This window comes from Pseudomonas sp. GW822-FHT07A10, assembly GCF_058798795.1.
Genome location: NZ_JBXAKV010000010.1, coordinates 1 through 55,521, shown reverse-complemented (window position 1 = coordinate 55,521; position 55,521 = coordinate 1). Strand labels below are relative to the sequence as shown.

56 protein-coding genes, 1 tRNA gene, 1 pseudogene and 1 riboswitch (1 of these 59 only partly in view) are annotated in these 55,521 nt (G+C 59.1%); of the genes and pseudogenes, 32 read left to right on the top strand and 26 right to left on the bottom strand.

The window, feature by feature from the left end; translation table 11 throughout:
• Both ygfZ and AC1RL4_RS17795 read left to right on the top strand, forming a co-directional pair.
• Positions 1–791, top strand: partial view of a CAF17-like 4Fe-4S cluster assembly/insertion protein YgfZ gene (gene ygfZ / locus AC1RL4_RS17800; RefSeq protein ID WP_230175534.1) — the 3' portion only. The gene continues 151 nt to the left of window position 1, outside the view; the window shows 791 of its 942 coding nt (coding positions 152–942); its start codon lies off the left edge, out of view; it ends in the stop codon at positions 789–791.
• 35 nt (positions 792–826) lie between these two features.
• Positions 827–1,648 (top strand): HDOD domain-containing protein, encoded by an 822-nt coding sequence (locus AC1RL4_RS17795; protein ID WP_019580846.1) that lies wholly within the window; start codon positions 827–829, stop codon positions 1,646–1,648.
• 125 nt (positions 1,649–1,773) lie between these two features.
• Here the strand turns inward: AC1RL4_RS17795 and AC1RL4_RS17790 are convergent, their stop codons facing one another.
• On the bottom strand, positions 1,774–3,162 hold the full coding sequence (locus AC1RL4_RS17790; protein ID WP_096479658.1) for a sensor histidine kinase: 1,389 nt from the start codon (positions 3,160–3,162) through the stop codon (positions 1,774–1,776).
• Positions 3,155–3,826 (bottom strand): response regulator, encoded by a 672-nt coding sequence (locus AC1RL4_RS17785; RefSeq protein ID WP_007941432.1) that lies wholly within the window; start codon positions 3,824–3,826, stop codon positions 3,155–3,157. The genes AC1RL4_RS17790 and AC1RL4_RS17785 overlap by 8 nt, the downstream gene beginning before the upstream one ends.
• A 234-nt stretch (positions 3,827–4,060) precedes the next feature.
• Between AC1RL4_RS17785 and AC1RL4_RS17780 the strand changes: the two genes are divergently transcribed.
• The 5 genes from AC1RL4_RS17780 to AC1RL4_RS17760 are packed head-to-tail and all read left to right on the top strand — an operon-like array spanning position 4,061 to position 9,436.
• On the top strand, positions 4,061–5,353 hold the full coding sequence (locus tag AC1RL4_RS17780) for an OprD family porin (protein WP_028939336.1): 1,293 nt from the start codon (positions 4,061–4,063) through the stop codon (positions 5,351–5,353).
• Between the two features lie 39 nt (positions 5,354–5,392).
• Positions 5,393–6,370, top strand: coding sequence for a Bug family tripartite tricarboxylate transporter substrate binding protein (locus tag AC1RL4_RS17775; protein ID WP_018926791.1), 978 nt, complete (start codon positions 5,393–5,395; stop codon positions 6,368–6,370).
• A 58-nt stretch (positions 6,371–6,428) separates the two neighbouring features.
• Positions 6,429–6,887 carry a tripartite tricarboxylate transporter TctB family protein gene (locus AC1RL4_RS17770; protein ID WP_018926792.1) on the top strand — a complete coding sequence of 153 codons (459 nt, stop codon included), beginning with the start codon at positions 6,429–6,431 and terminating at the stop codon, positions 6,885–6,887.
• A gap of 1 nt (position 6,888) precedes the next feature.
• On the top strand, positions 6,889–8,403 hold the full coding sequence (locus AC1RL4_RS17765) for a tripartite tricarboxylate transporter permease (RefSeq protein WP_019580849.1): 1,515 nt from the start codon (positions 6,889–6,891) through the stop codon (positions 8,401–8,403).
• On the top strand, positions 8,396–9,436 hold the full coding sequence (locus AC1RL4_RS17760) for an AbrB family transcriptional regulator (protein WP_028939335.1): 1,041 nt from the start codon (positions 8,396–8,398) through the stop codon (positions 9,434–9,436). Before AC1RL4_RS17765 ends, AC1RL4_RS17760 begins: the two co-directional genes overlap by 8 nt.
• Positions 9,437–9,581: 145 nt before the next feature.
• On the opposite strand, the gene ung is transcribed toward AC1RL4_RS17760, so the two are convergent.
• Positions 9,582–10,274 carry a uracil-DNA glycosylase gene (ung, locus tag AC1RL4_RS17755; protein WP_019580851.1) on the bottom strand — a complete coding sequence of 231 codons (693 nt, stop codon included), beginning with the start codon at positions 10,272–10,274 and terminating at the stop codon, positions 9,582–9,584.
• A 132-nt stretch (positions 10,275–10,406) separates the two neighbouring features.
• On the opposite strand from ung, the gene dspII reads away from it, so the two are divergent.
• Positions 10,407–11,519 carry an enoyl-CoA hydratase/isomerase DspII gene (dspII, locus tag AC1RL4_RS17750; protein ID WP_230175533.1) on the top strand — a complete coding sequence of 371 codons (1,113 nt, stop codon included), beginning with the start codon at positions 10,407–10,409 and terminating at the stop codon, positions 11,517–11,519.
• A gap of 51 nt (positions 11,520–11,570) precedes the next feature.
• On the opposite strand, the gene AC1RL4_RS17745 is transcribed toward dspII, so the two are convergent.
• On the bottom strand, positions 11,571–12,035 hold the full coding sequence (locus AC1RL4_RS17745; RefSeq protein WP_230175532.1) for a hypothetical protein: 465 nt from the start codon (positions 12,033–12,035) through the stop codon (positions 11,571–11,573).
• Positions 12,036–12,247: 212 nt separating this feature from the next.
• The gene (locus AC1RL4_RS17740) at positions 12,248–12,496 is read right to left on the bottom strand and encodes a hypothetical protein (RefSeq protein ID WP_033051512.1); all 249 of its coding nucleotides are present in this window, start codon (positions 12,494–12,496) and stop codon (positions 12,248–12,250) included.
• Positions 12,497–12,777: 281 nt separating this feature from the next.
• A riboswitch (guanidine-I (ykkC/yxkD leader) is annotated at positions 12,778–12,878 on the top strand.
• A gap of 62 nt (positions 12,879–12,940) precedes the next feature.
• On the opposite strand from AC1RL4_RS17740, the gene AC1RL4_RS17735 reads away from it, so the two are divergent.
• From AC1RL4_RS17735 to AC1RL4_RS17680, 12 genes are all read left to right on the top strand, one after another.
• The gene (locus tag AC1RL4_RS17735) at positions 12,941–14,008 is read left to right on the top strand and encodes a putative urea ABC transporter substrate-binding protein (protein WP_028939332.1); all 1,068 of its coding nucleotides are present in this window, start codon (positions 12,941–12,943) and stop codon (positions 14,006–14,008) included.
• A gap of 17 nt (positions 14,009–14,025) precedes the next feature.
• Complete coding sequence (locus AC1RL4_RS17730; RefSeq protein WP_019580859.1) at positions 14,026–14,841, top strand: ABC transporter permease; 816 nt, start codon at positions 14,026–14,028, stop codon at positions 14,839–14,841.
• Between the two features lie 19 nt (positions 14,842–14,860).
• Positions 14,861–15,649, top strand: a complete 789-nt coding sequence (locus AC1RL4_RS17725; protein WP_018926801.1) for an ABC transporter ATP-binding protein — start codon at positions 14,861–14,863, stop codon at positions 15,647–15,649.
• Positions 15,650–15,661: 12 nt separating this feature from the next.
• Positions 15,662–16,387: an urea amidolyase associated protein UAAP1 gene (locus tag AC1RL4_RS17720; protein ID WP_019580861.1), complete on the top strand. Its 726-nt coding sequence runs from the start codon at positions 15,662–15,664 to the stop codon at positions 16,385–16,387.
• Positions 16,388–16,398: 11 nt separating this feature from the next.
• Entirely contained in the window at positions 16,399–17,040 is a 642-nt protein-coding gene (locus AC1RL4_RS17715; RefSeq protein ID WP_019580862.1) for an urea amidolyase associated protein UAAP2, read from the top strand.
• Positions 17,041–17,260: 220 nt separating this feature from the next.
• Entirely contained in the window at positions 17,261–20,977 is a 3,717-nt protein-coding gene (uca, locus tag AC1RL4_RS17710) for an urea carboxylase (protein WP_493119812.1), read from the top strand.
• A 25-nt stretch (positions 20,978–21,002) separates the two neighbouring features.
• Positions 21,003–22,781, top strand: coding sequence for an allophanate hydrolase (gene atzF / locus AC1RL4_RS17705; RefSeq protein ID WP_019580864.1), 1,779 nt, complete (start codon positions 21,003–21,005; stop codon positions 22,779–22,781).
• 122 nt (positions 22,782–22,903) lie between these two features.
• Positions 22,904–23,122, top strand: a complete 219-nt coding sequence (locus tag AC1RL4_RS17700) for a cysteine-rich CWC family protein (RefSeq protein ID WP_018926806.1) — start codon at positions 22,904–22,906, stop codon at positions 23,120–23,122.
• Positions 23,123–23,155: 33 nt separating this feature from the next.
• A complete protein-coding gene (locus tag AC1RL4_RS17695; RefSeq protein ID WP_028939329.1) occupies positions 23,156–23,848 on the top strand; it encodes a pseudouridine synthase in 693 nt (230 codons plus the stop codon).
• Positions 23,849–24,163: 315 nt separating this feature from the next.
• Complete coding sequence (locus AC1RL4_RS17690; protein WP_019647962.1) at positions 24,164–25,048, top strand: alpha/beta fold hydrolase; 885 nt, start codon at positions 24,164–24,166, stop codon at positions 25,046–25,048.
• 182 nt (positions 25,049–25,230) lie between these two features.
• A tRNA-Gly gene (locus AC1RL4_RS17685) sits at positions 25,231–25,304 on the top strand.
• Between the two features lie 265 nt (positions 25,305–25,569).
• Positions 25,570–26,124 carry a hypothetical protein gene (locus AC1RL4_RS17680; RefSeq protein WP_018926809.1) on the top strand — a complete coding sequence of 185 codons (555 nt, stop codon included), beginning with the start codon at positions 25,570–25,572 and terminating at the stop codon, positions 26,122–26,124.
• A gap of 51 nt (positions 26,125–26,175) precedes the next feature.
• On the opposite strand, the gene AC1RL4_RS17675 is transcribed toward AC1RL4_RS17680, so the two are convergent.
• The 5 genes from AC1RL4_RS17675 to AC1RL4_RS17655 are packed head-to-tail and all read right to left on the bottom strand — an operon-like array spanning position 26,176 to position 31,206.
• Positions 26,176–26,493 carry a cytochrome C oxidase subunit IV family protein gene (locus AC1RL4_RS17675; protein WP_028939289.1) on the bottom strand — a complete coding sequence of 106 codons (318 nt, stop codon included), beginning with the start codon at positions 26,491–26,493 and terminating at the stop codon, positions 26,176–26,178.
• Between the two features lie 13 nt (positions 26,494–26,506).
• A complete protein-coding gene (locus tag AC1RL4_RS17670; protein ID WP_026286474.1) occupies positions 26,507–27,220 on the bottom strand; it encodes a heme-copper oxidase subunit III family protein in 714 nt (237 codons plus the stop codon).
• Between the two features lie 6 nt (positions 27,221–27,226).
• Positions 27,227–27,913 carry a cytochrome c oxidase subunit 3 gene (locus tag AC1RL4_RS17665; RefSeq protein ID WP_096479652.1) on the bottom strand — a complete coding sequence of 229 codons (687 nt, stop codon included), beginning with the start codon at positions 27,911–27,913 and terminating at the stop codon, positions 27,227–27,229.
• A complete protein-coding gene (gene ctaD / locus AC1RL4_RS17660) occupies positions 27,910–29,685 on the bottom strand; it encodes a cytochrome c oxidase subunit I (protein ID WP_096479651.1) in 1,776 nt (591 codons plus the stop codon). Before ctaD ends, AC1RL4_RS17665 begins: the two co-directional genes overlap by 4 nt.
• A gap of 48 nt (positions 29,686–29,733) precedes the next feature.
• Positions 29,734–31,206 carry a cytochrome c oxidase subunit II gene (locus AC1RL4_RS17655; protein WP_230175543.1) on the bottom strand — a complete coding sequence of 491 codons (1,473 nt, stop codon included), beginning with the start codon at positions 31,204–31,206 and terminating at the stop codon, positions 29,734–29,736.
• Between the two features lie 308 nt (positions 31,207–31,514).
• Between AC1RL4_RS17655 and AC1RL4_RS17650 the strand changes: the two genes are divergently transcribed.
• From AC1RL4_RS17650 to AC1RL4_RS17640, 3 genes are all read left to right on the top strand, one after another.
• Positions 31,515–31,850: a hypothetical protein gene (locus AC1RL4_RS17650; protein ID WP_018926814.1), complete on the top strand. Its 336-nt coding sequence runs from the start codon at positions 31,515–31,517 to the stop codon at positions 31,848–31,850.
• Positions 31,851–32,115: 265 nt separating this feature from the next.
• Entirely contained in the window at positions 32,116–32,295 is a 180-nt protein-coding gene (locus AC1RL4_RS17645; protein WP_007984690.1) for a type II toxin-antitoxin system HicA family toxin, read from the top strand.
• Between the two features lie 36 nt (positions 32,296–32,331).
• Complete coding sequence (locus tag AC1RL4_RS17640; protein ID WP_008036180.1) at positions 32,332–32,739, top strand: type II toxin-antitoxin system HicB family antitoxin; 408 nt, start codon at positions 32,332–32,334, stop codon at positions 32,737–32,739.
• A 50-nt stretch (positions 32,740–32,789) separates the two neighbouring features.
• Here the strand turns inward: AC1RL4_RS17640 and tam are convergent, their stop codons facing one another.
• Positions 32,790–33,560, bottom strand: coding sequence for a trans-aconitate 2-methyltransferase (gene tam / locus AC1RL4_RS17635; protein ID WP_204124958.1), 771 nt, complete (start codon positions 33,558–33,560; stop codon positions 32,790–32,792).
• A gap of 71 nt (positions 33,561–33,631) precedes the next feature.
• A complete protein-coding gene (locus AC1RL4_RS17630) occupies positions 33,632–33,961 on the bottom strand; it encodes a YXWGXW repeat-containing protein (protein WP_018926816.1) in 330 nt (109 codons plus the stop codon).
• Positions 33,962–34,403: 442 nt separating this feature from the next.
• Here AC1RL4_RS17630 and AC1RL4_RS17625 point away from each other — a divergent pair, with 442 nt between their 5' ends.
• Both AC1RL4_RS17625 and AC1RL4_RS17620 read left to right on the top strand, forming a co-directional pair.
• Positions 34,404–34,907: an inclusion body family protein gene (locus tag AC1RL4_RS17625; protein WP_019580873.1), complete on the top strand. Its 504-nt coding sequence runs from the start codon at positions 34,404–34,406 to the stop codon at positions 34,905–34,907.
• Between the two features lie 124 nt (positions 34,908–35,031).
• Entirely contained in the window at positions 35,032–35,571 is a 540-nt protein-coding gene (locus AC1RL4_RS17620) for an AidA/PixA family protein (protein ID WP_230175530.1), read from the top strand.
• A gap of 84 nt (positions 35,572–35,655) precedes the next feature.
• On the opposite strand, the gene AC1RL4_RS17615 is transcribed toward AC1RL4_RS17620, so the two are convergent.
• Complete coding sequence (locus tag AC1RL4_RS17615; protein WP_028939283.1) at positions 35,656–36,114, bottom strand: Lrp/AsnC family transcriptional regulator; 459 nt, start codon at positions 36,112–36,114, stop codon at positions 35,656–35,658.
• 268 nt (positions 36,115–36,382) lie between these two features.
• Here AC1RL4_RS17615 and bcaP point away from each other — a divergent pair, with 268 nt between their 5' ends.
• Positions 36,383–37,771, top strand: a complete 1,389-nt coding sequence (gene bcaP / locus AC1RL4_RS17610; protein ID WP_290371313.1) for a branched-chain amino acid transporter BcaP — start codon at positions 36,383–36,385, stop codon at positions 37,769–37,771.
• A 202-nt stretch (positions 37,772–37,973) separates the two neighbouring features.
• Here the strand turns inward: bcaP and AC1RL4_RS17605 are convergent, their stop codons facing one another.
• Positions 37,974–38,528: a TetR/AcrR family transcriptional regulator gene (locus AC1RL4_RS17605; RefSeq protein WP_081625760.1), complete on the bottom strand. Its 555-nt coding sequence runs from the start codon at positions 38,526–38,528 to the stop codon at positions 37,974–37,976.
• A gap of 15 nt (positions 38,529–38,543) precedes the next feature.
• Here AC1RL4_RS17605 and AC1RL4_RS17600 point away from each other — a divergent pair, with 15 nt between their 5' ends.
• Entirely contained in the window at positions 38,544–39,323 is a 780-nt protein-coding gene (locus AC1RL4_RS17600) for a DJ-1/PfpI family protein (protein WP_493119804.1), read from the top strand.
• A gap of 23 nt (positions 39,324–39,346) precedes the next feature.
• Entirely contained in the window at positions 39,347–39,877 is a 531-nt protein-coding gene (locus tag AC1RL4_RS17595) for a DUF2867 domain-containing protein (RefSeq protein WP_493119803.1), read from the top strand.
• Positions 39,878–40,190: 313 nt separating this feature from the next.
• Here AC1RL4_RS17595 and AC1RL4_RS17590 read toward each other — a convergent pair whose 3' ends face one another.
• The 9 genes and pseudogenes from AC1RL4_RS17590 to AC1RL4_RS17550 all read right to left on the bottom strand — a co-directional run bounded on the left by AC1RL4_RS17590 (position 40,191) and on the right by AC1RL4_RS17550 (position 48,494).
• Positions 40,191–40,694, bottom strand: coding sequence for a DUF4142 domain-containing protein (locus AC1RL4_RS17590; protein WP_028939281.1), 504 nt, complete (start codon positions 40,692–40,694; stop codon positions 40,191–40,193).
• A gap of 73 nt (positions 40,695–40,767) precedes the next feature.
• Positions 40,768–40,926, bottom strand: a complete 159-nt coding sequence (locus AC1RL4_RS17585) for a KGG domain-containing protein (RefSeq protein WP_081499461.1) — start codon at positions 40,924–40,926, stop codon at positions 40,768–40,770.
• 116 nt (positions 40,927–41,042) lie between these two features.
• Positions 41,043–42,392, bottom strand: a complete 1,350-nt coding sequence (locus tag AC1RL4_RS17580; protein WP_230175529.1) for a sensor domain-containing protein — start codon at positions 42,390–42,392, stop codon at positions 41,043–41,045.
• A gap of 103 nt (positions 42,393–42,495) precedes the next feature.
• Positions 42,496–43,134 (bottom strand): annotated as a pseudogene (locus tag AC1RL4_RS17575) (LysE family translocator).
• A 62-nt stretch (positions 43,135–43,196) separates the two neighbouring features.
• A complete protein-coding gene (gene fos / locus AC1RL4_RS17570) occupies positions 43,197–43,613 on the bottom strand; it encodes a fosfomycin resistance glutathione transferase (protein WP_096479647.1) in 417 nt (138 codons plus the stop codon).
• Positions 43,614–43,833: 220 nt separating this feature from the next.
• Positions 43,834–45,165 (bottom strand): MFS transporter, encoded by a 1,332-nt coding sequence (locus AC1RL4_RS17565; RefSeq protein WP_230175527.1) that lies wholly within the window; start codon positions 45,163–45,165, stop codon positions 43,834–43,836.
• A 177-nt stretch (positions 45,166–45,342) separates the two neighbouring features.
• Positions 45,343–46,269, bottom strand: a complete 927-nt coding sequence (locus tag AC1RL4_RS17560) for a hydroxymethylglutaryl-CoA lyase (protein ID WP_230175645.1) — start codon at positions 46,267–46,269, stop codon at positions 45,343–45,345.
• Positions 46,266–47,459 carry a CaiB/BaiF CoA transferase family protein gene (locus AC1RL4_RS17555; RefSeq protein WP_493119799.1) on the bottom strand — a complete coding sequence of 398 codons (1,194 nt, stop codon included), beginning with the start codon at positions 47,457–47,459 and terminating at the stop codon, positions 46,266–46,268. The genes AC1RL4_RS17560 and AC1RL4_RS17555 overlap by 4 nt, the downstream gene beginning before the upstream one ends.
• Before the next feature lie 126 nt (positions 47,460–47,585).
• On the bottom strand, positions 47,586–48,494 hold the full coding sequence (locus AC1RL4_RS17550) for a LysR family transcriptional regulator (protein WP_018926832.1): 909 nt from the start codon (positions 48,492–48,494) through the stop codon (positions 47,586–47,588).
• Positions 48,495–48,734: 240 nt separating this feature from the next.
• On the opposite strand from AC1RL4_RS17550, the gene AC1RL4_RS17545 reads away from it, so the two are divergent.
• Positions 48,735–49,970, top strand: a complete 1,236-nt coding sequence (locus AC1RL4_RS17545) for an aminotransferase class I/II-fold pyridoxal phosphate-dependent enzyme (RefSeq protein ID WP_096479643.1) — start codon at positions 48,735–48,737, stop codon at positions 49,968–49,970.
• Between the two features lie 99 nt (positions 49,971–50,069).
• On the opposite strand, the gene yiaY is transcribed toward AC1RL4_RS17545, so the two are convergent.
• Positions 50,070–51,218 carry an L-threonine dehydrogenase gene (gene yiaY / locus AC1RL4_RS17540; RefSeq protein WP_019580882.1) on the bottom strand — a complete coding sequence of 383 codons (1,149 nt, stop codon included), beginning with the start codon at positions 51,216–51,218 and terminating at the stop codon, positions 50,070–50,072.
• Between the two features lie 156 nt (positions 51,219–51,374).
• Here yiaY and AC1RL4_RS17535 point away from each other — a divergent pair, with 156 nt between their 5' ends.
• Entirely contained in the window at positions 51,375–52,394 is a 1,020-nt protein-coding gene (locus AC1RL4_RS17535) for a DUF4917 family protein (protein ID WP_019647931.1), read from the top strand.
• Between the two features lie 152 nt (positions 52,395–52,546).
• On the opposite strand, the gene AC1RL4_RS17530 is transcribed toward AC1RL4_RS17535, so the two are convergent.
• Complete coding sequence (locus AC1RL4_RS17530) at positions 52,547–53,089, bottom strand: helix-turn-helix domain-containing protein (protein ID WP_096479641.1); 543 nt, start codon at positions 53,087–53,089, stop codon at positions 52,547–52,549.
• Between the two features lie 109 nt (positions 53,090–53,198).
• On the opposite strand from AC1RL4_RS17530, the gene AC1RL4_RS17525 reads away from it, so the two are divergent.
• A complete protein-coding gene (locus AC1RL4_RS17525; protein ID WP_019580884.1) occupies positions 53,199–53,981 on the top strand; it encodes an aldolase in 783 nt (260 codons plus the stop codon).
• Positions 53,982–54,010: 29 nt separating this feature from the next.
• The gene (locus AC1RL4_RS17520; RefSeq protein ID WP_019580885.1) at positions 54,011–54,898 is read left to right on the top strand and encodes a dihydrodipicolinate synthase family protein; all 888 of its coding nucleotides are present in this window, start codon (positions 54,011–54,013) and stop codon (positions 54,896–54,898) included.
• A 113-nt stretch (positions 54,899–55,011) separates the two neighbouring features.
• On the opposite strand, the gene AC1RL4_RS17515 is transcribed toward AC1RL4_RS17520, so the two are convergent.
• A complete protein-coding gene (locus AC1RL4_RS17515) occupies positions 55,012–55,356 on the bottom strand; it encodes a YegP family protein (protein ID WP_019580886.1) in 345 nt (114 codons plus the stop codon).
• Positions 55,357–55,521 lie beyond the last annotated feature (165 nt).

Sequence of the window (55,521 nt, the reverse complement as noted above, 5' to 3'; positions counted from 1 at the left end):
AGAAAGGCCGGATGCAGTCGAGTTTCCGCATTCTGCTGGAAGGCGACGGTGTGCTCATGGCGATGGCCAGCGAGCTGCTGGAGCCGCAATTGGCGGACCTGAAAAAGTACGCGGTGTTCTCCAAATCGAAACTGACCGACGAAAGTACCGGCTGGGTTCGTTTTGGCCTTGAGCATGGCGATGCGGCACTGGCCAGCCTGGGCCTGGCGCTACCGGCAGGCACCGACAGCGTCGTGCGTAATGACGGCCTGATCGCCCTTCGCGTCTCGCCTGAGCGCGCTGAACTCTGGGTGAACGCCGATCAAGCCGACACCATCAAGGGCAAGCTGTCCGTCCTGCTGGCCGAAGGCGAACTGAATCAATGGCTGCTGGGCCAGATCCGCGCTGGGATCGGCCAGGTCATGCCAAGCACCCGCGAGCTATTCATCCCGCAGATGCTCAATCTGCAAGCCGTCGGCGGCGTGAGCTTCAAGAAGGGTTGCTACACTGGCCAGGAAATCGTTGCGCGCATGCAATACCTGGGCAAACTCAAGCGTCGTCTGTATCGCTTGCAACTGGAAGGTAGCGAACTGCCTGAACCCGGCACGCCACTGTTCTCCCCGACTCACGGCAGTTCGATTGGTGAAGTGGTGATCGCTGCTCGCACCGAGCAGAACATTGAACTCCTGGCCGTGCTGCAAGCCGAAGCTGCAGAAGATGGCAACCTGCACCTTGGCGCACTCGAAGGCCCGGGCCTGCACTTGCTCGACCTGCCTTACCAACTGGATCGTGATCGCGAAATCCAGCGTTAACAGCAGCACTTGTCGCAATACCCTAGAGAAAAGAAATGAGTGAGCTGGCGGATAAGGTCCAACAGGATTTGGTTGAGGCCATCGATAATGATGACCTGGTTCTGCCAACATTACCGGAAGTGGCCCTGCAGATTCGCAAGGCCGCCGAAGACCCGGAAATCAGTGTCAGCACCCTGAGCAAAGTGATCGGCCGCGATACCGCGCTGTCGGCGCGTCTGATCAAAGTGGTCAATAGCCCGTTGCTGCGCGCAACCCAGGAAGTGACTGACTTGCACACGGCCATCACCCGGCTGGGCGTCAATTACAGCAGCAACCTGGCCATCGGCCTGGTGATGGAACAGATTTTCAATGCCCGTTCCGAAGTGGTGGAACAGAAAATGCGCGAGGTCTGGCGCAAAAGCCTGGAAATCGCCGGCGTCAGCTATGCGTTGTGCCGCAGCTACACACAACTCAAGCCTGATCAAGCGGCGCTCGGCGGGCTGGTGCATCAGATTGGCGTGCTGCCGATCCTGACCTACGCCGAAGATCACTATGAATTGCTGTCAGACCCGGTCAGCCTCAACCATGTGATCGAACGCATCCATCCGCTGCTCGGCGATAAATTGCTCAGGGTCTGGGATTTTCCGGAAATGCTGGTGCAATTGCCGGGGCTGTATCTGGATTTCAAGCGGCAATCGGCGCGGGTCGACTATGTCGATCTGGTGCAAGTGGCCAGCCTGTATTGCCACAAGGACACCGATCATCCCCTGGCCCGTATCGACCCGTTCAGTGTGCCGGCCTTCAAGAAGCTGGGAATCGATCCGGAGAACGAGGCGATGTACAAGGATCTGGAAGAGTCGCGGTCGATGTTTTACTGATTTCTGTAGCGAGGGGGCTTGCCCCCATTGGACTGCGCAGCAGTCCCTTCTTGGGGCCGCTTCGCAGCCCAAAGGGAGCAAGCTCCCTCGCCACAACGAGCCTCTTTCCACAGGTGTGAGTGTGTTCACTCCCCCGCAATAAAACTTACCCGCACTTTCAGCCCCGCCAATTCGCCATCGTGCAGGCTGATCTGCGCCAGATGGGCGCGGCAGATCTCGCCGACAATCGCCAGCCCCAATCCCGACCCAGCCACCTGCTGATTGCGCCGGTAAAAACGCTCGAACACCCGCTCCCGTTCCTCAAGGGGAATTCCCGGACCATCGTCCTCGACCTCCAGCACCGCCGGCGCCGTGACCCGCAGAATCACATTGCCGCCCGGTGGCGTGTGGGCCAGTGCGTTGTCCACCAGATTGCTCAACAGCTCGTTCAGCAGCGTCGGCTCACCACGCATCCACACCGGCTCGTCAGCTTCCAACGCCAGTGCCACGCCACGTGCATGAGCCAGCGGCGCCATGGCCATGCCCAGTTCACGGGCCAACTGACTGAGGTCGAGCAATTGCGCACCGCCCTCGGCGATGGCCCGGGCGCCATTCTCGACCCGTGCCAGCGAGAGCAATTGATTGGCCAGATGGGTCAGGCGATCCGTACCCTGGGCGGCCGTTTCCAGGGTGCTGCGCCAGATTTCGGGTTCGCTCGAGCGTAAGCCCAGTTCGAGACGTGCCTTGAGCGCCGCCAGCGGCGTGCGCAGTTCATGGGCGGCATCGGCGATGAATTGCGCCTGGCGCTCGAACTGCCCGCGCAAACGCTCGGTAAAGTGATTGAGCGCGCGCACCAGCGGCCCCAGCTCGTGCTGCACTTCCACCAGAGGCAAGGGCCGCAAGTCATCGGGTTGACGCTCTTCCACCGCGGTACGCAAGCGCTCCAGTGGACGCAGCGCCGCACTGACCGCAAACCACACCAGCAACAACGCACCGATCGCCAGCATGCCCAGCCGCAACAAGGTGTCGGCCATCAGGCTGCGCGCCATGCGGACCCGCGCCTCATCGGTTTCCGCCACGCGGATTTCCGCCATGCCGTTCATGTTCGGTTCGCTGACCGCTTTGAGCAGGCTGACCACCCGCACGTTCTGCCCTTGATAAGTGGCATTGTAGAAACGCGCCAGCGCCGGATAGTCATCGGTGCGCGGCGTTCCCGGCGGCGGTGCCGGCAGGTTTTCGTAGCCCGAAATCAGCTTCTGATTAATGTCGTTGACCAGGTAAAAAATCCGCCCGGCGCTGTCGTAGGCGAACGTATCGAGGGCCACGTAAGGCACGTTGGCGCTGAGGCTGCCGTCGCGCTGGGACAGGCCGGCGGCGATGGTCCGCGCCGAGGCCAGCAAGGTCCGGTCATACGCGGTGTCGGCGGCTTCGCGACCGTTCCAGTACGCACTCAAACCACTGGCGATCATCAACACCACCAGCAGCAGCGCGAGGTTCCACAGCAACCGCCAACGCAGGCTGCTGAGCTTATGCATCGCGGCTTTCCAGCAAATAACCAAGGCCACGGAAGGTCACGATGGCCACCGGTTGGCCGTCGAGTTTTTTGCGCAAGCGGTGGACGTAGATCTCGATGGCATCGGGACTGGCCTCCTCGTCCAGGCCGAAGACCTGAGCCGCCAATTGCTCCTTGCTCATCACCCGGCCGGGACGGGCGATCAGGGCTTCGAGCACTGCCTGCTCGCGGGAGGTCAGGGTCAGCAATTCTTCGCCGAGGGTGAAGCGCCGGGTGTCCAGGTCATAGGCCAGCACGCCACAGCGCTGCTGGCGTTCACCGCCGAGCACACTGCGGCGCAGCAAGGCTTTGACCCGGGCCTCGAGTTCGGTCAGTTCGAAAGGTTTGGCCAGGTAATCGTCAGCCCCCAGGTTCAGGCCATGGACCCGATCCTTGACGTCGCTGCGGGCGGTCAGCATCAGCACCGGCAGGTTCTTGCCCCGGGCCCGCAAGCGCGCCAGCACTTCGAAACCATCCATGCGCGGCAGGCCGACATCGAGGATCGCCATGGCGTATTCCTCGCTGCTCAAGGCCAGGTCGGCCGCCACACCGTCGTGCAGCACATCCACGGTCAGCCCGGTGCTCTTGAGCGCCTGGGCGACACTTTCGGCAAGCTGCAGATGGTCTTCGACGAGCAGAACACGCATGGATCTTTACCTCATTCAGGGATGGTCGACGCCATTCTTTGGCGCGGAGTTTACAGCCGCATCCGTCGCTGTGAAGCCCGAAAACCGTGAAAGTCAGCTGAAAGGTTAGCGAAAGGTAAGCCGGTTAGAGTCCAGCCACGGACAGTTTCGACTGCCGTCGCTACCGCACATAGCGTACGAAAAACGCCTCGAAGCGTTTTCGCCAAATAAGAACAATAAACGGAGTATGTCACCATGCTGTCCATGCAGCTTCAGGCTCGCCCGCCTGTTCGTTTTTCCCGCCTCAGCCAGACCGCACTTGTCAGCGCCGCCGCCCTCGCCGGCTTTTCGCCGTTGAGCCAGGCTGCCTTCTTCGAAGACAGTAAGGCAACCTTCGAAACCCGCAACATGTATTTCAACCGCGACTTTCGCGACGGCACCAGCGCCCAGCAATCCAAGCGGGACGAATGGGCCCAGGGGTTCATGCTCAATCTGCAATCGGGTTACACCGACGGCACCGTGGGGTTCGGTGTCGATGCACTGGGCATGCTGGGGGTAAAACTCGATTCGAGTCCGGACCGCACCGGTACCGGCCTGCTACCAACCCATGACGACGGGCGCGCGGCGGACGAGTATTCCAAGCTCGGCCTGACCGGCAAAGTGAAGATCTCCGCCACGGAACTGAAAATCGGCAGCCTGATTCCGGAACTGCCGATTCTCAAGCCCAACGACGGCCGCATTCTGCCGCAGACCTTTGAAGGCGGGATGCTGACCTCCAAAGAGATCAAGAACCTGACCTTCACCGGCGGCCGCCTGGAGAAAGCCAAGGACCGCGACAGCACCGACTTCGAAGACATTGCCCTCAACAACAAGAACAGCCGCTTCGCCGGCACCGTGGCCGGTAAGCATTTTGACTTTGGCGGCGTGGACTACAAATTCACCGACAAGATCACCGGCAGCTACCACTTCGCTCAACTCGATGAAGTCTACAACCAGCACTTCCTCGGTGTTGTCGCTTCGCAACCGTTCGGCCCCGGTACTTTCGGTACCGATCTGCGATTTGCCATCAGCGACGACGAAGGCGCGGCCCGCGGCGGCAAAATCGACAACAAATCCCTGAACGGGCTGGTGAGCTACGCCTTGAACGGGCATAAACTCAGCGCCGGCTATCAGCACATGTCCGGCGACAGTGCCTTCCCCTACGTCGATGGCAGCGATCCGTACCTGGTCAACTTCGTGCAGATCAACGACTTTGCCGGCGCCGAAGAACACTCCTGGCAGGCACGTTACGATTATGACTTCGCCAAACTCGGTATTCCCGGCCTGAGCTTCATGAGTCGTTACGTGAGCGGTGACAACATCAAGCTCAAGAACGGCGACGAAGGCAAAGAGTGGGAACGCAACACCGAGATCAAATACGTCGTACAAAGCGGCGCCCTCAAGGACGTTGCCGTACGCCTGCGTAATGCCACCTACCGTTCCAACTACTCCGCTCGCGATGCCGATGAAGTGCGTCTGCTGGTGAGCTATAGCGTTGCCCTTTGGTAATTCAGTACGTCCATAACAAAAACTCTTAAGGAGACTTGAATGAACCTATCACTGCGTAAAGTTGCTCTGGCCACCGGCATCATGCTGTTCGCCGGCCAATTGCTGGCCGAACCCAAACGCCCGGAATGCATCGCCCCGGCCTCGCCGGGCGGCGGTTTCGACCTCACCTGCAAACTGGCGCAAAGCGCGCTGGTCAACGAAAAACTGCTGACCAAACCGATGCGCGTGACCTACATGCCCGGCGGTGTCGGCGCGGTGGCGTACAACGCTGTGGTCGCTCAGCGCCCGGCCGATGCCGGTACGCTGGTGGCCTGGTCCAGCGGTTCGCTGCTGAACCTGGCGCAAGGCAAATTCGGGCGTTTCGATGAAAGCGCCGTGCGCTGGTTGGCGGCCGTTGGCACCAGTTATGGCGCCATCGCGGTGAAAAGCGATTCGCCTTACAAGACCTTGGACGATCTGGTCAAAGCCCTGAAGAAAGATCCGAGCTCGGTAGTGATCGGTTCCGGCGGTACCGTCGGCAGCCAGGACTGGATGCAAACCGCCCTGATCGCCAAGGCGGCCGGGATCAACCCGCGCGACCTGCGTTACGTCGCCCTCGAAGGCGGCGGTGAAATCGCCACCGCCCTGCTCGGCGGCCACATCCAGGTTGGCAGCACCGACATCTCCGACTCCATGCCACACATCCTGAGCGGTGACATGCGTCTGCTGGCGGTGTTCTCCGAGAAGCGTCTGGACGAGCCGGAAATGAAAGACATTCCGACCGCTAAAGAGCAAGGCTACAACATCGTCTGGCCGGTGGTTCGCGGCTTCTACCTCGGGCCAAAAGTCAGCGACGAAGACTACGCCTGGTGGAAAAACGCCTTCGACAAACTGCTGGCCTCCGAGGACTTCGCCAAGCTGCGCGATCAGCGTGAACTGTTCCCGTTCGCCATGACCGGCCCGGAGCTCGACACCTACGTGAAGAAGCAGGTCGCGGACTACAAAGTGCTGGCCAAAGAGTTCGGCCTGATCCAGTGATCGCCTCTGTCTAGCGGCTGCGGCCCCGGTTCTCGGGGTCGTGGCCCAGGAGTTCCCCATGCTCATACAACGCATTTTTGCTTCGGTGCTGTTGCTGGCCTGTGTCGGCCTGGCGCTGATGGCGTGGCCGTATCAAGCGGCTTTTTCCTACGAACCAGTCGGGCCTCGCGCCTTCCCCCTGCTGATGCTCGGCCTGATGGGCCTGGCCTTGCTGTACATGGTATTTCGGCCGGCGCCGATCGTGCACAGCGATGACGACCCGAAACTGGACCGCGAAACCCTGATCAAGATCGGCATCTGCGTGGCGCTGTTGCTGGTGTTCGCCGGGGCCTTCGAACCTCTTGGCTTCATCGTCGCCAGCATTCTGATCGGGGTCCCGATGGCACGCCTGTATGGCGGCCGCTGGCTGCCCAGCGCGGTGATCATCAGCCTGATGGCCATCGGTCTTTATCTGCTGTTCGACAAGTTGATGGACGTGCCACTGCCGTTGGGCGTGCTCGACGTTCTGGAGAACTGATATGGATACTCTTGGCTATTTGGGTCAGGGCTTCGGCGTTGCGCTGAGCCCGTACAACCTGGTGACCGCATTGTGCGGCACCCTGATCGGCACCGTCGTCGGCCTGCTGCCGGGGCTGGGTCCGATCAACGGCGTGGCGTTGCTGATTCCGATCGCGTTCGCCCTCGGCCTGCCACCGGAGTCGGCGTTGATCCTGCTGGCGGCGGTGTACCTGGGTTGCGAATACGGCGGCCGGATCAGCTCCATCCTGCTGAACATTCCGGGCGAAGCCTCCACCGTCATGACCACCCTCGACGGTTACCCGATGGCCCGCAAGGGTCTGGCCGGTGTAGCGCTGTCGCTGTCGGCGTGGAGTTCGTTCATCGGTGCCTTCATCGCGACTTGCGGCATGGTGCTGTTCGCCCCGTTGCTGGCGAAATGGGCGATTGCCTTCGGACCGGCGGAGTATTTCGTACTGATGGTGTTTGCGATTGTCTGTCTCGGCGGCATGGCCGGCGACCGACCGCTGAAGACCTTCATTGCAGCGTTGATCGGTCTTTTTCTGTCGAGCGTCGGCATCGATGCCAACAGCGGCGTATACCGTTTCACCGGGGATAACATTCATCTGACCGACGGCATTCAGTTCGTCGTGCTGGTATTGGGCCTGTTCTCCATCAGCGAAATCCTCTTGCTGCTGGAAAAAACCCACCGTGGCCAGGAAGCGGTGAAAGCCACCGGGCGCATGATGTTCAACTTCAAGGAAGCTTCGGCGGTGTTCGTGGTGAACGTCCGTTGCGGTTTGCTGGGCTTCATCATGGGCGTATTGCCGGGTGCCGGCGCTACGCTGGCCAGCGCTGTGGCCTACATGACCGAGAAACGTATCGCCGGTGCCAAGGGCACTTTCGGACAAGGCGACATGCGTGGCCTCGCGGCTCCGGAAACCGCCATCGGCGGCGCAGCCTGTGGTGCTTTGGTGCCGATGCTGACCCTCGGTGTTCCGGGCTCGGGTACCACGGCGGTGATGATCGGCGCACTGTCGCTGTACAACATCACCCCGGGCCCGCTGTTGTTCCAGCAGCAACCGGACATTGTCTGGGGCCTGATCGCCTCGTTGTTCGTCGCCAACGTGATGCTGGTGATCCTCAACATCCCGATGATCCGCATCTTTACCCGCATCCTCGCCGTGCCGAACTGGGCACTGGTGCCGGTGATCGCGATCATCACCGGGATCGGCGTCTATGCCGTACACGCCACCACCTTCGACCTGTTCCTGATGATCGGCATCGGCATCTTCGGCTACATCCTGCGCAAGCTGGACTTCCCGTTGTCGCCGGTACTGCTGGGCTTCATCCTCGGTGGTCTGATGGAACAGAACCTGCGTCGCGCGCTGTCTATTTCCAACGGTGCACTGGAAATCCTCTGGTCGAGCCCGATCACGTTCGGTTGCTGGGTGCTGACTGCAATCATGTTGCTGATGCCGCTGCTGCGCATCTGGCGCAAACGTTCGGTCGCCCGGCGCGCTATCGCCGATGTCTGATCGAACACCCTTCAAAGCCTGGTGGGGTACACCGCTGGTCGGTCTGCTGGGCGGTTACCTCGCCAGCCAGATCGGCTGGCCTCTACCGTGGATGGTCGGCTCGTTACTGGCGATCATCCTCGTGCGCTGCCTGACACCCTGGCAATTGGCGGAAATCCCTGGCGGGCGCAAGTGCGGCCAGTGGGTTGTCGGCATCGGCATCGGCCTGCACTTCACCCCGGTGGTGATGGAGCAGGTGCTGAGCCACTTTGGTTTGATCTTCTTCGGTGCGTTGGTCACCAGCCTGTCCGCGGTGGTCGGGGTCTGGTTGATGCGGCGTACCGGTGAAGATCGCGCCACGGCGTTCTTTTCCAGCATGCCCGGCGGCTCCGGGGAGATGGTCAACCTCGGCGCCCGCAACGGCGCGGTGCTCAGTCGCGTCGCGGCGGGGCAAAGCTTGCGGGTGCTGGTGGTGGTGTTGTGTGTGCCGGCGGCGTTCAAGTATCTGTTGGGCGACGGTGCGCCGGCCTTGCATGCTGCAACCGTCAACTGGTGGTGGCTGGCCCTTCTGTTCCCGGCGGGCGCCCTGGCCGCCTGGATTTGGGAGCGCCTGCGGCAACCCAACCCCTGGCTGTTCGGGCCGTTGCTGGTAAGTGCGACAGTGAGCATTGGTTGGGACCTGCACATCGGCCTGCCCAACGGCGGCAGTCAGATCGGCCAGTGGCTGATCGGCAGCGGGTTGGGCTGCCACTTCAATCGACAGTTCTTCCGACGGGCGCCGTCCTTCATGGGCCGGACCCTGATCGGCACGGTCTTGACCATGTTGATCGCCACACTGGCGGCGCTGGGTTTGAGTGTATTGACCCATCTGGATCTGCGTTCGCTGACGCTGGGCATGATGCCCGGCGGGATCGCCGAGATGAGTTTGACGGCTGAGACCCTGCAATTGTCGGTGCCGCTGGTGACGGCGATGCAGGTGATGCGGCTGTTATTCGTGTTGTTTTTGGCGGAGCCGTTGTTCAGGTATTGGAACCGGGAGCCGGATTCTCCCTGATATGAGTCCTGTGGCGAGGGGGCCTGTCGGAACGCCGCATCGCCCCGTTCGGCTGCGAAGCAGTCGTAAAATCTGAGGACTTCGGTGTGGTTGGTTTTGGGGCCGCTGCGCGACCCAACGGGGGCAAGCCCCCTCGCCACAATCTTCACACCGGCGGCAACCGCCACTCGATCGGCGTCTCGCCATTCTGTTCCAGAAACTTGTTCGCCCGACTGAAATGCCCGCACCCGAGGAAGCCGCGATAAGCCGACAGCGGCGACGGGTGAACCGACGTCAATACCAAATGCTTGGTGGCGTCGATGAGTTTCTGCTTGCTCTGGGCATGCGCGCCCCACAGCAGGAACACCAGATGCGGCTGGTGCTCACTGACCACTTCGATAATCCGGTCGGTAAAGTGCTGCCACCCCTTGCCCGCGTGGGCGTTGGCATTCGCCCGCTCCACGGTCATGGTGGTATTGAGCATCAACACGCCCTGCTCCGCCCAACTCTGCAGGTAGCCATGGTTGGGGATGTCGATGTTCAGGTCGCGTTTCAACTCTTTATAGATGTTCACCAGCGACGGCGGCGCCGGTACACCCGGTTGCACCGAGAAGCACAGCCCATGGGCCTGACCCGGGCCGTGGTAGGGATCCTGCCCGAGGATGACCACCTTGACCTTGTCCAGCGGCGTGGAATTGAGCGCATTGAAAATCAACGGTCCCGGCGGATAGATCTCCTTGCCCGCCGCGCGCTCCTGTTGCAGGAATGTGCGCAACTCTGCCATGTAAGGCTGGTCGAATTCGGCACGGAGGGCCTCCTTCCAGCTCGGTTCGAGTTTGATACGGTCATCAGCAGTCATGGTTACATCCGGCAAAAACAATGGGGCGAACCCTAGGAAAGCCCATCACGCTTGTCAATTGATCTGACGCAGATCCGGCATTTTCCTATAGAGCGATCATACTGAACGCTCAAATTCCCGATCGAGGTCATGATGAATCTGCACTTCGAAGAACTCACCGGCACCGACGGCGCACGCATCGGCATCGCCAGCCTGGATGCCGAAAAGTCCCTCAACGCCCTCTCCTTGCCGATGATCAACGCCTTGCGCGATCAACTGGACGCCTGGGCCAAGGAACCACAGATCGTTTGTGTACTGCTGCGCGGCAATGGCGACAAGGCCTTTTGCGCCGGCGGTGAAGTGCGCAGTCTGGTGGAAGCGTGTCGCGCCCATCCCGGGGAAGTACCGCCGCTGGCTGCGCACTTCTTCGCGGCAGAATATCGCCTCGACTTCAAGTTGCACACCTACCCGAAACCGTTGATCTGCTGGGGTCATGGTTACGTGTTGGGTGGCGGCATGGGGCTGCTGCAAGGGGCGGGCATTCGGGTTGTCACGCCGAGCAGCCGATTGGCGATGCCGGAGATCAGTATCGGTTTGTACCCGGACGTCGGCGCCAGCTGGTTTCTGTCGCGGTTGCCCGGCAAGCTCGGGTTGTTTCTCGGCCTGACCGGCGCCCGGATGAACGGTCGCGATGCAATCGATCTGGACCTCGCGGATCGCTTTTTGCTCGATCAACAACAGCAAGACCTGATCGAAGGTTTGCTGCAATTGAACTGGCAGGAACAGACCGCCATGCAACTCAACAGCCTGCTCAAGGCCTTGCAACAAGAAGCGCTCGTAAAAATGCCCGAAGCGCAGTGGCTGCCGCGACGCCAGCAGATCGACGAGTTGCTGGATGTCAGCGACGTTCGTTGTGCCTGGAAGGCCATCAGTGCGCTACGCGTTCATAAAGACCCGCTGCTCAGTCGTGCGGCCTGCACCATGATTGAAGGCTCGCCCCTGACCGCTCATCTGGTGTGGGAACAGATCGCCCGCGCCCGGCACCTGTCGCTAGCTCAAGTCTTTCAGATGGAATACACCATGAGCCTCAATTGCTGCCGTCATCCGGAATTCAGCGAGGGCGTGCGTGCGCGGTTGATCGACAAAGACCAGAAACCTCACTGGCACTGGCCGGATATCTACACGGTGCCGGAGGCGGCGGTGGAAGCGCATTTTCACAAGGTTTGGGAAGGTCGGCACCCTCTGGCCGATCTGTCGGAATACTGAAATCCGGGCACAAAAAAAGCGGCGCTTCATGCGCCGCTTTTTATTGAGGAATTAGCGACGGCCGCCTCGGCCATCGTTATCGCCATGATCGCCTCTTTCGCCACGGTGATCCCGCCCACTGTGGCCACGAGAATCATCGTTCCAGTTACCGCGACTATGGCCGCCCCAACCGTCGCGACGACCATCCCAACCACCGCGGTCATGACGGTCCCATCCGCGATTCTGATTACCGCGGTAGTCGTAATAGCGCGGCGCCGGTTGATAAACCCGCGGCTGGTAGTAATAACGCGGCGATGGCTGGTAATACCGTGCTGGCGGTGAGTAATACCTGCGCGGAGCTGTGTAGTAACCACCATCGGAGTAGTAAGACCCGCCACCGGAGTAATACGGCGCTGGGGACGTGTAGACATCCGAGCGGTAGTAGCTGTCGCCATCGGAATAGGGCACGCACGCACCAAGAAGCAATCCCGATAGAACGATCAGCAGAATTTGGTGGAGCTGTTTTCGACAGAGCATGGCGGCCTCCTGGACCGCGAGTGAGCCACACCAGCGACGCTGGCAGGCGACAGTCAATTGTTCGGCGACTGTCGAAAGATCAGACAGTGAAATCGGGATCTGGTGCGTTTCTGTAACACGCCGAAACAAGTAGCCGATGAAAGGTTTTTCATCCTGCCCAAAAGAAAACGGCGCCTGCGTAAGCCGGAGGCGCCGTTGTATTCATGAGTTGATTAATGGTGCCCGCGACCGTATCCACCGCGGTAATAACGGGGTCCGTGTCCACCGTAGTAATAATAGCGATAGCCACCGTAAACACGCGGGCCGTAATAGCCGCCGTAATAGTAAGGCGAGTAATAGCCGGGGTAGTAATAAGGTGCCGGATAAGCATCGGCAGGACCTACGTAGTAGTAACACCCGGACAGACCCAAACCAAAAAACACACTGAGTAGTATTTGGCGGAGCTTTTTCTGACAGAACATGGAGGCCTCCTGAAAGACCTGCAACGGCAGTCGAGTCACACCTGTTTTGACTTTAAAACAGGCTCCGAGTGCCTGATCGCATCGACCTTCAGATCAGCGGCTAGCCGTCCTTCTACGGTGCATGCCCATGCGCAGCGCACCATGACAAGGCAAAGCGCCCTCCCCTGTTTGTCTCGCCCTCCCTTCCATGCCCCCAGCCAGAGCGCTCAAGTCAACTTGGCACGGCTCTCGCTTAACCAAAGACGTGCAGGAGTCATCACAGGTTCGCGGCACCACAATTTGCAATGGCTGACTAGGGTTCCGGCTCGCAATCGCGAGTGACTGGTCCGAGAGTTGGCGACCTCCAGTTGAGGTTACACGGCGGGACAAAAGCCCGGGAGACAAGCCACCGTTCGCGGTGCCGCTGCCTTCCTGTCCGCCCTTGATCAACTGGAGAACCATCCCATGTCCCGACTTCGTTTACCCACCCTGCTCGCCGCTGCTTTTGCAGCCCTCGTGAGTGTCTCGTCCCAGGCCGCGCAGAAAGACCATTTCAGCGTCTGCTGGACTATCTACGCCGGCTGGATGCCCTGGGAATATGCCGGCAGCCAGGGCATCGTCGACAAATGGGCGAAAAAGTACGGCATCAAGATTGATGTGGTGCAGCTCAACGACTACGTCGAATCCATCAACCAATACACCGCCGGCCAGTTCGACGGCTGCACCATGACCAACATGGACGCGCTGACCATTCCGGCGGCCGGTGGCGTCGACAGCACGGCGCTGATCGTCAGCGACTTCTCCAACGGCAACGACGGCATTGTGCTTAAAGGTGAAGGCAAGAAAGTCGCTGACCTCAAAGGCATGGACGTCAATCTGGTGGAGCTGTCCGTGTCCCACTATCTATTGGCCCGTGCTCTGGATTCGGTAGACCTCACCGAGAAGGACCTGAAAGTGGTCAACACCTCCGACGCCGACATCTCCGCCGCGTTCAACACTGAACAGGTCAACGCCGTCACCACCTGGAACCCGATGCTCTCGGACATCAAGGCCAAGCCTGCGGTGACCGAAGTGTTCAATTCCAGCCAGATCCCCGGCGAAATCATGGACATGATGGTGGTCAACAGCGCCACCCTCAAAGACAACCCGGCTCTGGGCAAAGCCCTGACCGGTGCCTGGTTCGAAGTGGTCGCGTTGATGAACGCGAAAAACGCCACCAGCCAGGCCGCCCTCGAACATATGGCCAAAGCTTCGGGTACCGACCTGGCCGGTTTCCAGGCGCAACTCGACACCACCAAACTGTTCGCCACGCCCAAAGAAGCCCTGGCGTTCTCCACCAGCAAGCAACTGCCCGACACCATGCGCAAGGTCGCCGAGTTCTCGTTCCAGCACGGCTTGCTGGGTGAAGGCGCCAAAGACACCAGCGCCATCGGCATGGCCTTCGCCAATGGCGTGACCAGCGGCGATAAAGGCAACCTCAAGCTGCGCTTCGATCCGACTTACGTGCAGATGGCCGCCGACGCCAAGCTGTAAGACAGGAGGAGCTGGCCATGCGCCTGATCAATCGCCACCCGGATCGCCCGAGTCGCCTGCTGTTGGTGATCCTGCCGTTCGCCCTGGTGCTGTTCGCCTACTTCATGGGCTCGGCCGAACGGCTGATGGACAACCCCAACGACAAACTGCTGCCCAGTGCCGTGCAGATGACCGACGCGGTGAAACGCCTGGCCTTCACCGCCGACACCCGCACCGGTGAATACCTGCTCTGGCAAGACACCGCCTCCAGTCTGCGGCGGTTGGCCATCGGCCTCGGCATCAGTGCGCTGGCCGGGCTGTGCCTGGGCATCGCCGCCGGTACGCTGCCGCTGTTTGGTGCGCCGTTGTCGCCCGTGCTGACGGTGCTGTCGATGGTGCCGCCGTTGGCGATCCTGCCAATTCTGTTCATCGTGTTCGGGTTGGGGGAGTTGTCGAAAGTGATGCTGATCGTGATCGGCATCACCCCATGCCTGGCCCGTGACCTGGAACAGCGCGCCCGGGAAATTCCTGTGGAATTGCTGATCAAGGCGCAGACCCTCGGTGCTTCCACCTGGACTCTGATGCTGCGTGTGGTGCTGCCGCAATTGCTGCCGCGCCTGCTGATCTCGTTGCGACTGATGCTCGGCTCGGCGTGGTTGTTTTTGATCGCCGCCGAAGCCATCGCCTCCACGGACGGTTTGGGTTACCGGATCTTCCTGGTGCGCCGCTACCTGGCGATGGACGTGATTTTGCCCTACGTGGTGTGGATCACCCTGCTCGCCTGGCTGATGGACTGGGGCCTCAAGCGCCTGACCCAACGGGCCTTTCCCTGGCACCAAGGTGCCTCCAAATGAGTTATGAAGGGGCGCGGGCATGAGCTTCATCACAGTGAAAAACGTCTGGCAGCAATACGCCGATCAGGTGGTGCTTGAAGGGCTGAACCTGAGCGTCAACGAAGGTGAGTTCTGCACCTTGGTCGGCGCGTCGGGTTGCGGCAAATCGACCTTCCTGCGGCTATTGCTCGGCCAGGAACGCGCCAGTCGCGGCGAGATTCTGTTGGACGGTCAGGCATTGGCTGGCGAACCGGATTCGAGCCGTGGCGTGGTGTTCCAGCGCTACTCGGTGTTCCCGCACCTGACCGTGCTGGACAACGTCGCCCTCGGCCTCGAACTGCCGCGCTCGCCATTACTGGGGCGGTTGTTCGGCAGCACTAAAAAAGAGGCACGCGATCATGCCTCGGTGTTGCTGCACAAAGTCGGCCTCGGCCATTCGCTGGACAAGTATCCGGCGCAACTCTCCGGTGGCATGCAGCAACGGCTGGCGATTGCCCAGGCGCTGATCATGAAACCCCGCGTGTTGCTCCTCGACGAACCGTTCGGCGCCCTCGATCCGGGCATCCGCAAAGACATGCACAGCCTGCTGCTGGAGCTGTGGCGCGAGACGCAACTGACGGTGTTCATGGTCACCCACGACCTGTCCGAAGGTTTCAGTCTCGGCACCCGTTTGCTGGTATTCGACAAGGTCCGCGTCGACCCGCACGCCCCCGGCGCCTATGGCGCACGCATCACCTACGACATCCCTTTGAACAGCGACCGCCGCGCCAACCGCGCCGCCGTCGACGCCCTGCCAGCTCAGTTGGCAGGCACGCTTCGTATCGCTTAGAGGAATCTGCACATGACTGATTCGACCCAACTGTTCCCGCCGTTCGCCGAAGAAATGCTCCCCGGCGGCGGCCATCGTTCATTCGTTCTGAAACGCGGCCAATTACTGCGCCTGACCGACCTGCGCGGCGGTGCCAACGTCAGCCTGACGCTGCTCAACGCCAACGAAAAAACCGAACGCCTGAACCTGCCCGACAGCCTCAAATGCCAACACACCGCCAAGCTCACCACCGGCCATTGCCTGTACTCGGACATGGGCCGCGTGCTGGCGGCGATCACTGCCGACACCTGTGGCTGGAGCGACAGCCTCGGCGGCGTGCTCTGCGCTGAAGAAGTCGCACAAAAATATGGCCAGGGTCGCTATCAGGAACTGCGCAACGGCTTCTTCCGCAACGGCACCGACAACTTGTTGGTGGAGCTGGGCAAGTGGGGGCTGGGCCTGTCCGACCTGCTGATGACGCTCAACCTGTTCAGCCGGGTGAACGTCGATGAGGCTGGCCGTTTCCACTTCGTCGAAGGCAATTCCAAGGCCGGTGATTACATCGAGTTATACGCGCCGATGGACACCCTGGTGGTACTCACCGCGTTGCAACACCCGATGGATCCGTCGCCGGAATATGCACCGAAACCGCTGAAGCTGAGCTGGATGAACGCTGATGCCAGCGTCGCCGAACACTGCCGCACCTCGCGCCCGGAAAACGAGCGCGGCTTCATCAACACCGACCGTCTGTTCGCCTGAGGATCGCTGCCATGTCACTCGCTATCGCCACCGCCCACAAGCAACCAGAAACAGCGGTCTACCGCGCCACCATCCCGGCCGGCGAACCCTGGCTGATGGAGGTCAAGGCCGGCCAGACCCTGCGTATCCTCGACCTGGAAGGCAATCAGGCGGTCGACACTCTGTTCTACAGCCTTGCCAATCCCAGGGAACGCTATGACGTGCAACGCACGTTGCGTCGGCAGAACAGCGTCTACCTGAGCACCGGCAGCGTGCTCTATTCCAACCTCGGCAAGCCAATGCTGACCATCGTCGAAGACACCTGCGGGCGTCACGACACCCTCGGCGGTGCCTGCGCGCAAGAGAGCAACACCGTGCGTTACGCCCTGGAAAAACGCTACATGCACAGCTGCCGCGACAACTACCTGCGCGCCTGCGCCCACGACGGGCGCCTGGGCAAGGGCGACATCGGGCCGAACATCAATTTCTTCATGAATGTGCCGGTGACGGCCGATGGCGGGCTGACGTTTGAAGACGGGATTTCAGCGCCCGGCAAATACGTCGACCTGCGCGCCGAGATGGACGTGATCGTGCTGATCTCCAACTGCCCGCAACTGAACAACCCGTGCAACGCCTACAACCCCACGCCTGCGGAGCTTTTGGTATGGAACTGAAACTTGCGCGTTTGCGGCGGTGGTTGTTTGCCCTGTGTCAGGCCCGCTCCGGCCAGTGCCTCAAAAAGTAAAAACACCACAAATACCAATGTAGGAGCGGTGGTGTTTTGAAGTGAATTGATTCTGCCGTCGGGGACGACCCCGGCGCTCATCGAAAAACTGCGGGACGGCCCGCATCCCAGGTCGAGGCTGATGCGCTATCGCCTCCAGGGGTTATGCCATGTTCGAAAAAGTCCTCATCGCCAACCGTGGCGCCATTGCCTGCCGCATTCTGCGGACCCTGCGAGAGTTGCAGGTCAAGGGAGTCGCCGTTTACTCCGAAGCGGACGCCGCCAGCCTGCATATCCTGCACGCCGATGAAGCCCACAGCCTGGGCGAAGGCGCGGCGGCCGGCACTTACCTTGCCGTGGACAAAATCCTCGCCATCGCCAAATCCACCGGCGCTACGGCGATCCATCCCGGCTACGGATTCCTCTCGGAAAACGCCGCGTTCGCCGAGGCCTGCGAAGCAGCCGATATCGCCTTCATCGGCCCCACGCCTGAGCAACTGCGCGTGTTTGGCCTCAAACACACCGCCCGCGCCCTGGCCAAACAACACGGCGTGCCGATGCTCGAAGGCACCGAACTGCTCGACAGCCTTGACGCGGCATTGATCGCTGGCGAACAGGTCGGCTACCCGGTGATGCTCAAAAGCACCGCCGGCGGTGGCGGCATCGGTATGCGCGTGTGCCGCAGCGCCGCCGAATTGGGCGAATCCTTCGAAGCGGTCAAACGCCTCGGGCAGAACAACTTCAGCGACGCCGGCGTGTTCATCGAGAAGTACATCCAGCGCGCGCGACATCTGGAAGTGCAGGTGTTCGGCGACGGCCAGGGCGAGGTGATTGCCCTCGGCGTGCGCGACTGTTCGGTGCAGCGGCGCAACCAGAAAGTCCTTGAAGAAACCCCGGCGCCCAACCTGCCCGACGGCATGGCCGAAGCGCTCTGCCTTGCTGCAATCAAACTCGCCAAGGCAGTGAACTACCGCAGCGCCGGCACCGTGGAGTTTGTCTTCGACAGTGACGCCCAGCGTTTCTATTTTCTTGAAGTGAACACCCGTTTGCAGGTGGAGCACGGTGTCACCGAGCAAGTGTGGGGCGTGGATCTGGTGCGCTGGATGGTGGGACTGGCGGCCGGAGATTTACCGCCATTGAACGCATTGAGCCAAGGCTTGAAAGCCGACGGCCACGCGATCCAGGCAAGGCTCTACGCCGAAGATCCGGGGCGCGATTTTCAACCGAGCCCCGGCCTGCTGACGGCGGTAAGTTTCCCCGTCGCCGATGGCAAACACCTGCGCATCGACACGTGGGTCGAGGCCGGTTGCGAGATCCCGCCTTACTTCGACCCGATGATTGCCAAGGTCATCCGCTGGGCGCCGACTCGCGAAGAGGCCCGCGCTGATCTGCTCCAAACCTTGGGCGACAGCCTGCTGTACGGTGTGGAAACCAACCGCGATTACCTGCGACAGATTCTGCTCGATGTGCCCTTTGCCAGCGGCCAGCCATGGACCCGTTGTCTGGAAGCGCTGGTCTACCAGGCCAACACCTTCGAGGTGATCAGCGCCGGCACCCAGACCAGCGTTCAGGACTATCCGGGGCGTCTCGGTTACTGGGCGGTGGGTGTGCCGCCGTCGGGGCCGATGGACAGTCGTGCATTGCGTTTGGGTAATCTTTTACTGGGTAACGATGAAGGCGCAGCGGCCCTGGAAATCACCATGAGCGGGCCGATGCTGCGCTTCAATTGTGATGCGGTTGTGGCGGTGACCGGTGCGCAGATTCCATTGACGCTGAACGGTGAAGCGGCACCGATGAACACCGCGCTGCTGATTCCGGCCGGGGCCACAGTGCATCTCGGCACAATCGCCGGTGCAGGCGCTCGCAGCTATCTGTGCCTGCGCGGCGGCCTGCAAGTGCCGGATTACCTGGGCAGCAAAAGTACCTTCACCCTCGGTCAGTTCGGTGGCCATGGCGGTCGTGCGTTGCGTGCCGGGGACGTGTTGCATGTGCCAGCCTTGATCGACCGTAGCGCGGGTGTTCAATTGCCTGATGAACAGGTCACCGAGTTGCCGGCCGTGCGGCAAATCAGGGTGATCTACGGCCCCCATGGCGCACCGGAATACTTCACCGAACACTACATCGGCACCTTCTTCACCACTAAATGGGAAGTGCATTTCAACTCCAGCCGCACCGGTGTACGGCTGATCGGGCCGAAGCCGGAATGGGTACGGGCCGACGGTGGCGAAGCCGGTTTGCATCCGTCGAATATTCACGACAATCCGTATGCCATTGGCGCGGTGGACTTCACCGGTGATATGCCGGTGATCCTCGGTCCCGATGGTCCGAGCCTCGGTGGGTTCGTCTGCCCGGTGACGGTGATCGAAGCGGATCTTTGGCAGCTCGGGCAACTGAAGGCTGGAGACAAGGTGCAGTTTTTGCCGATCGATCTGAAAACCGCTCGCTCTCTGGCAATGCAGAACCATTGTGGCGAGGGGGCTTGTCGGAACGCCGCATCGCCCCGTTCGACTGCGAAGCAGTCGCCAATCAGTCAACTCGATACATCTGATGCTGCGCGATTGCAGGTATTGGGGGCGCTTCGCGACCCAACGGGGGCAAGCCCCCTCGCCACAGGTAATGTGTTCCCACAGGGGGTTGTGTCGCCTGTGGTGCTGGATATCGGGCAGGACGATACGCGGCTGGTTGCACGCCTTTCGGGCGACACGCATTTGCTGCTGGAAATCGGCGCACCGGAACTGGACCTGGTCCTGCGCTTCCGCGCCCACGCGCTGATGCAGGCATTGGAAGGCAAACGCCTGCACGGGGTAATCGACCTGACGCCGGGCATCCGTTCGCTGCAAGTGCATTACCAACCGGAGCAACTGCCGCTCGCCGATCTGCTGGGCATCGTCGCCGGTGAGTGGGACGCTGTGTGCGCCGCCAAAGACTTGCAGGTTCCCTCGCGCATCGTGCACCTGCCGCTGTCCTGGGATGACCCGGCTTGCCAGTTGGCCATCGAGAAATACATGACCACCGTGCGCAAGGACGCCCCATGGTGCCCGAGCAATCTGGAGTTCATCCGGCGCATCAACGACCTGCCGAACCTCGACGAAGTGCAGCGCACGGTGTTCGACGCCCGCTATCTGGTGATGGGGCTGGGCGATGTCTACCTCGGCGCTCCGGTCGCCACCCCGCTCGACCCACGGCATCGTCTGGTCACCACCAAATACAACCCGGCCCGCACCTGGACCGCTGAAAACTCGGTGGGCATCGGTGGCGCCTATATGTGCGTATACGGCATGGAAGGCCCCGGTGGTTATCAATTCGTCGGCCGGACCTTGCAGATGTGGAATCGCTACCGCGAGGTCGCCGCGTTCGATGGCAAACCGTGGCTGCTGCGGTTCTTCGATCAAATCCGCTTCTACCCGGTAAGCGCCGACGAACTGCTGCGCATTCGACGGGATTTCCCGCTCGGGCGCTTCGCTCTGAACATCGAGCACAGTCAGTTGAACCTGGCGGATTACCAGGCGTTTCTGGCGAAGGAAGCCAACAGCATTGCGGCGTTTCGGGATCAGCAAAAAGGTGCGTTCAACGCCGAGCGCGAGCGCTGGATTGCCAGCGGTCAGGCGCATTTCGACAGTGAAGAACCGGCGCCGCAAGTGACCGAAGAGGCACTGTTGGCCGACGGTCAGCAGAGCATCGACAGCCACATCGCCGGCAACCTCTGGCAGGTTCAGGTGGAGGTCGGCAGCCAAGTGGTCGCCGGAGATGTGCTAGTGATTCTGGAGTCGATGAAGATGGAAATCCCGCTGCTCGCGCCCATGGCCGGTGTGGTGCGCGAGATTCGTGTGCAACCGGGCTCGCCAGTGCGCGCGGGACAGCGCGTCGTGGTGCTGGAACTCGACTGAAGCCATTTCAACAAGGATCTGAACCATGAACATCAATCTGCAACTCGACGCCCTGCGCAACGCTTACCGTGACGGCCACATCACGCCTCGGCAACTGCTGCCGAGCCTGCGGGAAAAAGCCGCGGCGCTGAACCCGGACTATCACTTGTTCATCCATTTACTCAGCGCCGAGGAACTGGAACCGTACCTCGCCGCCCTCGATGGTCGTGACCCAGGCAGCCTGCCGCTGTACGGCGTGCCGTTCGCGATCAAGGACAATATCGATCTGGCGGGCATTCCGACCACCGCGGCGTGCCCGGCGTTTGCCTACGTGCCGGAGCGTTCGGCAACCATCGTCGAGCAACTGCTGGCGCTGGGCGCGATCCCGCTGGGCAAGACCAATCTCGACCAGTTCGCCACCGGCCTCAACGGCAGCCGCTCGCCGTATGGCGCTTGCCCGAACAGCGTGTTGCCGGAGTATCCGTCAGGCGGTTCCAGTGCCGGGTCTTCACTGGCGGTGGCGCTCGGCGTGGCGAGTTTCGCCCTGGGCACCGACACCGCAGGTTCCGGACGCGTACCGGCGGCGCTGAACAATCTGGTCGGTTTGAAAGCCACCAAAGGGCTGATCTCCACGGCCGGGGTGGTTCCGGCCTGTCGCACGCTCGATTGCGTCACGACCTTTACGGCCACGGCTCGGGAAGCCAGTCAGTTGTTGGCACTGACCGCTCATCTCGACCCACGGGATGAATACAGCCGCAGCAATCCGCTGTGGAATGACGGCTCGGCCTTCGGCACGCCGCGCGCGTTTCGTTTCGGTGTGCCCCGTGCGCAGGACCTGGCGTTCTTCGGCTGCCCTGAAGGCCCGTTGTTGTTTGGCGACGCCATCGACCAGCTCAAAACCATGGGCGGTGAAGCGGTCGAACTGGATTTGTCGCCCTTCCTTGAAGCGGCGCGGTTGCTCTACGAAGGGCCATGGGTGGCTGAGCGTTACAGTGTGGCCGGCAAATTGATGGAGCAAAATCCTCAAGCCGTGTTGCCAGTGATTCGTGCCGTGCTGGCCAAGGCCCCGGCGGTGACCGGCGTGCAAACCTTCCGCGCCCACTACCGGCTGCAAGTCTTGAAGGCGCTGTGCGACAGAGTATTGGAGGGCCTCGACTGCGTGCTGACGCCAACCATTGGCCGTCCGGTGACGTTGGCGGAACTTGCCGCCGAACCGGTACTGCGCAACTCGGAACTGGGCTACTACACCAACTTCATGAACCTGCTCGATTACGCTGCCGTCGCCGTGCCCAGCGGATTGATGGGCAATGGTTTGCCATGGGGCGTGACCTTGTTTGGTCGCGCGTTTACCGATCAGTATCTGTTGAGCGTGGCGGATGCCCTGCAACGTCAGCAGGGCTTGGCGTCACCCGCACCGGCCGCCATCGCGCGCAATGACCGGGCACGACTGGTGGTCTGCGGCGCGCACCTGGAGGGGCTGGCGCTGAACTGGCAACTCAAACAGCGTGGAGCGCGGCTGGTAGAAACAACTCAGAGTTCTCCCGATTATCAGCTGTATGCCTTGGCCGGCGGCCCACCGTATCGCCCCGGCATGGTCCGCGTTAAAGAGGGCGGCGTGGCGATTGCGGTGGAAGTCTGGGAATTGCCGAGCAGTGAGCTGGGGTCGTTCCTCACCGGGATTCCTGCTCCACTGGGACTGGGCAAGGTGCAACTGGCGGATGGGCGTTGGGAGAGCGGGTTTATCTGTGAGCCGTATGGGCTGGATGGGGCGGTGGAAATCAGTCATTTGGGCGGGTGGCGGGCGTATTTGAAAAGCCTGGGTTGATCGCCTGATCACCGGCAAGACTCCTTCAGGAATGTGCGAGCGTTAGCTTGCACATGGCGGCTTGCGGGACGATCATGCGCAGCTCGGGCCAAGCAAACCGGCCATTACCAAATGACCCTTTCATGAATAAGCCAGACCTCTGCCCGGCCTGCGGCGCTTCCAACGACTGCAGCCTGGCCGATCCACGAACCGTCGATCGTGCCTGCTGGTGCTACGGCGTCAGCATCGACCCGGCGGTGTTCGAAACGCTGCCGGCCGAGCTGCGTGACAAGTCCTGCCTGTGCCCGGCCTGCGCCCGGGTCGAGGCGCAGTTGCAAGCAACCGCCTGGCCGATCACGTAACATACGCAGCCCTTTTCCCACCGATCCCTGGCCATGCGCGTTGACCGTTTCCTCAGCAACCTGCCCCGCTTCAACCGCAAGCAGGTACGCCTGTTGCTGGTGGAAAAGCGCGTCAGGGTCGACGGAACTATCGTCAGCGATCCTCACACCGAGGTGCTTGAGTTCAGCCGCGTGGAAGTCGACGACGAAGTGCTGCAGGTCGGTAAACCGGCCCGCTACTTCATGCTGCACAAACCGCCCGGCTGCGTCAGCGCCACCCGCGACCCGCAACACCCGACGGTGCTCGACCTGATCCATGAAGCGGACAAGGATGACCTGCACATCGCCGGTCGCCTGGACTTCAACACCACTGGCCTGATGCTGATCACCAACGACGGCACCTGGTCGCGACGCCTGACCCAGCCGCAGACCAAACTGCCCAAGGTGTACTACGTCGAGACGGAGCAGGAGATCACTGCCGACTACGCGATCACATTCGCCAAAGGCCTGTACTTCGCCTTCGAAGACCTCACAACCCAACCTGCCGAGCTGGTCTTGCTCGGGGCAAAATCGGCGCGCCTGAGCATCGTCGAGGGCCGTTATCATCAGGTAAAACGGATGTTCGGCCACTTCGACAACAAGGTGTTGCGCCTGCACCGCGAACGCATGGGACCGCTGCTGCTCGACGACGCGCTGAAGCCCGGCGAATACCGGCCGCTGAGCGTCGAAGAGATCCGATTGATCTAAGCAGGCGACCGCTCAGCAGAAGTTGTCGAATATTTTTTGAAAGATACTTGCGCGATGACGTGACCCCTGCTTGAATCAGGACGTCGGCGCGAAATGTGACCGGCGAGTCACCAAAACTACTCTAAGAAACTTTTTGCCGGCAGAGAACCCTCAGGTTCCGCCTTCCCCCGGCAAACTGCCCGCTTATAACAATACCCGTCGACCGGCGTGCAATGGATCGACATGGGCCTTCAAAATTCCAGGCGTATGCCTACCTGTCACAAAGCTCGTGCAATCTGATTTGCGCGCATACCCGCTTGCCAGGAGTCTTATGTCATGAGGCCAGAAATCGCTGTGCTGGATATACAGGGTCAGTATCGGGTTTACACGGAGTTCTATCGCGCAGACGCCGCAGAAAAGACCATCATTCTGGTCAACGGCTCGATGTCCACGACTGCGTCGTTTGCCCAAACCGTGAAAAACCTTTATCCGCAGTTCAATGTGGTGTGCTACGACCAGCCCTACGCGGGCAAGTCCAAGGCTCACAACCTGCATGAGAAAATGCTGACCAAGGAAATCGAAGGGCAGATCCTCCTGGAGCTGATCGACCACTTCGCCGCCGAACACGTGCTGTCGTTTTCCTTTGGTGGCGCCGCCACGCTCGTCGCCCTCGCCCACCGGCCACGGCGCATCGAAAAGGCTGTGATCAGTTCGTTCTCGCCGGTGGTCAACGAGCACATGCTCGACTACCTTCAGCGCGGTGTCGATTACCTCGGCAACCGGGACGGTGACCGCGTCGGCCACCTGGTGAACAGCACCATCGGCAAACACCTGCCTTCGCTGTTCAAGCGCTTCAACCACCGTCACGTCAGCTCATTGGCCGAACACGAATACGGGCAGATGCACTTCCACATCAGCGACGTGCTCAACAGCGACCGCAACTGCTACCTGAACGCGGCAAAGAAAATCAATGTGCCAGTGCTGTTCATGAACGGCGAATGGGACGAGTACACCGCCCCCGCCGATGCCAGGCTGTTCGCCGGCCATGTACAACACAGCACCTTCAGCACCCTTCAGGCCACCGGCCACTTCCTCGACATGGAACATAAAACTGCCTGCCAAGACAGCCGTAACGCATTGCTGGGCTTCCTGAAGCCGACGCAACACGAAAGCCGGCCGCGTTACCACTACGTCCAGGACCACCATGCATTGGCAATCTGAAACAGAGTCATCGCGAGCAAGCCCCGCCCTACTGTGTTGAACGCACTCCCGTAGGCGCGAGGCTTGCCCGCGAATGACCGCCAAGCGGTCCCTGTTTGTGTTTCACCCGACGCTAAAGCCATCGCGCATAAAGAAAAACTTCAAATCCGCGCTCACATCTGGTACAAAGTCAGCCGCTCTGAGCGGGTGTCGTATAATGGCATTACTCCAGCTTCCCAAGCTGATAACGAGGGTTCGATTCCCTTCACCCGCTCCAATCAGATTTCAGTCTCACGTCGTTTTTTGACGGGGGATGCAGGTAAAGAAAAAACCGGCCTTGATGGCCGGTTTTTTTGTGCCTGGGATTTGGGGGCCCTCCAGTCCTTGACGCCTCCGGCCCCGCATACTAGCGAATGCTATACTTCCTACGGATTGCATGAAGTGTGCAACGTTCCCCACGGGCGCAGATACCGACTGCAAATCTCAGTTTACGGCTGCGGGACAGAGGAGGCCTACGGCCAACACGAGATGGGAGGTGTGGCATGAACCGACACTATTACATCAGTGACAATCTCGACGATCTCGAAGCCCTTGAAACCGAACTGGAAGCCAACGGCATCAATACCGAACAAATTCATGTGCTCAGCGAACAAGTGGCTGATGTTGAAGAACACCATCTCCACGAGGTCAACTCGTTGATGAAACAGGATGTTGTTCACTCTGGCGAGATTGGTGCAGTGGTTGGTGTGCCACTCGCAGCGCTGATCCTTGGCGGTGCCTATTGGCTGGGCTGGACCGAAACCGCCGCAGGCTGGGTACCTTTTATCTTCCTTGCCATTGTTATATTTGGCTTCTGCATCTGGGAAGGCGGCTTTTTTGGTATTCAGGTACCTAACGCGCACTTCCGCAACTTTAAACAGATGGTGGAAGACGGCAAACATATCTTCTTCGTGGATGTTGATCCGAATCAGGAGCCGGTATTGGATCGGGTCATTGAACATCATCCAAAACTGAAGATCGCCGGCACGGGTACGGCATCCCCTCACTGGACAGTCGCCTGGCTGCACAAATGGCATCAGTTCAAGCGAACGATATAACGCCATTTACTGCGGGTTGACCCCGGAGGCTCAAAGCCGTCCGTTGGCTGCTTATTGACCGAAGAAAACGACCCGACTGAGGAAAACGTAATCCGCCTCGGTGGCCATCAGCCCGACGAGCACCAGCAAACACAACGGTGGCACCAATATGGCGTAGACCATGGCCAACCGCTCCCAGGCCATGTGCATGAAGATGGAGACAATTAAACCTGCCTTCAACAACATGAAAGTGATAATCAGGGCCCACCGAAGGTAACCATGGAAGTGAAAATAGTCGACCAGATACGACATCGTGCTGAGGACGAATAACAGCCCCCAGATTTTCAGGTACAAACTGATTGGATGTTGCTGACCCTGAGCATGCGCCATCACCCGTGCTCCTCTACCATAAATAGAAGAAAGCAAAAATAAACACCCACACCAAGTCCACGAAGTGCCAGTAAAGCCCGGCTATTTCGACGTTCTGATAGTTTCCGGAGCGCTCATAATCTCCTCGCATGACTTTCATCGCCACAATGCTGAGATAGATGGCGCCGATTGACACATGCAGTCCGTGAAAACCGGTAATCATGAAGAAGCTGGCCCCAAATTGAGCCGCGCCCATGGGGTTCCCCCAGGGACGCACGCCTTCGGCGATAAGCTTGCTCCATTCAAATGCCTGCATGCTGACGAAGGTCACGCCCAAGGCAGCGGTCGCCAGCATCAGGGCTGTGGTTTTCGCGCGATCACGGCGATAGGCGAAGTTAACGGCCATGGCCATGGTGCCGCTGCTGCTGATCAGCACAAAGGTCATGATGGCAATCAGAATAAGCGGGATTTCTCTACCGCCGATCGTCAATGCGAACACTTCACTGGGGTTCGGCCAAGGGGCGGTGATGGTCATGCGGACCGACATGTAGCCGGTTAAAAAGCAGGTGAATATAAACGTATCGCTGAGCAGGAATATCCACATCATCGCCTTGCCCCAGGGGACCTGCCTGAAAGCCTCCCTATCCGAGGCCCAGTCGCTGGCGATGCCCTGCCATCCCGGGGCAGGCGGCGGGCTTGGTGGATTGGATGAACTTGACTCGGCCGGTGCTAATGGGTGCGATGCCATGGCTTTTCACCTCAGGCCGCAGAATCTGGCGATGGCTTCATAGGTTTGCGGCGTGCTGGTCAGCAGCGCGAAGAGCACGAACCAAAGACCCAATAAGTAGTGCCAATAGGTGGTACAGAGCTCTACGCTGACGCGCAGTTGCGGCAACGGCACGTGACGCAGGAATTTAGCGACGGTTATGCCCCAGGCAATCAGCCCGCCCAGCAGGTGAAGGCCATGCACACCGGTTAACAGGTAGAAGAAACTGTTGGCCGGATTACTGGCGACAAAGTAGCCCCAGGCGACAAACTGCTGCCAGACCCAGAGTTGCCCCACCAGAAAGGCAATTGCAAATACACCGCCCACTACAAAACCCATGGCCGTTGCGTCCAGTCGAGCCTGTCGGGCGGCCATGCGCGACCACTGCAGTGCGATGCAACTCAGTACCAAAAAAGCCGAATTCACCCACAACGGCCATGGATTGGCTAACGGCGCCAAGGGGTCTGTCAGGGGTAGCCAGTCAGCCATTTGTGAGCGGGCAATGAAGGCGAGCAGGAAGAGAAAGAATAACGAACTCACCACCGCCAGAAACAAGCGCAGGCCTACCCTTGCGGTTCGGCTTCTATCGGCGTCGGCCTGAATACCTTCAGGATCGCGATTCCAACTGCCGCCGGGGTCAGCGTCGTCGGCGTTTCTCAATAGCAGTCTGTTCATGTTTTAACGTCCGCTATCTTGGTTCCGGCACTGAGTTGCCGCATTTGCTCCAGCTCCTCGGCAGAGACCGTTTGCGGCACGAAATCCTGCTCTATCCCCGGCACGCTGTAGTCATAAGCCCAGCGATGCACGACCGGCAGTTTCGCTCCCCAGTTACCGTGTACCGGTGGGGTGTTCGGCGTTTGCCATTCCAGACTGGCCGCGCCCCAGGGATTACTGCCTGCGGGCTTACCTTTAAATACACTCCAGGCCAGGTTGAACACGAACAGCAACTGGGAAACGCCGACAATCAATGCGACCACCGTAATGAAGGCATTCAACTCTTGCGCCGACTGCGGGATGAACGCGTAGTTTTCATAGGCGTAGTAACGGCGCGGCATGCCCTGGAAACCCAAGTAGTGCATGGGGAAGAAAATGGCGTAGGTACCCAGAAAGGTAATCCAGAAATGCAGCTTGCCCAGGGTGTCGTTAAACATCCGCCCGGTGACTTTCGGAAACCAATGATAGATGCCGCCGAATACCACCAGTACCGGTGCGACTCCCATGACCATATGGAAATGGGCGACGACGAAATAGGTGTCCGAGAGCGGAATGTCCACGATCACATTGCCGAGAAACAACCCGGTCAGACCACCCACCAGGAAGGTGACGATAAAGGCCAGGGCAAACAGCATCGGCACGGTCAGATGAATGTCGCCCCGCCACAGGGTCAACACCCAGTTATAGACTTTCAGTGCAGTCGGCACCGCGATGATCAAGGTGGTGACGGCGAAGAAAAAGCCAAAGTACGGGTTCATCCCGCTGACATACATATGGTGCGCCCAGACCACAAAGCTGAGCACGCCAATCGCAATAATCGCCCACACCATCATTCGGTAGCCGAAGATATTTTTACGCGCATGGGTGCTGATCAAGTCGGAGACCAGGCCAAACGCAGGGAGAGCAACGATGTAGACCTCCGGGTGGCCGAAGAACCAGAACAGGTGCTGGAACAAGATCGGGCTACCGCCCTGATGATTGAGCTGCTGCCCCAGCGAGATCATCGCCGGCATAAAGAAGCTGGTGCCCAACAGCTTGTCGAACAGCATCATGACCGCACTGACAAACAGCGCCGGGAAGGCCAGCAAGGCCATGATCGAGGCCATGAAGATTCCCCATACGGAGAGCGGCATGCGAAACAATGTCATGCCGTGCGTGCGTGCCTGCAATACCGTGGTGACGTAGTTCAGCCCGCCCATGGTGGCGGCGACAATAAAAATCGCCAGAGAGACGAGCATCAGGACAATGCCCCATTCGACCCCGGGTGTCCCCTTGGTGATGGACTGCGGCGGATAGAGCGTCCAGCCCGAACCGGTGGGACCGCCCGGCACAAAGAAACCGGCGAGCAATACCAGTACCGCCACCAGGTAGAACCAGTAGCTCAGCATGTTGACGTAGGGGAAGACCATGTCGCGGGCGCCCACCATTAGTGGGATCAGATAGTTACCGAAGCCGCCCAGAAACAGAGCCGTCAGCAAATAAATGACCATGATCATGCCGTGCATGGTCATCGCCTGATAGTAAGTATTGGCGTCCATGAACGCCAAACTGCCGGGGAAGCCTATCTGTAAGCGCATCAAGTCGGACAACACCACGGCGATAAGCCCCACGAACAGAGCCGTCAAGGAGTATTGAATGGCTATGACCTTGTGGTCCTGACTCCAGATATATTTGGTCAGGAAACTTTTAGGCTCGTGCAGTGCTTCTGTTTCGGCTTGCTCCGCATAGGCCATCACGTCATCCTCCTGTCGAAGTTTCGGTGTACTGCTGGCTGCTTACGGCTATTTCCCTGGCTGCGCCTTGCTCGTATCAGCGTCGGCATTCGCTTTGGATTTGATAAAAGCGATCAGTGCATTCAACTCCTTATCGCTGGGAGCAAAGACCGGCATGACGGGTGCATAACCCTTGACGATTTTGGCAGCGGGATTAAGAACCGAGTCTTTTATATAGCCCTCATCGACCTTGATGCTCGTACCGTCGGCAAGGGTTTCGGTCTTGCCGTACAGACCCTGCCAGCTGGGACCGATGCCCTTGCTGCCATCGACACTGTGGCAGGCCAGGCAGCCGAGCGATTCGGCCAACTGCTGTCCTTGCGCCGCCAGGTCTTCACCTGGGCCCGGCGCTTGGCCGGCAGCAGATTCCTCGCCTTGTCGCGCAGCACCCAGTGATTTGATCAGGGCGATGAGTGCACCCAATTCATCGTCATTGAGAGTATAGGTCACCATGACCGGCGGGTAGCCTTGTACCAGACGGGCCTTCGGATCGAGGATCGACTCTTTCAGGTAAGCCTCATCGACCTGCACACTGCTGCCATCGGCAAGCTGTTCAGTGCGGCCATACAAGCCCTTCCATCCCGGGCCGAGACTGGCACTGCCATCCTGGCTATGGCAGGCCCCGCAACCGTATTTTTCGACCAACTGGCGGCCTTTTTCCAGCACGCTGTCCTGACTGGGCCTGGCAGCTGTCGCTAATGTCTGCGCAAACGTCGGCTGGCTGGCCAACCATTGATCGAAGACGTCCTGTTCTTCCACGATCATATGGCCGCGCATGTTGTAATGACCGACACCACAGTATTCGGCGCAAAGAATTTCATACTTCCCGGTTTTGGTCGGTGTAAACCAAAAGTACGACACCATCCCCGGCACCATGTCCATCTTGCTGCGGATTTGCGGAACATAGAAATCGTGCAATACATCTTTGGATCGCAGTAAAACTTTCACCGGCTTATCGAGCGGAAGACGAACTTCATTGCTTTTTATCAGTACATCGTCCTGCCCGGCAGGATCATTGGGATCAAGGCCGAGGGGGTTGGTGGAATCAACAAATTTGATATCTGACTTACCCAACTTCCCGTCTTGGCCGGGGAAGCGAAAGGCCCACTGCCACTGCTGGGCGATCACTTCAAGTTCATAGGCATTTTTCGGTACCCGGATAAAATCATCGTAAACAACCAGGCCTGGCGCCAGCATGGCGACAATACCTACCGAAGTAACGATAATTAACCATAGTTCCAGTTTTTTACTTTCTGGTTGGTAGTGCGCCCTGGATCCCTCCTTGTGACGATAACGCATCACCGCCACCGCCATAAAAACCGTAATGGCGATGAAGAATATTCCGCTAATGATCAGGGTGACAAACAGGGTGGTGTCTATGGATCCCCAGTTGGAAGCTGCCGGTGTTGCATGCCAAGGCGCGAGTATATGGAAGAGTACTGATGCAATAACGATTAGTATCAAGATAATTGCTATTGCCATGTTCTCTTCATCCTGTTCCTGTTGCTCATTGGTTATGCCAAAGCATCGCCACTGACGTCCAAGCAGGGCCGACAACTGCCACCCATCCCGATGACAAAGTCAGTAAGAAGTATAGAGCCATCGGGCTGTACCGTGAGGCGGGCAAGCGAGGCCCGGTTGCCAGCTATACTCAATGTCAGATTACGAACGGCAGGAATCGGCCAGAAGCGGCCCAAAAGGCGAACCCTGCCTATGCGTAACAGTCAGATAAGTGATGACATTGAGAACAACAGCCACAGAATCCAGCAGTCCACGACGGAGATTTCGTCATGAGTGCCCTGACGATCGAAGGCTGGTGCAAGCCCAGCCCCGACCAGAAGTCCATCCCGATCGGTGAGATCCATTTTGACGTCGATGACCCCCTTCATCTGCGTCTGGAGCAAGCTGAAGAACGTCTACAAGAGACCCATGAGCCCGAAGCCATGGTCGATGTCGACATGAGCACAATGGATTTGGTCTTGCCAGAGGGATATGGCCCCTTGTCCGACTGCCAGATGCGCGTCTATCTGCATTACGAGCGCGGTCAGTTCCATTTGGTCGGGCATCGAGCGAGTGATGGAAGCTTGATCTACACCAATGCGGTTTTGATTGATCAGTTGCTTTAGAAACGCCGCATGATGCGCGGGAACCCAAAAACCGGTCCGCAGCGGCCGGTTTTTATGCCTGAAATTTGAGCATTCCTTGCGCCTCAGCGCTGCGGCAAAACCCTGCAATACAGAAAACGGGTTCTACCCAAACCATCGCGACATGCCCTCCTAGACTCGTTTCATGCCGGTCAACCATCCGTATCCAGGGTGGGTTGGTGGTTATAGTGTTGATTAGTGATTTTCAGTAGGTATAGTAACCACAAGCACACCACAGGGAGGTGATGTGAATAGCCGGTTTTTGATAAGCCAAATCGTTGCGGACGGCTGGTATCTGGTACGAATCAGGGGGAGTCATCACCACTTCAAGCATCCGACCAAGCCTGGACTGGTGACGGTTCCTCACCCGAAAAAGGACCTGCTCAAGAAAACGGCCATTAGTATTTTGCAACAGGCGCTGCTCTGACGAACCGATGGACTGCGCCCTCGGAGGATAACGAACATGCTTTACCCCATCGCGATTTCCATGGGTGATGACGAACACGCCTGGGGCGTAGAAGTTCCGGATATTCCAGGTTGCTTCTCCGCCGGGGAAGATCTGGATGACGCCATGGCCATGGCTCGCGAAGCCATCGAAGGTCATTTCGAGATTCTGGCCGAAGACGGATCACCGATTCCGCCCGCCAACAAAGTGACCCTGCATGCGGCTAATCCACAGTACGCAGGGTGTACGTGGGCCGTGGTGGATATCGATGTCACCAAATACCTGGGCAAGGCGCAGAAACTCAACATCACCCTGCCCGGCTATCTGCTCAACCGCATCGATGAGTACGTATTGCACCATCCGGAAGAGAAAAGTCGCTCCGGGTTTCTAGCCTCGGCGGCGCTCAAGGTCTTGCAGCAAAGTTGATAGCCTGAAAATCGGATCAATCAAGGGGACAATGTGTCCCCTTTGATTCGTCAGCGCGTTGCCACCATGAACAACCGCGGAAACGGCAGCAGCACCGAACCATCGCTCAGCGCCGGATAGACCTGCTCGATTGCCGCTTGATACTGCTTGAGATAGTGCACCCGTTCCACGTCATCCAATGGTTCGAGAAAAGGCCGCAAACCGGAGCCTTTGAACCACTCGACCACACCCGATGCGCCGTCCGCGAGCGGATGATAGTAAGTGGTGCGCCATACATCGACGCGAGTGCAGTGGCCACGCAGCATTGAGTAGTAGCCGCTTGCATCCTCCATTCCCGTTCGCTGGCCAGCAGCCCTTGCCAGCTTGTCAGCCCACGGGCCGTTCGCTGCGACCTCGCGCATCAACCGGTGCGACGGTTCGTTGAGGTTATCGGGCATCTGGATGCCCAGGCTGCCGCCGGGCGTGAGCCTGTTTACCAGCGATGGCAGCAGCCTGGCGTGATCCGGCACCCACTGCAGCACCGCATTGGCGAAAATCACATCGAACGGGCCGGTCTCGTTCCAGGTATCAATGTCAGCGGTGTCAAAATGTACCTGAGGCAGGCGCTTGCGGGCGGCCTCGATCATATCGGTCGAACTGTCCAACCCACGCACCGCGGCATCGGGAAAACGCTGCACCAGCAACTCGGTCGAATTGCCGGGGCCGCAACCGATGTCGATGGCCGAACGGACGTCCACCGCAGGGATGGCGGCCAGCAAGTCACGCGCCGGGCGCGTGCGCTCATCTTCGAAAGCTACGTATTGTTTGGCGGACCAACTCATATCGCTCTCCTGTCGGGTGCATTGTTGTCGCCAGGGGCAGACAACCGGTTGGCTACGATACATCGTCCGCGTCAGTTAACCCACGCCCCCACCCGCCAATGCCAGCCATCGTTACGTTGCTCCCAGTGCGGATGCACATAACGATACCCCGGTCGCTCCGGGACCCAATGACCATGAACCGCGACATAACGCCCGCCTTCCCAACGCCAGTACCCCCTGGACCAGAGGTAACCCGGTCGCCCCGCGGGCTCTACCTCGACAACGCGTTCCGGCGGCGGCTGCGGTGCGATGACCTCAACATATTCACGCTCCACCGGACGCCGGTCATGAACGACCCGTTCCTGCACACAACCCGCTGCGGTAACCACCACTGCCAGCAACACCATGTAACGTAACAACATGCCGCCTCCTCTGGCTTGAAAGCCAAGTTGAGTGAACCAGCAAAAAAACGCCCCCTTTTCCACCATGCTCCTGCCTGGTTCACTGCTTTTTTAACAGGTCTTATCTGTCTATTGCCTGAACCCGGATCACTTGATGACGGAAAACACAGGGGATCTGGATAAGCCTTTTTTATCGCCAAATCGTTGGAAGCCATAACCGAAATGACCGTTCGTCGACCGACCAGCAAAGCAGTTTTGACAGTATAAAAATGGCATCTATAGTCCTATCGCGGCCTGTTGGAAGGAACCCAACCCGTCATTTCAAGGCAAGGAGCAAGGCCAGCTCGTCCCCCGAGATCGAGTGGGTTCCCCAGTAGTGTGTTCGCAACGGCCACAAGGCAAACAAGCGTTGTCGTGCCTGGTAAGTAGCCAGACAATCACTATTGTTAAAAGGAGCTTCACTATGTCTCGAGTCACGGATGTACTTGTTTCCATCGACACTGAAACCATTCTGAAAAACTACCCGAACATCAGCAAAAACCCTGCTGCGCCGACGATGATCGACGTCAATCATGTGTACATGGTGACCAATCAGAACAACGTGGTGAGTGGCCAGGCCGGTGGCGAGCTCAACTTGAAAGCCCAGGTAGGCGACTTGATTCGCTGGCGTGAAACCAGCCTGTCGCAGAGCTTCGAAACTGCAGTGGTTTTCTACAAGTTCATCGGTAACGCCGGCAACGAGTTGATCTCCACGCCCACGCCACGCAAGGCTACCGCCTGCGTCGCCGTTCCGAATACCAGCAACCCGTCGGTGCCCAGTTGCCAGAAAGTCGATAACTATTACTGGTCTTCAGAGACCCTTGCGTGCGGCAGCGTGACCTATCACTTCAACTTCCTGATCGTGGATCGCAACTGCCAGATTGTCGGCTGCTGCTCGTGGGATCCGTTCATTACCATCCGTAATTGACGATGGCGGACCCCTTGGCAACAAGGGGTCACCCCAGTTCGTTGCCGCCTCGGCTGGAACAGGATGTCTTGCTTGAAACCGAAGCGGCTACCGTTTTGCGTCAACATCATGAAAGGAATCCATGATGACTTCCGAACCGATTACCCCCCCTTCGGCGAGTACCGTGACCGCCAATAGCGTGCTGCTGATCGTCGATGCCGAATCGCTGCTTTCGCGCTATCCGCAACCCAGCCTTGACCCGCAAAAGCCGACCGTGATTGAAGATGGTTTCATCTTCGGCATCAGCACTACATCAGCAGAAGAAAATGTTAAAAACGACAGCAAAATCACACTGACCACCAACAACGGAAAAGTCTTTCATATTCGCGGCAGGACCGTCAGTTTGCTGGCCGAACACAGCGTGGTATTCCACAACATCACGGTGGACGATACCGGGATCCTTTCTCCGCCCAAGCTGATCGTCCATGGCGACCAGACCGTCCCCGCGCCCGACCCCGCCAACCCGAACCAGCCGGGCAGCCACAAGGCCGATGATCATTATTGGGAGTGCTCGCAACTGAGCACGGGCGTGGCAACCTGCGAACTGAGCTTCATGCTGATCAACCAGCGCTGCGAAGCGCTCGGGTATTTCAGCTGGAAGACTGAGGTGACGCTGTCGGCGTGAATAAAGATTATCGAGTAGGAGGCGGCTTCACAGCCGTCGTCCTCTCACACCACCGTACGTACGGAAACGAGCAAGTCCAGGCACTTACAGTGGCAAGGTATTGCAGTGCTTGATCTCCTTGAGCGAAAAACCGGTATACATTTCCTTGATATTGCCGAGCGTACGTACGCGATGCATGGCGAGTTCATGGAATGCCTCCATGTCTTTGACGACTACCTGCAGGAGGTAGTCGTATTTCCCCGACACTTTGTGACAGGCAATAATGTTGGGCAGCGCCAGGACGCCCGCTTCGAAATGCTCCATGGCGTGCTCGGAGTGACTATCGAGGGTGACGCTGATGAAAGCGAAAAGTCCCAGCCCTATGGTCTTCGGGTTCAAGTGCGCGTGATACCCGACAATCACCTCCTCTTCCAGGCGCTTCAGGCGCTTCCAGCAGGCTGGCGCTGACAGGCAAACACGAGCGGCGATCTCGGCGTTCGTCAGGCGACCATTCATTTGCAGAATGTCCAGAATTGAACGATCAACCTTATCCATTTCCGCCATGTGTTCTCTCCGTTTAACAATGAGTACGCGGTAGGGCGATTGGCCCCATCCCGCAGGTCCTTGATCAAGCATCCATTTCTAGAAACTACAAATACTAGAAAGAAAATTACATAAAGAACACATTTTGGATAATTAACGACTGAAAAATAACTAAATACAGACCCGTTTCGAAAACTAATTTTCGAGGCACTGAAATACAATTTCTTGTCATTTCCGACACCAAAGCCACTGGCTCTGACAATAAAAATAAGTAACAACGGAGGCAATATTGAGCATTTTCAGAACAAAAGACCTGGACACAATGATTGCTGCCGCCCGGGCTCCTGCAGGGTTGAAAAAAGTGCTGGGGCCGATGGATTTGGTCTTGATTGGTATCGGTGCAATCGTGGGGACGGGCATCTTTGTATTGACCGGAACCGGCGCATTGACTGCGGGACCAGCCCTCACGGTTTCATTCCTGTTAGCAGCGTTGGCCTGTGCATTTGCAGCGCTCTGTTATGCCGAGTTCGCCTCATCTGTACCGGTAGCAGGCTCGATTTATACCTACAGCTACGCGACGCTGGGAGAGTTGGTGGCCTGGATGATCGGCTGGGATCTGATGCTCGAATACGGACTGGCCAGCTCGGCTGTGTCTGTTGGGTGGTCGGGTTACTTCCAGTCCCTGCTGAGCGGATTCGGGCTGAATCTTCCGGTTGTGCTTACGGCGGCTCCAGGCTCTTTGCCTGGCGTGGAAACCTGGTTCAACCTACCCGCGCTGGTGATTATGCTGGCGATTACCTGGATGCTTTCTATAGGCATCAAGGAATCCGCGCGCGTAAACAACGTGATGGTGATCATCAAAATCGCCGTGGTGCTGCTCTTCATCGCCGTTGGTGTGAGACATGTTCAGCCGGCTAACTGGCAACCTTTCGCGCCCTTCGGTGGCCATGGCATTTTGAGTGCTTCGGCCTTGGTTTTTTTTGCTTTCATTGGTTTCGATGCGGTTTCCTCTGCCGCCGAAGAAGTGAAAAAACCGGCGCGCGACCTCCCCATCGGTATTATCGGTTCCTTGGCCGTTTGTGCAGTGTTATACGTTGCTGTTTCAATGATCATGACCGGCATCGTGCCCTATGCCCAATTCCTTGGCGTTGATCATCCGGTCTCATTGGCGTTGCAACATGCCGGTGAAAGCTGGGTTGCCGGGTTCGTTGATTTAGGCGCAATCGTTGGCATGACGACTGTCATTCTGGTGATGGCTTACGGTCAAACCAGGATCATCTACGCGATGTCGCGCGACGGACTGCTTCCCCAGCGCCTTTCCAGGGTTCATACACGATTCGGCACCCCATTTTTCGCCACCTGGATGGTCGGAATAGTCTTCGGGCTGATCTCGGCACTGATTCCGCTGAACGTCCTCGCCGAGTTGATCAACATCGGTACGTTGGCCGCATTCAGTCTGATCTCGGTGGCAGTGATCGTATTGCGCAAGACCCGACCTGATCTTCCTCGCGCATTCAGATGCCCGGGCGTGCCCATTGTTCCATTGCTCGCCATCGCGTTCTGCGTAACCTTGATGACCTTCCTCAAGCAGACGACCTGGCTGGCATTTGGGGCGTGGTTGGCAATTGGCCTGGTGATCTACTTTGCCTATGCGAGGCGCCGCTCGTTATTGCATTAATCCAGCATTTCGTCAGGTCTGGAGTATCAATCAACCTCCAATAGTTTTCAGGTGCGAAACTGCATTCCAGTTGCGCACCTGATTACATTCGCCTGTCAATCCTCACCTCATTTGTCCTGTTTTTAGCCCTAGGAGACCAGTGGCGCGCATTTGCAGTGGCACGCGAACTCTATTTATTCAGTTACCCCATTTAACTCATGACTTAGGCCCGCCACGGTGGAAGAGCCCCTTCGAAAAGTGAAAAGGCTCGATGCAGGAAACCGTTGAAGCGAGCAGCATCACGCCGCAGCCCTGCCTGTTGACCACCAATCAGGCACAGATGGGCCACCTGACCAATCACTTCTGCTTGGCCTGGCATATGGACCAAGCGGCGGCACGTGCGTATCGCGAAGTCCAGTCGTCTTGTATCAACACGCTGCTGAAACTCGCCTACCAACGGATCATGCAGCGACCAGGCTCGGATGGAAATTTCCCGCCCAGGTTGTTTCTCAGCGGCAATACTCAAGTAGCGTTTCAAGGTTTCGCCCGCGCTACGACCCTGCGCCGCATAAGCGAGCATGCGCTCCGTGTAGTCTTCTTCCCAAGCGGCCAGCAAGGTGCGGACAAAGTCTTCGCGATTGCGGAAATGGTGATAAAACGATCCGCGGGTCACATTCAATCGGCGCGATAGACTCTCGGCCGAAACGCCAATGTGCCCGATTTGGTCGAGAGCCTCAAAACCAGCCGCGATCCAATGGTTACGAGTTAGTTTTCTCACCCGTTATTTCGCTCCATGTTTAGCGCCATACAGACTGTGTATGGTGCGCAACCGATTGATACGCTGCGAACACCAGCAAAGATGGCCGTTGCGTTTTGCACGCCAGCACTTTTCATGGAGCTCGCCTTGAGGAAAATCGTTCTGGTTGCTTTCGACCAATTCACTGATATCGACCTATTCCTGATGTGGGACATCTTAGGCCGCAACACCGAGGACTGGCACGTCCGAATATTGGGTTCCAGCTCTATCGTGCGATCGGCGCACGGCCTGCCTGTTTCGGTGCACGGTCCGCTTTCCGAGGCCAATAGCGCCGACGCGGTATTGTTCGTCAGCGGCAAGGAAGGGATACCCGCTGCACTTGCCGCCCCAGATTTCCTGCCGTCGTTTGAACTTGACTCCAGACGCCAGCGAATCGGCTCCATATGCGCCGGAGCTTTCATTCTCGAACGGCTTGGGCTACTCAGCGGCCAAGCAACTACACATCCGGATGCACGATCGAGCTTGCAAGCTCTGGGACTTGAGCCCCTGGACCAGCCTCTTGTATGCCAGGGGAACGTTGCAACCGCTGGCGGATGCCTTTCGGCGCTCTATCTGGTGGGATGGTTGGTTGAATCCTGGTTCGATGTCGACAAGCGCCGTGCGACGTTGCTCCCTGTTCTGCCAGCCGGGCAGCAAGAGCTCTATGATGCCTTGATCGGGTTCAGTATCCGACAAGCACTTACAGGGCGACAAGGAGCGTTACACGACAAACCATCGCAACAAGAAACGCGACATGGCATGTCGTCTAATTGGTAGTTAGAACTCAGGAGAGATCCCCGATGCCCCGAGAATTTGAGCTCATTATGTCCGTGCCAGTCCCCTCGAGGTCCGGCATCACCCACCTTTACAAGTCAATGAACCTGGCGGACGCTTTTGCGATTCGGCTCCCTGCGGGCACATCCAGCAATCCAGATTTGCTAGCTCGATTCATCCTTTCCCACCAGCCATCCTGGATCGGATGGCTCATGAAAGTCCGAGACACTATCGCTGCCTGTTTTGGTCTCAAGACAGCCAAACATTTAGCATCACTTGCTAATCGGATTGGAATCTTCAAGGTCTACAGCACGAACCAGACTGAAATCGTGTTGGGAGAGGACGACAAACACCTCGACTTCCGGATATCGATCCTATGTTCTGAAGAGGCAGAGCCAGAAGGCAGTCGCCAACTCGTTTTTTCAACCGTGGTCCAGTGCCACAACCGTCTAGGCCGGGCCTACATCTTCGTTATTGCCCCATTTCACCGCTTGGTTGTTAAGGCCCGCCTCCTCCGTGCTGCGCGCATCGGTTGGCCTCTGGCTACCTGTCCCTAAGGCTGAGCGCTGTCTGCCCCCTGAGGTCTAACCCTTCCATCGAAGGCTGTTCTGGCAAGCCTGGCCAAGTCTCTCATGTCAAACGTCAGGCCTCTAAGATGCATTCAATATCTCTACGGCGCGCCACAAAAAACCGGCCTCAAAGGCCGGTTCTTTTTATGGTACGTATCCAACAGTGCTAGTCGTAATAGCCAACAGTCTTCTTCAAGTGGTCCGAATAATCGTAAATCTCATCAACCGATCCAATCGGAGATTTGAATCAATGCTGAGCCATGCCCCCGCGAGTGACCAACGTCAATCGCGGGGCATGCAGCTAACGACTGGCTTGCAGTGCCCTGGCCATTTGCAGATGGTTTTGCAGCTTGGGCAGGGTTTCTTCGGCGAACGCTTTGATTTGCGGCACGTCCGTTGTCTGCGCTTGTTGTTGAAGTTGCTCGATGGCTTCCTGGGTGGTCTTTACCTGACTGTCGACGTACGCCTGATCGAAAGAGGTATCGTCCTTAATCTCCGGTATCAAGGCTTTGGCCTTGTCGACCACCTCTTCGCGTGGTGCGACCGGTAAATCGAGTTGCTTGGCAATTTTCGCCAGATGCTGGTTGGCGGTGGTGCGATCGTTGATCACCACGATGGTGTAATCCTTGACCTCTTTGGATGCGGTTTTCTGGTGCGCCAGGCGGCTGGCTTCGATGTCGGCCATGCCTTGGGCCGACGCCTCATTGACGAATTCGGCGGGAGACTGGGCAAAGGCATTGGTGGCGCACAGGCCCAGTAACGTGGCAAAACCGGCATTGCGTAAACGGGTGGCCATCCAGCTCATGGTCGCGCCCTCCTTCTTGAAATTCAAACGGGAGCTTGCGCCCCCGTCTATTAAACAAAACCACCTTCACCTATTACCGAGACTTCTGACCGCCTTTGCGGCCCATGCTTCCTTTCGAAGGGTCTTTATCAACGGTCGTCGTGGTGGTTTTCCCACCTTTGCGACCCGCTTCAGACGCCTTGGTTCGATCGTTGGCGAAGCCTCCCGGGTTCGGATTTTTTGAAGTAGGCATGGTTCTCATCCTCTTGGTGATGATCACGGCGAGCTATCGCCCGCATAGGATATGAATTTCCACGCCCAAAAAGGTTTAGAAAACCTGGCAGCGCCGCGACGAACGGTGACGGATTTTCAGACACCGAGACGTGAATGGTGCTGGCGCTTGGCAGCGTACATTGCCTCATCGGCATGCCTGAACAGCTGCTTTTCTTCGGTGCCATGTTCGGGGTATCGCGCGACGCCGATGCTCGGCTGGATCGTCAGGTTGTGCCCGTCCAGACGCAGGGGCTGAACCAGCACTTGGCGGATTTTCCCCGCCACATTCTCGGCATCTTCGGCTGCGTGGATGTTGTGCAACAACACGACAAATTCATCACCACCAATGCGCGCCACCGTATCGGTTTCGCGCACGCAGCCCTTGAGCCGATTGGAGACCGCTTGCAGCAGCATGTCGCCGACCGCATGACCGAAGGTGTCATTGACTTGCTTGAAGCGGTCGAGGTCGACATAGAGCAACGCCATTCGACCGGAGTCTGCCCGGGCCAGCGCCAGCGAAGCTTTGAGGCGTTCACGCAACAATTCGCGATTGGGCAGCTGAGTCAGCTGATCGTACTGGGCCATGCGCTGGAGCCGGGCGTGCAATTGCTTGCGTTCGATCGCGGTCGCGACCTGGGCGCAAACATACTGCAGCAACTCCTTGTCTTGTTCGGTGTAGCGCTCGCCGCCCGGCACGCTTTTGACGATCAGCGCGCCGATGGTGCCGTTTTGCGAACTCAACGGCACGCCCAGCCAGCAGGGTGAATCCTGGCCCTCGACCAACGCTGCAAACCCCTCCGGCAGATTGTCCTGATCCGGGGTCAGCAGGATCGGCAAGCCACTGCGAATCACTTCTGCGCACAAACGCCCGGTAACAGTCCCGGGATCCTCGGGTTGCAGCTCATGGTCGTCAACGTGATAGGGGAAATTCAGCTGCGCGCAGTGCTCGTCATACAGTGCTACGGAGAAATTCAACGCCGGCAGCCATTCGCCGATGATCGAATGGATGCGTTTGAACAGCGCCAGCAAATCTTCCGCCGCGTGGGCCGCTTCGGAGATCGCATACAGCGCCGCTTGTCGGGACTCGGCCTGTTTGCGCTCGGTGATGTCGCGCGCCACGGCGATACGCAACTGATCGACCTCCGACCAACGTGCCGACCAGAGAATGTGCACCACCCGGCCGTCCTTGCGCAGGTAACGATTTTCAAAGTTGAGCTTGGGTTCGCCCCCCATGATCTCGCGCGCGGCGTCGAGGGTACGCTGTCGGTCGGCAGGGTGAACCAGGTCGATCATCGACTGGCCGATCAGCTCGTCGGGGGTGTAACCGAAAATGCGCTCGCAGGCCGCGCTGACAAATACGAAGCGACCTTGTTTGTCCACCGCACAGACGGCGTCCAGCAAGAGATCGATGTAACTCGCCATTGGCGCGGAATTTCTGGTTTCCATGATGCAGAGAGCATGTCCGGACAATGCAACATTGAAGAACCCTCCCTGACCGGTCATACGCCCGAGCGATGACTGTGCAGCCGACGCTTCCCTGCGTTCAGCCTCAAGCCTTGTTCGTCACCAACCCCGGAAGCGCATGCACCAGGGCATTGATGGCGAAACCGATGAACATGACCCCGCACAAGCGGGTGATCGCCAGTTCATGACGCTGATACAACGTGCGCACCTGACGCGCACCGACGATGCCAATGAGAATAGCGTAGGCCAAAAGGCCACCAATGAAGCTCAAGATGATCAACCAGGGCAACATTGACCAATGCAGCAACTCTGCACGGCTGGACAACAGTGCTGTAAACGTCGCCACCGCCACCGGGTATGCCTTGGGGTTGGTCAGGCCGAACAGGATGCCGTGCCAGAATGGCTGCCGCGCCGGGCCCTAAGGCGCCTCGGCACTGGCGCGACGAGCGCGAACCGCGCGCAGGCCCAGCCAGAACAAGTAAAGCCCGCTGAGCACACCCAGCACATCGAAGGCAATGCTGCCGATTTCCCGCGCACCGACAATCGCGATCAGTGCAGTGCTGCACCAGACCACGTCGCCCAGCAAATGCCCGCACAGAAACCCCGCCCCGGCCCGCCGTCCGCGTGCCGCGCCGATGCCGAACACCGCCAGCACACCGGGCCCCGGCGTAATGCCATAAATGAAACCCGAGGCGAGAACGGCCATTAGCAGCGATGGTGTCATGGAAATTCCTGAGGACGCCGGGTGAAGGGGCGCAATTCTATCTCAGGACGCCGAATATCGACTCACTGATCGTCGAAGAACTTCATCCCCGCATAGGGTCGCTGCCGACAAGCCGCCAGCCGCGACGCCAGAGACCCGACATGCGCCTCGAGCTTGTGCCCGTCCGGGTCGAGAAAATAGAACGACGCACCTTCGCTGCGGTTATCCCGCCATTCCCGCACACTGGCGGATCGCAGGCGCTCGACGAACGGCAGGAAGTCCACAGCTTCGAGGCTGAAGGCGTAATGGGTGTAGTCGGCGGCCGGCACGGACTCGCGCCGTGGATCGAGAGAAAGGCACAGCCACAGACCGGGTAGCGAGAGATAGCCGCCGGTGTCCCAAGTGGCTTCAAGCTGAAGTTGCAGCAGATCGCGATAGAACGCCACGCTGCGGTTCAGGTCAGTGACGGCGAGGGTCAGGTGGTTGAGGCCGGTTAGCATGGGTTGGGTAACCTTGAGTCTCTCTGGGTGGCCGCGAGCGGAGAGTAAAGCTTAAACATCCTTGAGCGTACAGCCGACGGGGGCTTTGTTGGCTGAGAGTCAGTCTTCGCGAGCAAGCCCGCTCCCACAGGGAGTGGCGGCGGGCACGAATCCTGTGCCCGACGCGGTCAATGTGGGAGCGGGCTTGCTCGCGAAAGCGGTATTTCTGACGCCGCGAACTTCAGAACTTGTCGAGCGTGCGCAGCTTCTGCGGCAACCCCCACAGCAACAACGCAGCGGCGATCAGCGCGGCGACGCCGATGACGTACAGCGCCGGGGTGGTGCTGCCGGTCAGGTCTTTGATCCGCCCGACCATGACCGGGCTGACGATCCCACCGAACTGGCCAAGGGTATTGATCACCGCGATCCCGCCAGCGGCGCCTGCCCCGGCACCGGCCAGCAGTTTCGGTGGCAGGGTCCAGAAGCTCGGGATGGACGCGATGATCCCGGCACCGAGCAAGCCCAGGGCAACAATCAGGAAAGTCGTGTGGTTGGCGAAAATTCCTGCGCAGAAGAAACCCACCGCGCCTGCCGCCACCAGACCTGCGACAAACTTGCGCCGCTCGCCGGTGGCATCGGATAACCGCCCGATCACCACCATGCTGATGGCGCCGCAGATGTAGGGAATGGCGGTCAGCAAGCCGATCATCACCGGGCTCTCGGTGCCGGCACTGCGGATCAGTTGCGGCGCCCAGAAATTCAAGCCGTAGGACGCCACCTGAATCAGAAAGTAGATCAGCCCCAGCATCAGGAAACCCGGAATCCGCAGTGCGGCCAGCAAGGAGCCGCCGCTCTTGTGGGGTTCGTGGTGCGCGATACGGCTGGCGAGCAGTGTCTTCTCCGACGGGCTCAACCAATGGGCATCTTCGATGCGGTCCTTGAGCACGGTCAGCACCAACAAACCGAGGCCGATGCAAGGCACGCCACCGAGCAGAAACAGCCAATGCCAGCCGCGCATATCGAGGAAGCCATCAAGGTGTTGCAGCACCAACCCGGAGAACGGTGCGCCAACCAGCCCGGCAAACGCCGACGCGAGAAACAGCATCGAGGTGATGCGCCCGCGATAGTGCTGTGGGAACCACAGCGTCAGGTAATACAGCACGCCCGGAGCAAAACCCGCCTCCATCGCGCCGATCACGAAACGCAGGACGTAGAACTGCCATTCGCTGTTGACGAAGACCATGGCCGCCGTCGCGAGCCCCCACGACATCATGATCCGGGCGATCCAGCGCCGGGCCCCCACCTTGTAAAGCATCATGTTGCTCGGCACTTCAAAGATCACATAACCGACTACAAACAGCCCGGCACCGAGGCCGTAAGCGGTATCGCTCAGGCTCAGGTCGGCCTGCAACTGGAACTTGGCGAAGCTGATGTTGATGCGGTCGAAAAATGCGAACAGGTAGCAGACCATGATCAGCGGCATCAGTCGCCAGGCGACTTTGCGGACCAGGGCTTTTTCGGCGTCGTGACTAACGGACGGGCTCATGCCCGCCTCCAGAACATTGAGGCTCATCGTGGTTTCTCCAGGCAGACGTCCCGTGGGCGTCCGATTGTTTTTGTTGTCTGGTTCGTTGTGGCTTTTGTAGGAGCGAGGCTTGCCCGCGAAGGCGGTGTGTCGGCCTCCATCGATGCTGAATGTCAGACCGCTTTCGCGGGCAAGCCTCGCTCCTACAGTGTTTGTTCGGTGAGTTCAGGAGGGTGTCGGGTGCAGGTCGCAGTTACGTCCGGCCTTGGCGAGCTGCCCGGGCACTTCATGGCCCAGCAACGCGGGTAAGCCTCGCGACAATCGCAGCAACAACGGCAAGTCGATGCCGGTGTGAATGCCGACTTCATCGCACAGGTTGACCAAATCTTCGGTGCAGATATTGCCCGAGGCACCCGGTGCAAACGGGCAACCGCCAAGACCACCGAGGGCTGCGTCAAAGCGCCGGGCTCCGGCCTCGTAAGCTGCCAGCACGTTGCACAGGCCGAGGCCGCGCGTGTTGTGGAAATGCAGGGTCAGATCAGCCGGTGAAACCCGTTGCAACACCCGTCGCACCACACGGTCGACCTGGCGTGGATTGGCCATGCCGGTGGTGTCGGCCAGAGTAATGCCCGTAATGCCGAGCTCCTGATAAGCCTCGACAATCTGCAGCACGCGATCCTCATCGATCGTGCCTTCAAACGGGCATCCGAAGGTCGTGGCGATGCTGCCGTTGAGCCGCACCGGCGTGCCGCGAACGAACTCGACGATCTCGCCAAACGCGGCCAATGACGCCTCGCAACGCATCCGCATGTTTGCCAGGTTATGGGTCTGGCTGGCGGACATCACCAGGTTCAGCTCGTCAGCCCCCGAGTCCAGTGCCCGTTGTGCGCCTTTGAGGTTAGGGATCAACGCGACATAGATCACACCCGGCTGTCGGGCGATGCCCTTGAACACTTGCTCGCCATCGCGCAACGCCGGAATCGCCTTGGGCGACACGAACGAACCGGCTTCGATGCGGCTGAAACCCGCCAGCGACAACTGATCGATCAACGCAATCTTGTCGGCGGTTTCGACCCAGGTCGGCTCGATCTGCAAGCCGTCACGCGGGGAGACTTCCTGAACAATCAGCGCCTGGGAATAATCAGTGATCATTGCACCACTCCTTCAGCTCTCAGTCGTTCGATGTCCTGATCAGTCAGGCCCAGCCCCGCGAGAATGCCGTTGGTGTGCTGACCCAGACTCGGCCCCGACCAGTTCACGCCACCGGGGGTCTCGGACATTTTCGGTACGATGCCCGGCATCTTCACCGTGGCACCGCCGGGCAGTTCGGCGTTGAGCAGCATGCCCCGCGCCTGATAGTGAGGATCGGCAACGATGTCGGCCACCGAATAGATGCGCCCGGCCGGGACTTCGGCAGCTTCCAGAGCCGCCAACACCTCATCGATCGGCAGGCTGCTGGTCCAGTGAGTAATGGCTGCGTCGAGCACGTTACTTTTGGCGGCGCGGCCATCGTTATGCGCGAACTCCGGCGCTTCAGCCAGGTCGGCCCCGCCAATCACCGCCATCAGGCGCTTGTAGATCGGGTCGCTGTTGCCGGCGATCACCACATAGGCGCCGTCGGCAGTCAGGTAGGTGTTGGACGGCGCAATACCCGGTAACGCCCCGCCGCTGCGCTCACGCACATGACCGAGCATGTCGTATTCCGGCACCAGGCTTTCCATGACGTTGAACACGCTTTCGGCCAACGACACATCGACCACTTGCCCGCCGCCCTGCCCGGTCTTGACCCGCAGCAGCGACATCAAGGCACCGATGACCGCGTGCAGCGAAGCCAGGGAATCACCGAGGCTGACCCCCACTCGGGCCGGCGGCGAACCGGGAGTACCGGTGGTGTAGCGAATCCCGCCCATGGCCTCGCCGATCGCCCCGAAACCCGGACGATCACGGTACGGGCCGGTCTGGCCGTAACCGGAAATGCGCACCAGCGTCAGGTTGGGATTGAGGGCGTGCAGCACGTCCCAGCCCAGGCCGAGTTTCTCCAGGGCGCCGGGGCGCAGGTTTTCGATCAGCACATCGGCGTCGCTCGCCAGTTGCTTGACCAGTTCGATGCCTTCAGGGGATTTCAGATTCAGCGCCAGGGACTTCTTGTTTCGCGATTGCAGGTACCACCACAACGAAGTGCCTTCGTGCAGCTTGCGCCATTTACGCAGGGGATCGCCCTGGCCCATGGCTTCGATCTTGATCACTTCGGCGCCGAACTCGGCCAGCATGCGCGCGGCAAACGGCGCGGCGATCAGCGTGCCGATCTCGATCACTTTGATTGCACTCAAGGGGGCAGTCATCGCGGGGGTACCTCTTGTTCTTGGAATATGCGCCAAGGCTAGAGGACCGAGTGGCATGGAATCCAACCTTCTGTTGGCAACGACCGTTCGCGAAACGCGAATGCCCGTCCATGCAATCGAGAACTGTCAGGTCTGGCCGCGCAAATGCTCAAACAACATCCGGCTCACCGGCGACAGCGCCACTTCATCGCGCACCACCAGAATCAACGCACGATCCGACCAGTCATCCGTCAGCGGCACCGCGTGCAACCCCAGCGCCCGGCCAAACAGTTCGTAGGCCTTTAGCGGCAGGATGCCGATGCCCATGTTGGCCTGGACCATCCGGCACATGGCGTCGAACCCCGGCACATGAATCCGCAACCTCAACACCTTGCCGGCCTTGCGCGCGGCCGCATGGGTGCGCATGTTGATGGAACTGGCCGAATGCAGACCGACGTAATCGCTGTCCAGCGTGTCGGCAAAAGCCAAGGCCGAACGACTCGCCAGCGGATGATCGGCCGGCATCAGCACGACCAGTTTGTCCTGGCGATAAACAACGCTGTGCAGCCCCTTGACGTCGCTGTCGCTGGAGCAGATCCCGAGGTCCGCCACGCCATCGAGCACGCCTTGAATCACCCCGCTGCTGGGGCGCTCTTCGAGGTCGGTCTTGACCTGCGGATGGCGCGCGGAAAAGTCCCGCAGGTCTTCGGGCAGGAATTGAATGATCGCCGACAGGTTGGCGAGCATCCGCACATAACCGCGTACACCGTGGCTGTGTTCGCCCAGTTCGAGGCCCATTTTCTCGACGTTGAACAGCATCTGCCGGGCATGGTGCAGCAGGGTTTCACCGGCCGGTGTCAGCGTCATGCCCTTGGCCTGGCGCACGAACAGGCTGATGCCCAGCGCCTCCTCCAGCTCCATCAACCGCTTGCTGGCCGCCGACACCGCGATCGCTTCGCGGGCGGCGGCACGGGTCAAGGTGCCCTCTTCGTGGACGGCCACAAACAGCTGGAGAGTGATCAGGTCGAGGCGGCGGATCAGGCTTTTTTGCAGCATGGCAGGGCTCGATGATTTCGGTTCGACTGAGTCGGCAGGATAGCCCGGATTCGATTCGTGCCCGCCATCCAATTACCCACAGCCCCCCAGGGCATCGCCCTACAACTAATTCTCTTACAACTCTCAGTACTACCGGAAACTGCCGATTCAAAGCCCATCGGGACTCTCTGTAAAGTCTGGCAACACACACAAACTGCAACAAACCCACGGATAGATTCACTCAAGGAATGTCACTCGCACATGAGCCAGATACCGTACACGGCGCACACCTTCACCAACTACCGCAAACTCGTCTCATTGGCTGATCATGATTGGGAGGCCGCCGAAACCGGAAAAATCGCGGGGCTCAACGTTGAGATAAAAAGTGCCAACCGCATGCTCGATCAGTACGGGAGAGCGTTTCATGATTTCTGTACGACGTCATACCTGGGTCTGGATCACCATCCCGATATTCTCGACGGCGCCATGACCACGCTGTGGGAAACCGGCACACTTCGCATCGCCAATTCCAGGAACCGCTGCAAACTGGCGATTCTGGACCAATACGAATCCGAACTGTCCGAGTTGTTCGGCGCCAGTTGCCTGAGCGCCCTGTCGTGCAGCGCGGCAAGTGCCGGGATCCTGCCGCTGCTGGCCAGCGGCGTATTCACGGAAAATCGCCCTCCGGTGATGGCTTTCGACCGGTTGGCGCATTACTCGATGAGTCACCTCAAAGCCGCCTGTGCCGATGAAACGAAGGTCGTGACGTGCCCGCATAACGACATGGACTTCCTCGAGACGCTGTGTCAACAACACACCAGGGTCGCGTATGTCGCCGACGGCGCCTACAGCATGGGCGGGGTTGCGGACATGGACAGCCTTTTGTATCTGAAGGACCGCTATGGGCTGTTTCTCTATCTGGACGATTCCCACGCGCTTTCCTCTGTAGGAATATTCGGCGCCGGTCTTGTGCGTCCCAGGCTGCATACGCTGGATGATGACTGCCTCATCGTCGCCTCGCTGGCCAAGTCGTTCGGCGCCAGCGGCGGCCTGGTGATGCTGGGCAGTGAGCGGCAGAAGAAGCTCATTGCGCGTTACGGCGGCCCCAGCAACTGGTCGCAAAGCCTGAACAGTGCAGCCATTGGCGCGGGCCGGGCATCCATCCAGCTACACCACACCCTGGAATTCGCCGAGCTGCAGAAAAAGCTTCAGGTTAATATCCGCCTCTTTGACAGCCTCATACGAACCGCACAACACAACAGCAACATGGCGATTCGACTGGTCAATTGCGGTGAGGCATCGCTGGCAAACAACATCGCCATTGAACTGGCCAATCACGGATTCTTCACCTCGGCAGTCTTTTTCCCGGTGGTTGCACAAGGCAAGGCAGCCATCAGAATCACCCTGCGCGCCGACATGGGGACGACGCTGATCCGCCATTTCTGTGGCCTCATCACCGAGCTTTTACGTGCTCACGGCCGGGACATCGACAGCTGAAATCCAGGGAAGATCAAACCAGCCGTTATCGCCGTTATGCACCTTGCTGGCCTTGGGCGCGTTGCTTTGCGTAGTGCTCGCGCCCGGCCGTCGAACCGCTTAGAACGCGCTGCGGAAAATCTCCTCGATCTGCCGCTGATCCGCCGCCCGAGGGTTGGTCAGTCCGCAGGCGTCTTTCAGCGCATTGCTGGCCAGAACCGGAATGTCATTGAGCCTGGCACCGAGCTCACGCAAACCGGCAGGAATGTCCACATCCCTGGCCAGGCTGCGGATCGCCGCGATCGCCGCCTGCGCGCCCTCTTCCGGACTGAGCCCGCGAATGTCAGCCCCCATCGCGTGGGCAACGTCGGTCAGGCGAGGGGCGCACACCAGCGCGTTGAAGCTCTGCACGTGAGGTAGCAGCACCGCGTTACACACACCATGGGGCAAGTCGTAGAACCCGCCTAACTGATGGGCCATCGCGTGAACATAGCCAAGGGACGCATTGTTGAACGCCATGCCCGCCATAAATTGCGCGTAGGCCATGTTTTCCCGCGCGATCATGTCACTGCCGTCCTGCACGGCCTGGCGCAGGTTGTCGCTGATCAATGTGATGGCTTTCAGCGCACAGGCATCGGTGATCGGGTTGGCTGCCGTGGAGACGTAGGCTTCGACGGCATGGGTCAATGCGTCCATGCCGGTGGCGGCGGTCAGGCCCTTGGGCATGGCGACCATCAGCTCCGGATCGTTGACTGACAGCAGCGGGGTAACGTTGCGGTCGACGATGGCCATTTTTACGTGGCGCGATTCATCCGTGATGATGCAAAAACGGGTCATCTCGCTGGCAGTGCCGGCGGTGGTGTTGATCGCGATCAACGGTAGCTGGGGTTTGGCCGACCGATCGACACCTTCGTAGTCACGGATCGTCCCACCGTTTGTGGCGCACAAGGCGATGCCCTTGGCGCAGTCGTGAGGCGAACCGCCGCCCAGAGACACCACGAAATCACAGCGACTTTCCTTGAGCAGGCCCAGGCCGTGCTCGACGTTGGCGATGCTCGGATTCGGCTTGGCGCCGTCAAAGATCACCGAGTCGATGTCCTGCAACGCCAGTTTCTCGGCAATCCTCGATGCCACGCCAGCCTTGGCCAGCCCGGCGTCAGTGACAATCAGCGCCTTGCGAAAACCATACTTGCCAATGGCGTCCATGGCTTCGTCGAGGCAACCGGTGCCCATGATGTTCACGGCGGGGATGAAAAACGTACTGCTCATGCGCGAGTCTCCTGGCTGAAACCGAATCGGCAATACCGATTCGGCGGGTGCGCACAGGGTCGACCGATCAGTCACGAGGTATGTTGATCTGGCTCAACGCCCGGGCGTGATAAAGTCGCCGTCCATCAGACCTTTTGCTTCGAGACGACAAACGCAATGACCGATTTCCAGGATGTCGATGCCCAACTTGAAGACTGGAACGCCTTGCGCACCACCGCCTCATTCGGCGGCCTGCTGGTGGGTAACGGCGCCAGCCGCGCCGTGTGGGACGACTTCGGCTACGACTCGCTGTTCGAAAATGCCCGCACCGTCGAAGAAAAACCGCTGAGCCAGTCCGAGCTGAGCGTGTTCGACGCGATGCAGACGCGCAGTTTTGAACAAGTGCTTGGGGCGCTGAAGACCACCAGCCGGGTCAACAAGGCCCTGGCCGTCAGCTCTGCGGCACCGCGCAATCGCTACTACGCGATCAAGGAAGCGCTGATCAACACCGTGCACGCGGTGCATATCCCGTGGCGGCTGGTGAAGCCTTCGACGCTGGCGACGATCAATCAGGAACTGGGCAGCTATCGAACGGTGTTCACCACCAACTACGACTTGCTCAGCTATTGGGCGATCCAGCATCGGCCGGACGTCGTGACCGACCTGTTCCAGGGTGCCGAACCCGGCTTCGATCTGAGCGCCAGCGCCACCGACAAACCACGTTTGCTGTACCTGCACGGCGGCCTGCATCTGGTGCGCAATCAGGACGGCACCGCGCGCAAGTTGATGTCGACCGAGGGAACGTTGCTCGGTAATTTCGCGATCAACAATACGATCAAGACCCTCGACGACGTGCCGCTGTTCGTCAACGAAGGCCCGGCGCAAGACAAACTCAAGACCATTCGCAGTTCGGATTACCTGTCGTTCTGCTACGACCAGTTACTCGGCCACGGTGACGGGTTGTGCATCTTCGGGCATGCCCTTGGCGAGCAGGACAGTCACATTGTTCATGCACTGCGACAGGCGAAGCCGAAGGTGGTAGCGATCTCGATTTACCCGCGCAGCAAGGCGTTCATCCAGCATCAGAAGCGGCATTACGCGAAGGTGTTCGAGGGGACGGGTGTGGCGTTGCGTTTTTTTGATTCGAAGACGCATGCGCTCGGTAACCCTAAGCTGACCGTGCCGGTCGAGGTCTGACCTGTGGCGAGGGGGCTTGCCCCCGTTGGGTTGCGAAGCAGCCCCCTAGTATCTTCAGTCACACCGAGTTCTCTGGTTTTACGACTGCTGCGCAGCCGAACGGGGCGGTGCGGCGTTCCGACAAGCCCCCTCGCCACAAAAGCCCGATAACCTCATTCCTCGCTGCTATGCACCACCACCAACAACTGCGCCTGCACCTCGCCCACTGACCTGAGGCGATGCGGTTTCTGCGCATTGAAGTGCAGCGCATCCCCACGATTGAGCAGCACTCGCTCGTTCATGAAGTCCACTTCCACCTGCCCTTCGTGGACGAACAGAAACTCTTCCCCCAGGTGTTCCTTGAAGGTTTTGTCGGTGAACTCGGTCGGCGGATAAATGATGAACGGCAACAGGCTGCGCTCACTGACCTGATGGGCCAGTACCGCATAACCCGGGCTCTGGTCGTTGGCGGCCAGGGATTGGCGTTCGTCACAGCGCACCAGGCTGTAGCTGTCGAGGCTGACGCTGTCTTCGGAAAACAACTCCTCGACCTTCACATTCAGCGCCTTGGCCAGTTTCAGCGCAGCGGCAATCGAGGGGGTATTCAACCCGCGCTCGACTTTCGACAGATAGCTCTTGGTCATGCCGGATTTTTCGGCCAGGGCCTCCAGCGTCACGCCAAGTTTTTTTCTCAGTAATTTCAAACGGATAGACATGTGGAACGGTTAATCCATCAAGGAGGCAACGATTTGTCCTTGCCAATGACACAAAGTGTCATATAGCATTTTTAGTGTCATTTGCATGCCCCACCCAAAGGACACCGATATGGCCAAGACATTAGCACTACCCAAAGAGCAACTGGTCAAGCAAGCGCTGACACAGATGCAAAACACCCTGGCGGATAATACGTGGACCGACCGGCAAAAGCTGGCTCTGACCTGCCGCATTCTGTTCGAAAACGGCCACGACTCTGGCCTGGCCGGGCAAATCACCGCCCGCGGACCACAACCAGGCACCTATTACACCCAGCAATTGGGCCTGGGTTTCGACGAGATCACCGCAGGCAATCTGTTGCTGGTCAACGAAGACCTGGAAGTGCTTGAAGGCCACGGCATGCCCAACCCGGCCAACCGCTTCCACAGCTGGGTGTACCGCGCCCGGCCGGACGTGAACTGCATCATTCACACGCACCCGACTCACGTCGCGGCACTGTCGATGCTGGAAGTACCGCTGCAGATTTCCCACATGGACCTCTGCCCGCTCTACGACGACTGCGCGTTTCTCGAGGGCTGGCCGGGGGTGCCCGTGGGCAATGAAGAAGGCGAACTGATTGCCGGGGCCTTGGGCGACAAGCGGGCGATCCTGCTTTCCCATCATGGCCAGTTGTCCACCGGCGCGACCATCGAAGAGGCCTGTGTCATTGCGCAACTGATCGAACGCGCAGCGAAGTTGCAGTTGCTGGCCATGGCCGCCGGTGCAATCAAACCGATTCTTCCCGAGCTGGGCCGTGAAGCCCACGACTGGATATCCAAGCCCAAGCGCCATGCCGCCGCGTTCAACTACTACGCACGGCAGAACCTGCGCCAACACGCCGATTGCCTGAACTGACCCCACACATTCCTGACAGGAGAGACGCCATGTCGACCGTAAACATTCACGGCATCATCGGCTACACCATCACCCCGTTCACCGCCCAGGGCGAAGGCGTTGATCTCGACGCGCTCGGGCGTTCCATCGACCGCCTGATCGACAGCGGTGTCCACGCTATCGCCCCACTGGGCAGCACCGGCGAAGGTGCTTACCTGAGCGACGCGGAATGGGATCAAGTCAGCGAATTCAGCCTCCGCCACGTCGCCAAACGCGTGCCGACCATTGTCAGCGTGTCCGACCTGACCACCGCCAAAGCCGTGCGCCGCGCGCGTTTCGCCGAGGCCCACGGCGCCGATGTGGTGATGGTGCTGCCGGCGTCGTACTGGAAACTCAGCGAGGCGGAAATCCTCGCCCACTACCGCGCCATCGGCGAGAGCATCGGCGTGCCGATCATGCTCTACAACAACCCGGCCACCAGCGGCACCGACATGTCAGTGGAGTTGATCCTGCGGATTTTCAACGCGGTCGAAAACGTCACCATGGTCAAGGAAAGCACCGGCGATATTCAGCGCATGCACAAACTGCAACTGCTGGGCGAAGGCCGGGTGCCGTTCTATAACGGCTGCAATCCCTTGGCACTGGAAGCGTTCGCGGCCGGCGCCAAAGGCTGGTGCACAGCGGCGCCGAACCTGATTCCGCAGCTCAATCTCGACTTGTACGAAGCGGTATTGGCCAATGATCTGAGCAAGGCTCGCGAACTGTTCTATCGCCAGTTGCCGTTGTTGGACTTCATCCTCAAGGGCGGTCTGCCGGCGACCATCAAGGCTGGTTTGCGCCTGGTCGGGCTGGAAGCGGGCGACCCGCGGTTGCCGGTGTTTGCACTCGGCGAGACTGGCCGCAGTCAGTTGCAGGGTCTGTTGAACGCGTTGCGCTGATCTTCAGCCACACACAAAACCACTGTGGGAGCGGGCTTGCTCGCGAAAGCGGTCTGACATTCAACCTCTTCGTTGAATGTTAAGCCCGCTCCCACAATTAATCAGCGGTGTGTTTAGAACACCGGCAAGGTCTTGTCCTTGATCACCGTGGTCGGGCCGTTGGCCTTGACGCTGGCGATGCCTTTTTCCCGCGCGGCATCGGATGAGTAAGACTCGCTGCTGCCGATGATTTGATGGTTGGCGGCCTTGAGGTTGAAGTAAGGATGGCCATCCTTGGTGGCTTTTTTCTCGTAGCGTTCGTCCAGCGGGCTATTGGCCTGAACCGAGGCGATTCCGCTATCGACCGCACCGCGCGTGGTGTACAGCTCACTGACCAGAATGGTTTCGGCGTTGGCCGCTTTCAACACAAACTTGAACTGACCATTGCTGGTTTTGCTCACTTCGTACCATCCAGACATGCTTGTTCTCCTTGGCGATTGAGAGGTTTCGCGCTTCAGAGTAAAGACCAAGCCAGGTTTTCTGTCGCCTGTATCGGTCTCTTCGCGAGCAAGCCTCGCTCCTTGTATGTTGGCCGAACACCCGGCGAGAGCAGCTAAGCTCCTCGGTGTTGTCTCAAAGATGTG

Excerpts from the sequence above, each read along its gene's own strand:
- AC1RL4_RS17765 (WP_019580849.1), top strand. The coding sequence starts at position 6,889 with ATGGATACTCTTGGCTATTTGGGTCAGGGCTTCGGCGTTGCGCTGAGC.
- AC1RL4_RS17620 (WP_230175530.1), top strand. The coding sequence starts at position 35,032 with ATGACTTCCGAACCGATTACCCCCCCTTCGGCGAGTACCGTGACCGCC.
- AC1RL4_RS17770 (WP_018926792.1), top strand. The coding sequence starts at position 6,429 with ATGCTCATACAACGCATTTTTGCTTCGGTGCTGTTGCTGGCCTGTGTC.
- tam (WP_204124958.1), bottom strand. The coding sequence starts at position 33,560 with ATGAGTTGGTCCGCCAAACAATACGTAGCTTTCGAAGATGAGCGCACG.
- AC1RL4_RS17525 (WP_019580884.1), top strand. The coding sequence starts at position 53,199 with ATGGCCAAGACATTAGCACTACCCAAAGAGCAACTGGTCAAGCAAGCG.
- AC1RL4_RS17615 (WP_028939283.1), bottom strand. The coding sequence starts at position 36,114 with ATGGCGGAAATGGATAAGGTTGATCGTTCAATTCTGGACATTCTGCAA.
- AC1RL4_RS17725 (WP_018926801.1), top strand. The coding sequence starts at position 14,861 with ATGAGCTTCATCACAGTGAAAAACGTCTGGCAGCAATACGCCGATCAG.
- AC1RL4_RS17515 (WP_019580886.1), bottom strand. The coding sequence starts at position 55,356 with ATGTCTGGATGGTACGAAGTGAGCAAAACCAGCAATGGTCAGTTCAAG.
- uca (WP_493119812.1), top strand. The coding sequence starts at position 17,261 with ATGTTCGAAAAAGTCCTCATCGCCAACCGTGGCGCCATTGCCTGCCGC.
- AC1RL4_RS17735 (WP_028939332.1), top strand. The coding sequence starts at position 12,941 with ATGTCCCGACTTCGTTTACCCACCCTGCTCGCCGCTGCTTTTGCAGCC.
- AC1RL4_RS17700 (WP_018926806.1), top strand. The coding sequence starts at position 22,904 with ATGAATAAGCCAGACCTCTGCCCGGCCTGCGGCGCTTCCAACGACTGC.
- AC1RL4_RS17675 (WP_028939289.1), bottom strand. The coding sequence starts at position 26,493 with ATGGCGCATGCTCAGGGTCAGCAACATCCAATCAGTTTGTACCTGAAA.
- AC1RL4_RS17740 (WP_033051512.1), bottom strand. The coding sequence starts at position 12,496 with ATGTTCTGTCAGAAAAAGCTCCGCCAAATACTACTCAGTGTGTTTTTT.
- AC1RL4_RS17745 (WP_230175532.1), bottom strand. The coding sequence starts at position 12,035 with ATGCTCTGTCGAAAACAGCTCCACCAAATTCTGCTGATCGTTCTATCG.
- AC1RL4_RS17595 (WP_493119803.1), top strand. The coding sequence starts at position 39,347 with ATGCCCCGAGAATTTGAGCTCATTATGTCCGTGCCAGTCCCCTCGAGG.
- AC1RL4_RS17730 (WP_019580859.1), top strand. The coding sequence starts at position 14,026 with ATGCGCCTGATCAATCGCCACCCGGATCGCCCGAGTCGCCTGCTGTTG.
- ctaD (WP_096479651.1), bottom strand. The coding sequence starts at position 29,685 with ATGGCCTATGCGGAGCAAGCCGAAACAGAAGCACTGCACGAGCCTAAA.
- AC1RL4_RS17530 (WP_096479641.1), bottom strand. The coding sequence starts at position 53,089 with ATGTCTATCCGTTTGAAATTACTGAGAAAAAAACTTGGCGTGACGCTG.
- AC1RL4_RS17695 (WP_028939329.1), top strand. The coding sequence starts at position 23,156 with ATGCGCGTTGACCGTTTCCTCAGCAACCTGCCCCGCTTCAACCGCAAG.
- AC1RL4_RS17790 (WP_096479658.1), bottom strand. The coding sequence starts at position 3,162 with ATGCATAAGCTCAGCAGCCTGCGTTGGCGGTTGCTGTGGAACCTCGCG.
- AC1RL4_RS17565 (WP_230175527.1), bottom strand. The coding sequence starts at position 45,165 with ATGAGCCTCAATGTTCTGGAGGCGGGCATGAGCCCGTCCGTTAGTCAC.
- AC1RL4_RS17640 (WP_008036180.1), top strand. The coding sequence starts at position 32,332 with ATGCTTTACCCCATCGCGATTTCCATGGGTGATGACGAACACGCCTGG.
- AC1RL4_RS17655 (WP_230175543.1), bottom strand. The coding sequence starts at position 31,206 with ATGGCAATAGCAATTATCTTGATACTAATCGTTATTGCATCAGTACTC.
- AC1RL4_RS17585 (WP_081499461.1), bottom strand. The coding sequence starts at position 40,926 with ATGCCTACTTCAAAAAATCCGAACCCGGGAGGCTTCGCCAACGATCGA.
- AC1RL4_RS17555 (WP_493119799.1), bottom strand. The coding sequence starts at position 47,459 with ATGACTGCCCCCTTGAGTGCAATCAAAGTGATCGAGATCGGCACGCTG.
- AC1RL4_RS17670 (WP_026286474.1), bottom strand. The coding sequence starts at position 27,220 with ATGGCATCGCACCCATTAGCACCGGCCGAGTCAAGTTCATCCAATCCA.
- AC1RL4_RS17795 (WP_019580846.1), top strand. The coding sequence starts at position 827 with ATGAGTGAGCTGGCGGATAAGGTCCAACAGGATTTGGTTGAGGCCATC.
- AC1RL4_RS17665 (WP_096479652.1), bottom strand. The coding sequence starts at position 27,913 with ATGAACAGACTGCTATTGAGAAACGCCGACGACGCTGACCCCGGCGGC.
- AC1RL4_RS17690 (WP_019647962.1), top strand. The coding sequence starts at position 24,164 with ATGAGGCCAGAAATCGCTGTGCTGGATATACAGGGTCAGTATCGGGTT.
- AC1RL4_RS17715 (WP_019580862.1), top strand. The coding sequence starts at position 16,399 with ATGTCACTCGCTATCGCCACCGCCCACAAGCAACCAGAAACAGCGGTC.
- dspII (WP_230175533.1), top strand. The coding sequence starts at position 10,407 with ATGAATCTGCACTTCGAAGAACTCACCGGCACCGACGGCGCACGCATC.
- AC1RL4_RS17785 (WP_007941432.1), bottom strand. The coding sequence starts at position 3,826 with ATGCGTGTTCTGCTCGTCGAAGACCATCTGCAGCTTGCCGAAAGTGTC.
- AC1RL4_RS17590 (WP_028939281.1), bottom strand. The coding sequence starts at position 40,694 with ATGAGCTGGATGGCCACCCGTTTACGCAATGCCGGTTTTGCCACGTTA.
- AC1RL4_RS17780 (WP_028939336.1), top strand. The coding sequence starts at position 4,061 with ATGCTGTCCATGCAGCTTCAGGCTCGCCCGCCTGTTCGTTTTTCCCGC.
- AC1RL4_RS17775 (WP_018926791.1), top strand. The coding sequence starts at position 5,393 with ATGAACCTATCACTGCGTAAAGTTGCTCTGGCCACCGGCATCATGCTG.
- AC1RL4_RS17580 (WP_230175529.1), bottom strand. The coding sequence starts at position 42,392 with ATGGAAACCAGAAATTCCGCGCCAATGGCGAGTTACATCGATCTCTTG.
- AC1RL4_RS17560 (WP_230175645.1), bottom strand. The coding sequence starts at position 46,269 with ATGATCACTGATTATTCCCAGGCGCTGATTGTTCAGGAAGTCTCCCCG.
- yiaY (WP_019580882.1), bottom strand. The coding sequence starts at position 51,218 with ATGAGCAGTACGTTTTTCATCCCCGCCGTGAACATCATGGGCACCGGT.
- AC1RL4_RS17760 (WP_028939335.1), top strand. The coding sequence starts at position 8,396 with ATGTCTGATCGAACACCCTTCAAAGCCTGGTGGGGTACACCGCTGGTC.
- AC1RL4_RS17600 (WP_493119804.1), top strand. The coding sequence starts at position 38,544 with ATGTTTAGCGCCATACAGACTGTGTATGGTGCGCAACCGATTGATACG.
- fos (WP_096479647.1), bottom strand. The coding sequence starts at position 43,613 with ATGCTAACCGGCCTCAACCACCTGACCCTCGCCGTCACTGACCTGAAC.
- atzF (WP_019580864.1), top strand. The coding sequence starts at position 21,003 with ATGAACATCAATCTGCAACTCGACGCCCTGCGCAACGCTTACCGTGAC.
- AC1RL4_RS17545 (WP_096479643.1), top strand. The coding sequence starts at position 48,735 with ATGAGCCAGATACCGTACACGGCGCACACCTTCACCAACTACCGCAAA.
- AC1RL4_RS17625 (WP_019580873.1), top strand. The coding sequence starts at position 34,404 with ATGTCTCGAGTCACGGATGTACTTGTTTCCATCGACACTGAAACCATT.
- ung (WP_019580851.1), bottom strand. The coding sequence starts at position 10,274 with ATGACTGCTGATGACCGTATCAAACTCGAACCGAGCTGGAAGGAGGCC.
- AC1RL4_RS17650 (WP_018926814.1), top strand. The coding sequence starts at position 31,515 with ATGAGTGCCCTGACGATCGAAGGCTGGTGCAAGCCCAGCCCCGACCAG.
- AC1RL4_RS17535 (WP_019647931.1), top strand. The coding sequence starts at position 51,375 with ATGACCGATTTCCAGGATGTCGATGCCCAACTTGAAGACTGGAACGCC.
- AC1RL4_RS17630 (WP_018926816.1), bottom strand. The coding sequence starts at position 33,961 with ATGTTGTTACGTTACATGGTGTTGCTGGCAGTGGTGGTTACCGCAGCG.
- AC1RL4_RS17720 (WP_019580861.1), top strand. The coding sequence starts at position 15,662 with ATGACTGATTCGACCCAACTGTTCCCGCCGTTCGCCGAAGAAATGCTC.
- AC1RL4_RS17550 (WP_018926832.1), bottom strand. The coding sequence starts at position 48,494 with ATGCTGCAAAAAAGCCTGATCCGCCGCCTCGACCTGATCACTCTCCAG.
- AC1RL4_RS17680 (WP_018926809.1), top strand. The coding sequence starts at position 25,570 with ATGAACCGACACTATTACATCAGTGACAATCTCGACGATCTCGAAGCC.
- AC1RL4_RS17520 (WP_019580885.1), top strand. The coding sequence starts at position 54,011 with ATGTCGACCGTAAACATTCACGGCATCATCGGCTACACCATCACCCCG.